A 56895-nucleotide genomic window follows, 5' to 3' on the forward strand; every position below is an offset into this window, starting at 1 on the left:
CGAATCTGACCGTGAGTGCGGACGATCCGGCCGAGGGTGAGAGCACGCTGGACATCAGCGGCACCAGCCAGGATGTGCCGGAGGGTGGTGAGGTCGCGATCACCATCACCGACCAGAACGACAACACGGTCACCGCCACGGCGACCGTGGATGCCAACGGCGACTACAGCGTTGCCGATGTGGATGTGAGCAGCCTGACCGACGGTCCGCTGACCATCGATGCCGAAGCGACCGACAACAACGGCAACACTGTCACGGCGCAGGATACGGCCGAGCTGGATGCGCTGACGGCTGTGAGTATTGAGAGTGTCACCGCGGCTTCCGAGGCGGGTGTGGATGTGCTGGAGGCTGTCTGGGGCAGTCTGGGTGATGACGACTTTGGTGTTTCGCGTACAAGCGTTGATACGAGTGATGAGAATCAGTCGATTCCAGGTGGACAGTTAATTCCCGTAGACGCTGATGGGGATCCGGGCGGCAGGGCGACGAGAAACCTGGAGATTATTTCCACAACGGACAGTAACGAGACTGCTTACTTTGAGGTGGGTGATGCCTATCAGCTGACGTGGGAGGTCCGACTGGATAACAAAGGGCCATGGGAGGGCCGTTCGATGATCGGCACGGTAACCCGGTCGGATAAGAAGGGCGTCGATGGCGCAGAAACGGACCTGGTGGTATTTAGTGGTGTTGTAAATGGTGCTTCAATGACGCTGGTTATCGATAGCGAAGGCATTGAAACTGTCAACTACCTGACCAATGACCAGTTCCCGGAAAGCACAGTAGGATTCCGCGAATTCGAGATCGAAGGCACGGCCGCGGCGAATTCTCAGGTCGAGATTAGCCTCGGCGATGGGAGTGTGATCGATACCGTGACAGCGGATGGTGATGGTAACTGGTCCACAACGATCCGTCCGGCGACCGACGAGACCGGTGAAATTACGGCTACTGCGACGGATGCGGCAGGGAACGTAACAACGGACGTTAAGACCTACAACGTTGGTACGAAGGGGTCGGATACGCTGCTCGGGACGGATGGTGATGACGTGCTGTACGGTGGAGCGGGCGATGACGTGCTCATTGGTGGGCCCGGAAACGATATCCTGATTGGTGGCGACGGGGACGATATCTTCCGTTGGGAAGCGGGAGACGAGGGAACGACGGATGCGCCGGCTACGGATGTGGTGAAGGACTTCGGCAATGGCGAAAATGTGCTGGATATCGCAGACCTTCTACAAGGGGAAGAAGATGCCGCGGACCTTGGTGCCTATATCGTGGCGGAACAGGAGGGAGCGGATACGGTTCTGTACCTGAGTTCCCAGGGTGATCTGGATGGTGACAAGCAGAATGCCGACCAGGTGATTCGCGTGGAAGGGAAGTCCTTTAGCGACTTCGGTAACGCGAGCTCGGGCGAAGATGTGATCCAGCATCTTCTGGACAACAATCAGTTGAAGATTGATCAGTAGCGGCTTCCTGGGAATGAACCTCGCTCGCGACGGTCGCCCGAACCCGACAGTTTCCACGGTTACCTGAGTGGGTGAGGATGGTCCCGGAGGCTGCGAATGTATGTGAGAAGAGATGAAGCAGGTCGGATCGATCGGGTGAGCCGGGATGCGACTGCCGATTGTACGGAGTTGGTGGCGGTTGATGCCCCCGAATTGAGGGCATTTCTGCTGGGAGAGGATGCTGAATCGGCATCTACGGCGCTTCAGTCCTCGGATCTGGAGTTAATCCGGGTATTGGAAGACCTGGTAGAACTCCTGACGGACAAGGGCGTTATTCGATTTACAGACTTGCCGGAAGTCGCGCAGGGGAAACTGCTTGAACGCAAGGACCTTCGAGCCTCGGCGCAGCGTTTGAATCTGATGGAAGATGATGAAGGCCTCTTGTAGAGGGCTGTGCGTCGGGTGCTGCAGGGCGGTTTTCTGGTGGGTTCATGAGGGTGGATTTGTAATTTCAACAGGTTATGCATATAACTGAATGCAGGCTACAAGGTTGAGACGGCGTGCCTCCGTATATGGTTCGGGCCCGGGTCGCATGGTGGACCCGGACTTTGTGTCGGTCAGGCATCGGGTGTTATCACACTGCGACCTGTGACGCCGTCGATTCCGAGATCCAGGAGGGTTTCCACGTCGTCCGCACGGTCGCAGCCTTCGGCAATCACCAGGATGCCGATGGAATGGGCGAGGGTACAGAGTCCGCGGATCAGGGCCTGGGTCTCGGTAGAACGGTGGACGCCCTGGACAAGGGAGGCCTGCAACTTGACGAAATGCAGTCCGAACGCGGTGAGGTCATGCGAGCGGAAGGCCTCCGGACCGGCGTGTTCGAGGCCCACAACACAGCCCGTGTCACGAGCGATACGGCACAGGTCGCGCAGTTCTGCGGGGTGAGCCAGTGCGCCGCGAGCCGGGAACTCGAGCCACAGGTGGCCGGCCTCCTCGGATGCCGCCGTCAGGCGAGATTCCAGGCGTTGCCGGAAATCGGTATTTCGCAGGCTTTCCACTGAGAGGTTGATCGCGAGTCGGTCGCGGGAACGAGCGATTTGTTCCAGTGCAACATCCACCACCGTATCGTCCAGCTGCCGAATCAGGTCCAGGCGCACGGCCCAGGGCATGAAGTAGCCGGCCGGGCGCGACTCGCCGTCCAGCACCAGTCGCATCGGGGCCTCGTGGTGCATCAGCTCGTGGTCCGCGTCGATCACCGGGAACCGAGCGAGCTGTATGCCATGCGTGTCGAGGGCCTCGGTGATGGCGGTACGCCATTCATGTTGGCTGGAATAGGGCACAACGGCGGGCGGTTGTTCGACGACTGAATCGCCGGGTTCCAGTTCGGCACGGGCCAGCGCCTGGTCCGCTCGACTCAGGACTTCGGCTGTTGTGTTATTAGGATGAAAGGGCGTTGCCGCAATACGGAGTGCCAGGGATTGCGGCACTTCCGGGGCGCTGAGTTCGGTGCGAAGGGCATGCAGCAGGGATTCGGCGAAACGCCGGGTGTCACCAATCCCGTCACCGAAAATCGCAATATCCGAACCGTTGAGGCGCCCGGCGGCACCGTGGCTTGTCTGGTTGGCCTGTCGCCCGGCAACGCCTGCGATGCGCGCCAGAAGCTGGTCGAGCCCCTCGTGTCCAAGCGTCTGATTGAGTTTGGCCAGTTCGGAGATGCGCAGGACTGCAAAGCCACCGCCTGAGCTGCCGTGACGATTCTCGAGCGTAGCCCGGAAGTGCGCCAGAAAGGCTTCGCGGCTCAGGAGGCCGGTCACATGATCGTGTTGCAGCCGATTCTCCAGCCGTTCCAGGCGGGCGGATTCTTCCTGCAGCATTGTGCGGACGTGATCGGACAACTGGTTCATCGCGCGCACCAGGGCGCGGAATTCCCGGGTGTGCGGTTCAGCCGTGGTGATGAAACGTCTTTCGCTGATTGCCTCGGCCTGTTTGATCACTCGATGCAGCGGCCGAATCAGCCATCCGAGCAGTAAGGAACCAATGATCCCGATGATCAGCAAGCTGCCGGCGAAGATGGCGGCGAGCTGAAGTGTGCCCTCCCACAGGGCCTCGTATGCGTAATTGGTCTGGCTCTCGATGATCAGAGTGCCGAATGAACTCCAGCCATCGGAGACCTGGGCGAACCCCGGACGCACGTCGAAGGCCAAGTGCTCCACGAACCAGTCGGGTACACCCTCGGGCGGAGCCGGGTTGTGGCGCTCAATCATCAGCTCGCCGGTGGGGTCCATCAGCCGGATGCGCTGGTAATGACCCGTGTCGAACTGCGAAGCGATCTGCAGCTCCACGGTGGTTTCGTCTTTGGGGAGCTGCGAGAGCGACAGGGCGAGGGATGCGGCGTTGTCGATGTTTTTGGTCAGTAACTGTTGGGCAAGATAGTTTTGAGCCGACAGGGTGCTCACGACGATGCTGATCAGGAGCGCCAGCAGCATGATGATGGCGATGGCGAACCAGAGTTGTTTTCTCAGCGTCATGGCGGCGCTCTCATTCCGGGGTCGAGTGAATGGGTGGGTCGAGATCAAGGCCGTACTCGTCCAGCTGCTCCAGGACGCGGCGCCAGCGAGACAGGCGTGCCGTGGGGTCGGCCGCTGATTGGGCGTGCCCGTCAGGCCAGAGTCCCTGGCTGTTAAACGAGAAGACCGGGGTCAGGTCGTCACGCCGGGACGCGCGTTCAATTCGGGTGACCAGATTGTCCAGGATCAGGGGCTCCTCGTGCGGATCCGTGAAATACCCGAGCACCATGTGCGCCTGGCTGAGATTGCTTTCCGGTCCGCCCAGGCGGGCCCGTACATAAAAAAGCCGCAGGCGTTCATCGGGGATGCCCAGTTTGCGCAGGCTGACGTATTTGGCGATGGAGAAGTCCTCGCAATCCCCCGCGCCCTTGTCCAGGGCCTCCAGAGGGGTGGCCCAGAAGTCTTCCTGCCCCCAGGTGATGCGGTCATCCTGATACTGCAACTGACGATTAAAAAATTCGTTTACCCGGGCAATTTGCGTCTGTTCATCCTCACTGGCGAGGGCCTCCAGCAGCGCTCGCCAGCCCCGTACGCGCTCGGCGGTTTCGGGCCCGTAACGTTCGGCCGCAATCTGCTCCAGCTGGCCCGGGTTGTCGGGGCTCGCATGGCTTGAGCTCAGCCACCACACCCCGGCCAAGAGCGCGAACACGAGGTTCGCGCACCGGGTCAGGCCGGAGGGGGTGGTGGGCCCGATTGCAGGCACGTCGATGGCTCTCCGGTGATGATGAAGATGTACCGTCCTCAGGATCATGGGCCATGCCGGTGTGGAAGGCCAGGGATACGCTGGTTTAATCGCACGTCCACGTTGGCGTCCCCAGTTTTTGGAGACAAGCGTCCCGAGACAAGGCGCGTCGTGCAGCGGGTAGTGGTTCTACCCGACCGTTTCTGATGGATTCGGGGCGCAACGCAGGCTCGAGGAACAGGGGGCACCAACCTCACAAGCCATTGAAAGCGGGGGCTCGGCCGCCCGTTGTTAATCTAAAACGGGCGCGGGAACGGCGTTGCGGCTCCTTTGTGCAGAATGACTGCACGGCCGTCACCGCGCATTAAACGCACGCAAAAGCGATTCGAGCGCGAACGTGCGATTGCTCCCTCTGAAACGTGATCTTATTCAATCATGATTGCTCGAGTAGGCGCTTGGGTTTATCGTTGCAAGGACTGAAGTGCGGCTCAGTGTCGTCCGGATGCGGTGATGCTGCAGGGTGGTGCAGAAACATTCCACGCAGAATGATATGGGGACACAGAATGGCGGGTGTGACAAGGCGGACGGCCGGCAAAAGCGGGCTGCTGGCACTAACGGCGGCGTTAGCGATGATTGTGGGTGGATCCGCACAGGCCGCGGCCCCGGAACCGTTGCGCGCTGCCGTGCTGGAAGCGGTGCTGTCGAACCCGGATGTGCAGTCGCAATGGCATGCCTTCCGTGCCGCCGGGGAAGAACAATCCGGCGCCCGCGGGCGTTTCCTGCCCGAGATCGATCTGAACGCACGTACCGGGTACCAGAGCCGGCGCTCGAACGACGACGCCTTTGATTCGTTTTCGCGCAATCCGCGAGGCGTCGACATCACGCTGACGCAAATGTTGTACGACGGCTTCGAGACTGCGAGCGAAGTCAATCGCCTGGGTGAGATTCAGCGGGTGCGGTACTTCGAACTGCTCGAGACCACCGAAGAGATCGCACTGGAGGCCGTGCGTGCCTTCGCTGATGTACAGCGCCAGCGTGCCCTGGTGGAACTGGCGCAGGAGAACTATGACGCGCACAAGCAGGTGTACGATCAGATCTTGGACCAGACCGAGCGCGGCGTGGGGCGGGGCGTCGATCTTGAGCAGGCCTCGGGCCGTCTGGCGCTGGCCGAGTCCAACCTGCTGACCGAGCGTCAGAATTTGCACGATGTGAATGCACGCTATTACCGGATCGTAGGGGAGTTGCCGGAGAATGAGCGCGTGGACCTGGTCGGCAGTTTCTCCGACGAGCCAGTTCCTGCCACCGTCCAGGAGGCCCTTACGGCGGCTATCACCACGAACCCGGCCATGTTTGCCTCGCTGCGGAACATGGAGGCGGCGCAGGAACAGCGCAACGTCGCGCGCTCGGCCTTCTACCCGCGTCTGGACCTGCGTCTGCGCCACGCCTACGAGAACGACGCGTTCGAGCGCGAGGACATCCGTACCCGTGACACCTCGGCACTGCTGGTGATGAGCTGGAACCTGTTCCGGGGTGGTACTGACCAGGCGCGGGTGCGGCAGTTTACCGAGGAGTTCAATCAGGCGCGTGATCAGCACGAGACGGTATGTCGCAACGTGCGTCAGACGGTCTCGGTGGCGTACAACGACATCCGCTCGCTGGATAGCCAGTTGCGCTTCCTGCGCCAGCATCGTGACTCATCCGACCGTGTGCGCACGGCGTATCGCCAGCAGTTCGGTATCGGTCAGCGTAGCCTGCTGGACCTGCTCGACACGGAAAACGAGTACTTTGAGGCAAGTAGGGCCTACATCAATGGCCAGCATGATATGGAGATCGCCAGGGCGCGCGCTCTGAATGGTATGGGGCGATTGCTGGGATACCTGGAGATCTCGCGGAGCGATATGCCATCGGCGGCGGAGCTCGGGCTCGTGAATGATGCAGCCCGGATCGATCCGGATTCGGTGTGTCCGGCAGAGGCCCCCGAGATGAGCGAAGTGCGGCACGAGAGTATCTTCCGCTAAGCGCGCCCCACGGGAGGGCACACAGGCAAAAGGGCTGGCCATCTTGGGCCGGCCCTTTTGCTGTATACGATATGGAGCCGGCGACAGGAGTCGAACCTGCGACCCTCTGATTACAAATCAGATGCTCTACCAGCTGAGCTACACCGGCCTGGTATGGATCAGGGTCTGATGGAAGACCCGAAATGGGTGGTGCCGGGAGCGAGAATCGAACTCGCACTCTGTTGCCAGAACCGGATTTTGAATCCGGCGCGTCTACCAGTTCCGCCATCCCGGCATTGGGATCGAGCGTAGTGTAGCGCACGTGAGAGGTTAGACAAGGGCCGGGTGTCCCGTCTCCCGGGTCGGCCGGGCGTGATAGCATCGCGCGCCATGCGTGTCGCTGACTTTGATTACCAGCTCCCTCCGGAGTTGATTGCCCAGTATCCGTTGCCCGAGCGGGCGGGTTCCCGCTTGCTGGTACTGGAGGACGAATATCCCCGGGATGCCGGCTTTGCCGAAGTCGAAGCGCTGTTGCGCCCCGGCGATCTGCTGGTGTTGAACGATACCCGGGTCATCCCGGCGCGGGTGTTCGGCCAGAAAGAAAGTGGCGGGCAGGTGGAAGTGCTGGTGGAGCGGATCGAGTCCCCGCGGCAGGTGCTGGCGATGGTGCGGGCCAGTCGCGCACCCAGGCCGGGTACACGGCTGCGGCTGGCGAACGCCTTCGGGGTTGAAGTGACGGGGCGTGAAGGTCCGTTTTTTCGTCTCGCACTGGTGGATGGCGACGATATCCTTGCATTGTTGCGGGCGCATGGTCATATCCCGTTGCCCCCCTATATCGAGCGTTCCGACGATCCGGATGATGCGGATCGCTATCAGACGGTCTTCGCACGGCGGGAAGGGGCCGTGGCTGCCCCCACGGCCGGGTTGCACTTCGATGCGGGTCTGCTCGAGCGTCTGCAGGCCCGAGGCGTAGCGACCGCGACGGTGACCCTGCATGTAGGTGCGGGGACTTTCCAGCCGGTGAAGGTTGAGGATACCCGGGCCCACCAGATGCATGCCGAGTGGCTGGAGGTGGGGTCGGAGACCTGTGCGGCGGTGGCGGCCTGCAAGGCGCGAGGCGGGCGCGTGGTCGCGGTGGGTACGACCTGTGTGCGCTCGCTGGAGACTGCGGCCGCGGGTGGCGAGCTCAAGCCGTTCCAGGGCGAGACGCGGTTGTTTATCCAGCCCGGCTACCGCTTTCGGGTCGTTGACCGCATGGTGACCAACTTTCATCTGCCGCAGAGCACGCTGCTGATGCTGGTCGCCGCATTTTGCGGTTACCGGCGTATCCTGGATGCGTATGCCCATGCGGTGGCGCAACGCTACCGTTTCTTCAGCTACGGCGATGCGATGTGGCTGGCTCCGGGCGATCCAGCCGATCTGCCCCCAAGTGCGCACGAGGCATCCGATGAAGTTTGAATACCTGGGCCATGATGGTCCGGCCCGTCGTGGGCGCCTGCATTTTCCACGCGGAACGGTGGAGACACCGGCCTTCATGCCAGTGGGCACCTACGGCACGGTGAAGGCAATGACGCCGGAGGAACTGCGTGGCCTGGGTGCGCAGATCATTCTGGGCAACACCTTTCATCTGATGCTGCGCCCCGGGACCGAGGTGATCCGCGCTCATGGTGATCTGCATGACTTCATGCACTGGAACGGCCCGATCCTGACGGATTCTGGCGGCTTTCAGGTGTTTTCGCTGGCCGAGATGCGCAAGATTAGCGAGGAGGGGGTGCGTTTTCAGTCGCCGGTGGATGGATCCCGGGTGCTGATGACGCCGGAATCCTCGATGCAGGTGCAGCGCGAGCTCGGCTCGGACATCGTGATGATCTTCGACGAGTGCACGCCCTATCCGGCGACCGAGGCGGAGGCGCGGCGATCCATGGAGCTTTCGTTGCGCTGGGCCGCCCGCTCGCGGGCGGCGCATGGCGACAATCCGGCGGCATTGTTCGGCATCGTGCAGGGCGGCATGTACCCGGGGCTGCGCCAGGAATCGGCCGCGGGCCTGCAGGCGATCGGGTTCGACGGCTATGCGATCGGGGGGCTGTCGGTGGGGGAGCCCGAAGATGAACGCCTTGCCACGCTGGATGCAACCCTGCCGCTGCTGCCGCAGGACCGCCCGCGTTACCTGATGGGGGTCGGGCGGCCGGAGGATATCGTGGAGGCCGTGCGCCGTGGCGTGGATATGTTCGACTGCGTGATGCCGACCCGTAATGCCCGCAACGGCTTTCTGTACACGCGCGAGGGCGTGCTGCGCATCCGTAATGCGCGGTTTCGCGATGACACGGCACCGATTGATCCGGAATGCGGCTGTTACACCTGCCGGAACTACTCGCGCGCCTATCTCAAGCACTTGGACAAGTGCAACGAGATCCTGGGCTCGCGTCTGGCGACCACACACAACTTGCATTACTACCAGGACCTGATGCGTGGACTGCGCGATGCGATCGCGACGGGTTCGCTGGACGGGTTCGTGGCCGATTTCTACGCGCGCCGCGGCATGGCGGTTCCGCCTGTGCCATAATCCGCGCGTTATTTTTCGCGTTGGACGGGCGGTCTGTTTACGCTCGGCCAGCAGCCGATTCCGAAACCAAGATGGAGTAAATCGATGGACTTTCTGATTTCTGCAGCGCACGCTCAGGAAGGCGCCCCCGCCGGTGGTGGAATGATCGAATTCCTGATCATGATCGTGATTTTCTTCGCGATCATGTATTTCCTGATCATCCGTCCGCAGAGCAAGCGGGCCAAGGAACACCGCAACATGGTGGATGCGCTGTCCAAGGGCGACGAGATCGTCACCAACGGCGGCGTGGCCGGCAAGATCACCGAAGTCAGTGACGATTTCATCAAGGTCGATGTCGCCGAAGGCGTGAACGTGGTGGTGCAGAGGCAGTCGGTCGCCTCGGTGATGCCCAAGGGCACGCTCAAGGATATCTGAGCATCCGCCGGGGGCGTGGACGGATGTTCTCGCCCGTGCGGGTCGGGCTGTAGTACTGCAGCCGTTACACTGGCTTCATCGCCTGTGCGCACGGCTTCCCAGCCCGCAGGATGCTCAACGGCGGTGCCGGGCCGGTCAGGCCCGGCGTCTGTGTGTACCGCCAGTACCCCAGGGAAACACATGATTCAGTACACGCTCGCGTTGGCACCCCGGATCTTCCGAGACCTGGCGTCGTGCGCGGTCGGTAATGCTTCTGCTTGCTTGCGCGCGAGTGGGTTCCGATGCAAGAGCCATTCGAGTGCGCGCGTGCGCCTGAATCCGTGTTACCCCCAGTCTCTGCTAGCAGCGTCTCTCTAAGGTCCTCGATATGCGCAATTCCTATCCGGCGTGGCTTTACACCCTGGTCGTAGTGGTCATTCTGGGGGCAGGGCTGTATGCCCTTCCCAACTTGTTCCCGGAAGACCCGTCGGTGCAGGTCGGCAACCCGACTACCGGCGAGATCGACGCGAATATCCGCGAGCTCATGGGGACCATCCTCGGGGCTCAGGGCGTGACGCCGATGCAGGTGGAGGAACAGGACGACGGCCAGCTATTGCTGCGGTTCGAGACCACCGATGACCAGGCACGCGCGGCGGAGATCCTGCGCAACGCGCTGGACAGCAACCACACCGTCGCCCTGAACCTGGCGCCGGCCACGCCCAACTGGCTGCGCGCGATTAACGGGCAGCCGATGGCCCTGGGGCTGGATCTGCGCGGGGGGGTGCACTTCCTGATGGAGGTGGACCTGGAAGCCGTCATCGGGACGGCAATGGAACGCTATGCGAACGAGCTGCGCGGGCGCATGCGGGACGAACGCATGGAGTTCGATACCGTGGAGCGCAGCTCCAGCGACCTGACCGTGATGTTCGCCAGCGACGCGAGCCGCGAGGCCGCCGAACAGTGGCTCACCCGCGAGTATCGCGGAGAACTGGAATGGGAGATGCGCGGTTCCGGAGACACCAGCCGCATGGTGGCCACACTGGAGGACGACCACCTGACCGATCTGCGCCGCCAGGCGCTGCAGCAGAATATTTCCACCCTGCGGTCGCGCGTCGACGAGCTGGGCGTGGCTGAACCGATCATCGCCCAGCAGGGTGAAAACCGGATTGTGGTGCAACTGCCCGGTGTACAGGACACCGCGCGGGCGAAGGAGGTCCTCGGGGCGACCGCGACCCTCGAGTTCCGCCTGGTGTCGGAATCCGGGGATCCCTCCGAAGCGGACGCCACCGGGCGTGCGCCGTCCGGCACGCGCCTGTATCACGAGCGCGACGGAACGCCGGTGTTGTTGCAGCGACAGGTCATGCTCACCGGCGAGTACATCACCGATGCCTCTTCCGGTATCGCACAGGACACCGGCGGTCCGGCCGTGTTCATCAACCTGGACGGCCAGGGGGCGCGTATCTTCTCGCGGGTAACTTCGGACAACGTGGGGCGTCTGATGGCCTCGGTGTTCATCGAAACCACCACCGAGACGGTGGAGGAAGATGGCGAGCAGGTCATGCGGACCTCGCGCAGCGAAGAGGTGATTAACGTCGCGCGCATTAATGAGCCGCTGGGGCGTCGGTTCCAGATCTCCGGCCTCGACAGTACCCGCGAGGCCCGCAACCTCGCGCTGCTGCTGCGTGCCGGTGCGCTGGCTGCACCCATGTCCATTGTGGAGGAGCGCACGGTCGGGCCGAGCCTGGGCCAGGAAAATATCGACCGCGGCATGCAGTCGGTGGTGATCGGCTTCATTGCGGTCATGATTTTCATGGTGCTGTATTACCGCGTGTTCGGGTTGTTCGCGAACCTGGCGCTGGCCCTGAATCTGGTGTTCATTGTCGCGGTACTGTCGATGCTTCAGGCGACCCTGACCCTGCCGGGGATTGCGGGTATCGTGCTGACGGTGGGGATGGCGGTGGATGCCAACGTTCTGATCTTTGAGCGAATACGCGAGGAGTTGCGTAATGGCCTGTCACCCCAGGCGGCGATCGCCTCGGGTTACGACCGCGCGTTTACCACCATTGCGGATGCCAACGTGACAACGCTGATTGCGGCCCTGGTGCTGTTCCTGTTCGGCACCGGCCCGATCAAGGGCTTTGCCATCACGCTGTCGATCGGAATCATCGCGTCGATGTTCACGGCCATCATCGTGACCCGCGCCATCGTCAACCTGACCTACGGGCGCCAGCGTCGGCTGACGCGCCTCGCCATCTAGCGCGGAGATAAGACTATGCTTCCGCATTTGAATTTCGCCGATTCGAATATCGATTTCCTCGGCAAGCGCAAGATCACCATTGTGATCTCGCTGATTCTGATTCTGACCTCGATCGCGATGCTCGCCACCCGCGGGCTCAATTTCGGGATCGACTTCACCGGCGGTACGCTGGTCGAGGTCGGCTACCCCGAAGCGGTGGAGCTGGACCCGATCCGCGAGGCGCTGGCCGATGGCGGGTTCTCCGGCGCGCAGGTGCAGACCTTTGGCACCTCGCGTGACGTGTTGATCCGGCTGCCGCCAACCGAGGACGATGATGACGCGGCGCTGCTCTCCAACCGCGTACTGAACACGCTGCGTGACGGGGGGCCGGATGATCCCGACTTGCGCCGAGTGGAGTTCGTCGGGCCTGCGGTGGGCGAGGAACTGCGCGAGCAGGGTGGGCTGGCGATGATCTATGCGCTCGCCGGCATCCTGATCTACGTGGCAGTACGTTTTGAATGGCGCTTTTCGATCGGGTCCGTGCTCGCGTTGATCCACGACGTGGTGATCACCCTGGGCATCTTCTCGCTGTTGCAGCTGGAGTTTGATCTCGGGGTGCTGGCTGCCGTGCTGGCCGTGATTGGTTACTCGCTGAATGACACCATCGTGGTCTACGACCGAATACGCGAGAACTTCCGCATCCAGCGCAAGAAGGGTACCGAGGCGGTCATGAACCATGCGGTCAACAAGACCCTCGCGCGAACGATCGTGACCAGTACCACCACATTGCTGGTGCTGTTCGCGCTGCTGTTCCTTGGCGGGGCGGCCCTGCAGAACTTCTCGATCGCCCTGATCATCGGCGTGATTGTCGGGACCTACTCGTCGATTTTCATCGCCGCCACCGCGGCGCTGATGCTGGGGGTAGACCGTCAGGTGCTGTTGCCGGTGAAGAAGGAAGGTGCGGAGGAAGACCTGACGCCCTGAGTGCACAGGTAATGCCAGCGGTGTTTTCCGGTGGCGGTCTGCACAGAAAAAACGCCCGGGCATGCCCCGGGCGTTTTTTTGGTGCCGCGTGCGGCCGGGCCTGCTGGTTCGCCCGCAGCTCGGAAGGCGCGATCAGAAGGCGAGGGCCTCCTTCACGATGCGCTCGACCAACTGGTTGACGTCACGCAGGCTCTGCTTCGATTCCTCATCGCCGATCTCCGGTACCGGGGTGTAGCCCATGTAGATGGTCCCTGGTTCGGCGCTCAGTTCATAGACGGTGATAATGTAGGGGCAAAACAGCATGTTGTGCGGGTCGGCCTCCATCGTGGCGCGTGAGAAGGTCGCGCTGCAGAAGTCCACCGAGCGCCCGTTCAGGTAGATCCCTTCGCCCTTCTCGTGGCCGCCGGTGCGATCCAGCATGTTGGCGATGTGACCAACGTTGTTGATGACGAGGCCTTCGGAGGCAATGGCCTCCTCGACCATTTCGAAGTAGAAATCGAATTCGCCCTCGGTCTTGAAGATCACGCGCTCGTCGGTCTCCATAATGGTCTCGTAGGCGCCGGCAACACCCGAACCGGCCAGGCCCACACCCAGCACGGCGGCCAGTGCCGTGCGCCGAAGTGTGTGGCCGAGGGAATGGCGTGTGAATACGTTCATGGTTCCTTCCTCTTGAATGGATGGGGCCCCGGGCGGGGTGTCAGTCAAAGAAGTGGCCGGCGAAACGCGTGCGCGGTCGCCAATAGGGGTTGTCGAGTTGTTCGATGCGAACCTGCCCGCGGGCGCTGGGGGCGTGCACAAAGCGACCGTCTCCCACGTAGACTCCGACGTGGTCGATTTGATTCCCGTTGATGGCGAAGAACACCACGTCACCCGGGCGGGGCGCACCGGCGCGACGGGTAGCGGCGCGGGCCTGCTCGCGGGTGGTGCGCGGGACGCTGCGGCCGGCCTCGCGGTAGGCACGCTGCACGAGCGCCGAGCAGTCGAGCCCGGAGGCATCGGTGCCGCCATAGCGGTAGGGGGTGTCGAGGTGACCGAGCGCGGTCAGGACAACCTCGGAGCGCGCCAGCGCGGCTTCCGGGGCCGGGCTTGACGGGCCGTCAGAGGTTGGCTCCGGGCCGGCCAGGGGTTGTGGTGTGGTCGAGCGTGGTTCCGGCCCCGAGCTGCACGCAGTCAGGAAAAGCGCGCCCGCACCAGCAAGTAGCGTGAGCCGCAGCCGCGGCGGGGGATTGTCAGAACCGCTCGCGCGCTTCATAGCGGTCGGGGATGGTAAACAACTGCGGGCTCAGCTCGTCGCTGGAGCTCCCCGCGAGGCGCGTGGTGACGCCATCACGTTCGCTGACCTCGAGCGGGACGCCGTCGACCCGTGGCAGCAGCGAGGCACCCATCCGGGAGGCCATGGGTCCACCCGCCTCCAGGGCCTGCAGGGAGAGCTCGTATAGCCGGCCCATCAGGGCCCCCAGGGTGGCGAAGTCCTCGGACCCCAGTCCCAGTGTTCCCGGTTCCGCTACGCAGACGGTGCTCTGGGCCTGACCGGAAACCAGCACCTCGTATTGGTCACAGACGAAATCCCCGATCGCTTGCGTCTCGCCGGTGGCGCGGGTGCGGATGTCGGCCTCGAAACCCTCCGACCCGATCCCGAGCTGTTGCTCCAGCTGCTCGCGAACCTCGGGCGGGAGCTGTTCCATTTGCTCCCGGAGCTCGCTCACCATGTCCGTCATCGCGCGTATTTGCTGGTCCATGACCTCCGGGGTCAGGGCCGTGTAGGTCTGTTCCTGATCGTCCACTACGGTGAGCCGGTCATTGCCAGCGTCGAACAGCATGTAGCCCGACGTCCCGCTGACGGCCTCGTTCAACTCCATGCGGACCATGTCGCCGCGCACCAGGATCTGGCTTTCCAGCCCCTCGTCGTCAACGTAGTGCAGCAGGGCATCGGCCTGAACGCTGCCCGTGCTCAGAACAGCCGCGGTGGCCAGCGCGGTGGCCCCGTGACGGAGGCGGTGACGGATGCCGGGACGACTTGAATACATGCGGACTCCTGGTCTGCCGGGATACGCCGCCGGGTGTCGGCGCGCGCCGGGTCTTGTGATGGGTAAAAGTGATTGTGGTTTCTGGGAAACACTGGTGAGCGCTGGCATCAGGGCGTGACGGGTTTCAGGAGTTGCCGGGCAAGGGCGTCCGGGTCCAGTGGTGTGTCGGGTGCGACCTCGATGCAGCCTTCGTCCGCGCCTGGCCATTCCTGTTGCGGTTGTTGATGTTGCATGACCTCAATGCCGGCATCGGAGGCATCGTTTCCCATCCTTGTTCGTGTCGCAAGGCGCTGGCGCAGGATGTCCTCCCTGGCGTGGCAGGCCACGATGGCGAAGCCGGCCCCGCGAGTGGCGGCCAGTGTCTGGAAAGGCGCCCGCTGGGCCCGGGTCAGGAAGGTTGCGTCGACCACTACAGTCAGACCGAGGGCGAGCAGCGCCTCGGCGCGCCGATGGAGATGGGCGTAGATCTCGGCGCGCGCCGATTCGCTGTAGGACACCGCTTCGGAAAGACGCTTGCGCTCGATGTCGGAGCGCAGGCGGATGGCGCCAAGCGCCTCGAGCACCTGGGTGCTGATGACCGTCTTGCCGCTGCCGGAGACGCCGTGCATCAGGATCAGGCGCGGGGTGCGCGGTTCGGCGAGGCGCTCGGCGAGCGCCAGATAACGGCCCATCTCTGCGCGGTGCGTGGCCTGGTCATGCGAGGTCAGTCCGCTCTCCGCGCCATGGATGCCCGCGACCTTCGCACGGATCAGCGCGCGATAGACCTGGTACAGCGGCAGCAGGGCCAGGCCGTCGAAGTCCTCGCGGGCGTCCAGGTAGGCGTTCAGGAAGCGCCAGGCGTGGGCGCGGGCCTGGCGCGCGAGCAGATCCATGGTGGTGAAGGCGATCTCGGAGATCACGTCGATCCAGCGCAGGGCGGGGTCGAATTCGATGGCGTCGAAGGCCACGGGGACGGGCTCGTCGATAGCCGGGTCGTCCACATAGACCAGGTTGCCCAGGTGCAGGTCGCCATGGCCGTGACGCACGAAGCCCTGGTCACGTCGTTTCTCAATAAGTTCCCGCAGCCGATTGATTTCATATTGGGTCCATCGTTCCAGGCGTTCGAGCCGGGCACGGTCGGCGGAGCCGTGTACGTGCTCGGTCAGGGCCGGAAAGTTATCGAGCATCGGCCGGGTGGCGGCCTCGACAGTGCCGAATTCGGCGTGCTCGTCACTGCGCTCGGTGCGTTCGTGGAAGGCCGCGATGTAGTGCCCCAGCGCCTCCATCGCCGAGCTGGGCAGGCGTCCGGCGTCCAGTAGTCGGTCCAGCTGGCGCTTGCGGTCAAACCGACGCATGTGTACCGCATAGTCGAGGACGGGACCGGTGCCGTTGAGCACGGGCTGCGCCGGGTCGCCGTTGAGCGTGACGACGGCGAGGTAGATCTGGGGGGCCAGGCGTCGGTTGATCGCGAGCTCGGTGTGGCAGAACTCGCGGCGAGCCTCCAGCGTGGTGAAATCCAGAAAGCCGAGGTTCAGAGGTTTCTTGAACTTGTAGGCGGAGTCGCCCGCAAGGATGACGGTGGAGATGTGGGTCTCGATGCTGCGAACGCTCGCAGGGTCAGGGGCCGGGGCCGGGAAACCCATGCCCTCGACCAGGTTGCGCAGGCGTTGGTGGTGCAGTTCCAGTTCGCTCATGGGGTCTCCGCAGGCGAGCGTCGTTCGGAAGCGGTCGGGGTTTTCCCGGAATTGACGGCTGTGCACCCGTTTTCATTGTCGGGTCAGGTTACCATTGCAGCCGTCTCTGTCACCCGGTTCGACCCTGTCCATGCCACGAAAATCGTCTTCCCGTTCCCGCAACGGCAGTCCGTCTCGCCGAGGCCGTATCTGGCGCCTGCTGGGTGCCGGAGGCTGGGTCCTGACCGGATTGGTGCTCGCTGGCGTTGCGGTGGGCGCCGTATATGTGCATCAGCTTGACCGTGAGATCCGCGAACGGTTTGAAGGTCAGCGCTGGGCCTTGCCGGCCCGGGTTTACGCCCGTCCGCTGGAACTCTATGCGGGCCGGCCGTTGACCGCTGCGGCACTGGAGACGGAATTGCGGGCATTGAACTATCGCGAGACCCCTGACGCGGCGGGCCCTGGCGAGTTTCACATCGACGGTTCCCGTGCACGCCTCACCACGCGCCCGTTCGTGTTCGGCGATGACCCGGAACCGGCCCACTCCGTGCGATTGCGCCTGGCCAACGGCCGGGTGCAATCGGTCAGCGACCTGTCCAGCGGGCGCAATGTGGATTTGATGCGGGTGGAGCCGCTGTTGATCGGCAGTATCTATCCGACCCATGGCGAAGATCGCATCCTGGTTGATATCGACGAGGTGCCGCGCGAGCTGATCGTGGCGTTGCTGGCGATCGAGGACCGCCGGTTCATGTCCCATCGCGGGCTGGACCCGGTCGGTATCGGGCGTGCCATGGTGGCCAATCTGCGTGCCGGCCGCACGGTGCAGGGGGGCAGTACGCTGACCCAGCAGCTGGTGAAGAATTTCTACCTGACCCATGACCAGACGCTGACGCGCAAGCTGAACGAGGCGGTGATGGCCTTGTTGCTGGAACATCGCTATGACAAGCGCGAGATCCTCGAGGCCTATCTGAATGAGGTCTTCCTCGGGCAGGCCGGTGAACGCGCGATCCACGGTTTTGGCCAGGCCGCACATTTCTACTATCAGCGCCCGTTGAACGAGCTGCGTCTGGATCAGCTTGCGCTGCTGGTGGGGCTGGCGCGCGGGGCGAGCTATTACGATCCCAGACGTTTTCCGGAGCGGGCGCGGCAGCGCCGTGACCGGGTGCTGCAGGCGATGGCAGACACTGGCCTGGCGGAGCGCGAACGGGTCGATCGTGCCCTGGCGACCGAGCTGGATGTGTCCCCGGTGATGCCGGGCGGGCGCAGCCGGTTCCCGGCGTTCCTGGATCTCGTGCGCCGCGAGCTGCGCGCCGATTATGCCGACGAGGACCTGCGCAGCGAGGGACTGCGTATCTTCACTACCATGGATCCGGTTGTCCAGCTGCGTCTGGAGGAACGCCTGGTTCGGGGGGTGGACCAGGTGGTGCGCCAGCGCGGGCAGGATGGGCGCCTGGAAGGATTGCAGGCCGCTGCGGTCGTGACCGATCCGCAATCGGGCGAAGTGCTGGGGGTGGTCGGGGACCGCGATCCGCGATACCCGGGCTTCAACCGCGCGGTCGAGGCACAGCGGCAGGTCGGCTCGGTGCTCAAGCCCTTTGTCTACCTGGCGGCCCTGACCAATCCGCATCGCTACACCCTTGCCACGCTGCTGGATGACAGCCCGCTGACCCTGCAGTTGCCGCATGGAGAACCCTGGACGCCGCGTAACTTCGATCGTGAGCATCGCGGGCCGGTCACCGCCTGGGAATCCCTGGTTCAGTCCTACAACGTGGCGACGGTACGGCTGGCCGAGGACATCGGCGTTTCCCAGTTGATTGGCCTGTTGCAGACCCTGGGTTTGCAGCGCAATCCGGCTCCGCTGCCCTCGCTGGCGCTGGGCGCGATCGAGCTGTCGCCGCTGGAGGTGGCGGGTTTGTATCAGGCGCTGGCGAATGGGGGGTATGCCACCGGGACGCGGGTGATCCGCGATGTTCTGGACCAGAATGATGAAGTCCTCTCGCACTACGGACTGGCATTGCAGGGGGCCGTTGCAGACGGTTCGGTGCGTGTGCTGACCCACGCCCTGCATGACGTCACACGCGAGGGGACCGGGCGTCGCATCGATACCCGGCTGAATGGCCAGGTCGTCGCCGGCAAGACGGGCACCACCAGCAATTTCCGTGACAGCTGGTTTGCCGGTTTCGACGATCGCCACGTCGCGGTGGTGTGGTTGGGGATGGACGACAATCGAGCCACTGGACTGACCGGCGGGGTTTCCGCAGCGCCGGTCTGGGCGGAAATCATGGCCGGCATTGGTGTGCAGTCCCTGCGTCTGGAAGGACACCCCGGGATCGACTATCGGGGCGTGGACCTGGCCTCCGGCCTGCGAGTGGATAACGACGACCATGCCTGTGAGGCGGTGAAGACGCTGCCGTTCTGGCAGAATTCGGGCCCCGAGAGACGCGCCGAGTGCGACCTGAGTCATGACCCCAGCCAGCAGGGCTGGTTTGAGAGGCTATTCCGGTGAAGACCTTCCGCAACATCCGATCTGTTGCCCGCGTCGGGTCCGTGGCCCGCGCGGGTCTTTGGCGGCGCTGCGTGGCGCCGGTACAGGGGCTCGCCGTACTCGGGCTGGCTCTTGTGCTTGTGGCCTGCGCAACCCCCGCCCCCCGGGATGCGACGGCACCCGCGCCGGAACCTCGATCGATGCCGGAGCCCCGATCCAGCGGCCCCGATGCGGATGAGCGGGATGCGGCCCCGGCTCCGGAGCCGGAGGTCGCCAGAACCCCCGCAGCTGCCCTGAATCTGGCACAGCAGGCCGAATCGGCCCGCCAGACAGGTAACACCGGGCGTGCGGAGCAGCAGCTGGAGCGTGCGCTCCGGATTGCCCCGCGCGACGCTGGGTTGTGGCACCAGATGGCGGTGCTGCGCCTGGACCAGCAGCGCTTCCAGCAGGCCGAACGCCTGGCCGCACGGTCCCTGCAGATGGCCGGGGCGGGCGATCGCGACCTGGCCCTGCGCAACTGGCGGGTGATGCTGGAAGCCCGCGAGGCTCAGGGGGACGCGCGCGGCGCCGAGGAGGCGCGTGAGGCCATCCGGCGGCTGGAAGCCGAGATTGTCTGACGCATCCGACCCGATTCCCGCCGTGTCCCCGGCGGTGCGCGCGTTAAGCCCCGAGGGCGCGATCGCCGAGGCTGTTGAGGGCTTCCGCCCGCGTGCGCCGCAACAGCAGATGGCGCTGGCCGTGGAGGACGCCCTGGTGACTGCGCCGGGTGCCCTGCTGGTGGAGGCCGCCACCGGCGTCGGCAAGACCTTCGCCTACCTGGTGCCGATCCTGCAATCGCGCCGGCGTGCTCTGATCTCGACCGGGACCAAGACGTTGCAGGACCAGTTGTTCGAGCGTGACCTGCCCGTGGTTTGCGAGGCCCTCGGGTACCACCCGCGCGCGGCACTGCTGAAGGGGCGCGCCAACTACCTGTGCCATTACCGGCTGGAACTGGCGGCCGCCGAGGCCGGCGGTGCCAGGGGCGGTTCCGTTCAGCGCGAGCGTCTGCCGGTGATCGAGGCGCTGCAGCGCTTTGCGCGTACCAGTGGCACCGGCGACCTCGGTCAGGCGGGTATCCTGGCCGAGGATTCGCCGCTGTGGCCGCAGGTGACCTCTACCGTGGACAACTGCCTCGCGGGGGAGTGTCCCAGTTACAACGACTGCTTCGTGGTGCAGGCGCGCAAGCGCGCTCAGGAGGCGGATGTGGTGGTAGTGAATCATCACCTGTTGCTGGCAGATATGGCACTGAAGGAAGAGGGCTTCGGCGAACTGCTGCCGGAAGTGGATGCGGTGATCGTGGACGAGGCCCATCAGCTGCCTGATATCGCGGGTTCCTTTTTCGGTGTCGCGGTGGGCACGCGGGCCTTGAAGGAGCTGGCGCGGGATACGCGGCGCGAGCAGGAACAGCATGCGCCGGAAATGCTGGACATTCGCCAGCGAATCGCGGAGCTGGAGGCCTGTGCAGGTGATCTGCTGGACGCTTCACAGGCCTGGGAGGGGCGTTCCAGCTGGGATGAGATCAACCCGGAGGGTGCGCTGGATCCGCTGCTGGATCGCCTGGATGCATGCCTTGGCTTCGCGCATGACGCGCTCGCGGCCGCAGCACCCAGGGCCCCGGGCCTGGAGCAGTTGCGCGCACGCAGCGCGCAGCTGCTGGAGCGCCTGCGCGAATGGCGCGAGGACAGCCCGGATACCGTGGCCTGGGCGGAGCGTTTCAGCCAGAGCCTGATCCTGCACCGGACGCCGCTGGATGCGGCCCGTCCGCTGGCCCAGCGCCGCGCGGCGCGGCCGGCGGCCTGGGTATTCACCTCGGCGACCCTGGCGGTCGGGGATGACTTTGGCCATGCCGCCCGGCGCCTGGGGTTGCCGGCGGACGTGGCCAGCGAGCGCCTGGACAGCCCGTTCGATTTCCCGCGGCAGGCCTGTCTGGTGCACCCGCATCCACCGCTCCCGAATCCGAATGATCCGCGCTATACCCGGGCCTGTATCGCCTGGGCCCGGCCGCTGCTGCGCGATAATCCGGGCGGGGGCTTTTTCCTTTTTACCAGCCATCGCGCGCTGCGCGAGGCTGCGGCGATCCTGCGGGCCGAGCTGCCGCCCGGTCGCGAGTTGCTGGTGCAGGGCGAACAGCCGCGGGGCGATTTGCTCGCGCGTTTTCGCGAGTCGGGCAGCGCCTGGCTGCTGGGTGCGCACAGCTTCTGGGAGGGTGTGGATATCCGCGGCGAGGCGCTGTCCGTGGTCATCATCGACCGTCTGCCGTTCGCATCGCCGAGTGACCCGGTGCTGCAGGCGCGGGCCGCGGCGCTGGAGGCGGAGGGGCGTTCGCCGTTTATGGAATTCACCCTGCCGCAGGCGGTCCTGGCCCTGAAGCAGGGGGCCGGGCGCCTGATCCGGGATGCGAATGACGCCGGCATCCTGGCTCTGTGCGATCCGCGTCTGACCGGCAAGCCCTACGGGCGCCGGTTCCTGGCCAGTCTGCCGGCCTTTCACCGAACCCGGGAACCGGCCGCCGCGCTGCGCTTCCTGGCCCAGGCACGGGAGCGGGACGCATGCGTTTGATCGCCATCGAGACGGCCAGCGAACAGTGCTCCGCCGCGCTGTATCTGGACGGCGCCATCCATGCGCTGCGCGAGCGCGCAGCGCGCCGCCATGGGGAGTTGATCCTGGGGCAGATCGAGCAGTTGCTGGCGGCGGCCGGCATTGCCCGCAGCAGCCTCGACGGCGTTGCCGTCGGGCGGGGCCCCGGGGCCTTTACCGGCGTCCGGCTGGGGCTGGGCGTGGCCCAGGGCATCGCCTTTGCGCTGGACCGCCCGGTAGTCCCGGTCTCCACGCTGCAGGCCCTGGCTCAGCAGGCGCTGCGCGGCGGGGTGCGACCGACGGCGGTGCTGGCCGGGCTGGATGCGCGCATGGGCGAGGTGTACTGGACGCTGTGTCCGGTTCAGGGTGAACGTGTGTTGCCGGGCGCGGAGCAGGTGGAGGCGCCGGCGCTGTTGCAGCCGCAATGGCCGGATGGTGGGCGGTTCGCGCTGGGTTCGGCCTTTGCCGCGTATCCCGATCGGGTGCCGGCGCTGGGCCTTGTGGCGAGTCAGGTGGATGCAAGCGCCCTGCCCGATGCACACGATGTAGCGCTGCTGGCGGTGGATGCCTGGGAGCGAGGCGAGGCGGTAGCGCCCGAGGCGGCCCAGCCGGTCTACGTGCGGGATGATGTCGCCCGTCCGGGGCCGGCGCGATGAGCGCCGCTGCGCGCGGGCTGGAGACGCCGTATCCGTGGCAGCCGCCGCTGGTTGCGACCGTCAAGGGGCGCCCGGAGGACTTCCGAGTCGAGGAGCTGCCCGCCACGGTGCCGGAGGGGGTGGGGGAACACGTCTGGCTGGAGATCGAGAAGACCTTGCTGAACAGCGAGGATGTCGCGGTCTGGCTGGCGCGGGAGTCCGGTGTCGGGCGGGGGCGTGTGAGCTACGCCGGGCGCAAGGATCGGCATGCCGTCACCCGGCAGTGCTTCAGCGTGCAGTGCCCGACGGAGACCGAGCCGGACTGGGTCCGCGGCGCGGAGGCATGGAATGCGGCGCGCGTTGCTGCCGGGGAGGAGGGGACAATGCGGGTGCTGTCCGCGGTGCGGCATGCCCGCAAGCTGCGTACCGGTCACCTGCGAGGTAACCGCTTCGAGATTCGACTGGCCGACGTGGACGGCGACCGGGCGGCCGCCGAGACCATTCTGGCGGCCATCCGTGCCGGCGGTTTGCCCAATTACTTTGGTGTCCAGCGGTTCGGGCATGACAACCTGGCCCGGGCGCGGGCCTGGCTGGACGGCGGGCGCGCCCCGCGCAGTCGCAATCAACGCAGCCTTCTGCTGTCGACGGCGCGCTCGGCGATCTTTAACGCGGTGCTCGCCGAGCGTGTACGCCGGGGCGACTGGGACCGCCTACTGGCGGGAGATGTCGCCAACCTGGAGGGCTCCGGGAGTGTGTTCGCCGTGGCCGAGGTGGATGCCGAACTGGAGGCCCGTGTCGCGCGTCTGGATGTGCACCCCACCGGTCCGTTGTGGGGGCGGGGCGCGATGCAGACCGGAGGTCAGGTGGAGGCGCTGGAGGCGCGTATTGCGGAGCGCGAGCCGGTACTGGCAGCGGGGCTTGCGAATGCCGACGTAAAGGCGGCGCGGCGGCCGTTGCGCATGGTCCCGGCCGCGGTTGCGTGGCACTGGGAGGGGAATGATCTGTTGCTTGCGCTGGAGCTGGGGCCGGGCGAGTACGCCACCGGTGTACTGGATGCCATCTGCGTGGCGCGCGGTAACGGCGGCTGAAGCGGCCGTGCGGCGGCGTCAGGCCGAACTCTTGAGCTGGCGTTCGGCGCGCTCGGCGCGTTGCTCGGCCTCGACCCGGTCGGTAATGTCTTTCTGGATGCCGATGTAATAGGTCAGGCGGTCTTCGTCGTTGAATACCGGGGTCAGGGACAGCTCGTTCCAGAACAGTCGGCCGTCCTTGCGGTAATTACGCAGGGTGACCCGGCAGGGGCGGTTTTCCGCGAGGGCCTCGCGGATCTGATGGCGTGCCTCCTGATCGGTGTCGTCGCCCTGCAGGAATCGGCAATCGCGATACAGGATTTCTTCGGAGTGGTACCCGGTCAGCTCCTCGAATGCGTGGTTCACATAAATGAGGATGTTGTCGTCGCCCTCACGTTCGGCGATGACGATGCCGTCGTTGGAGGCATCCACGGCGAGGGCAAGCAGTTCGGCGTCAATCGTTCGCGTCATGGCATGGGGTTGGTACGAAGGTTGGTGCAGGGGCTGCCCAGCGGGTATGGCATGAAAATAGCACGATCGGATGCCTTTGTATTCAGCCCGGTGTCGCCGCATGCCGGTCGCGAACGAAAAAAGGCCGCCCGAAGGCGGCCCTTGTCAGGCTGTATGCGGGGCGCGGTTACATTTCCTGAGTGATGGTAAACGCGCCGCGCACCTGGCCTTCGCTGTAGCCCGTGGCCTGATCGTCGGGGTACAGGCGTTCGAGGGCGTGCTTGACGTCGCCACTGACATTGGAGCCGTGGCAGACCAGGCAGGCCCCGCCGGTCGGGATGGCGGCCATGAAGCGGAACTCGGGCTGGCCTTCGTCCGACTCGACCACACCATAGCGCGGCGGCAGGTCCGCCGCGGGCATGCCGGCCGCATGCTGGGCCTCGAAGCCCTGGAGGGTCAGTCGCTCCCAGCGATCCGGGGCGTTATCCGGGTTGCGCAGCTTGAGGCTGGTACGTCCGATATCGATGCCGGTCTCTGCGGAGATGTCGCGGGCGATCTCCGGCGCGCGTTCGTTGCAGACCTGGATTGCCTCGGTCGGGCCACCGGACTGCATGGCGGACATCAGTTCGCCCTGCAGGGACTGGGCGAATTGCTGGATGGCCTCGCGATTGGCCGCGATGCGTTCCTGGAGGTCTTCCTGACTGAGCTGGGGCATCGAACCGCCGGCACTCGCGGAACCGCTGCCAAGGGTGAATGCCAGCAGGCCGAGGGCCAGGGGGGCAAGATTTCGATTCTTCATGACATATTCCTCGCAGTGCTGTGGGCGTTGCGTGCTTAAGCTTGTACAAGACTTGTACAGATACTGGGCCGGTTACGGGATAAATGCAAGAGTCGGCGTGCAGAAATCACGCGTGCATCCACATGCGGATCACATACGCCGCCCATTGAAATCAAGACCAAGTCTAAGCAAGCAGATCACAAAATGCGAACCGACTGGCGCCGCGGCCAGGAGCCTGTCGACCCGGCACGCCCGGCTGCAGCGCGGGGTCTGAACCGGCCGTGTTCGCTCGGCCTTCAGCGTGGGTTGGTGCCGGGGTTCCGCGGGCGTTTGAGCAGGATGTAAACGGCACCCGTGCCGCCGTCGGCGGGTCGTGCGGAGCAGAAGGCGAGGACGTCATCGCGCTGGCGCAGCCAGTGGTCGGTCAGTCCCTTGAGCACCGCTCCCTGCTGGCGCGAGCGCAGACCCTTGCCGTGCACGATGCGCACGCAGAGGGCGCCGTTGCAGCGGGCGTCATCCAGGAACATCCCGACGGCGCGGCGGGCCTCGTCGGCGAACAGTCCGTGAAGGTCAAGCTCGTCCTGAATACGATAGTGGCCGCCGCGCAGCTTGCGAAACACACGCTGACTGATGCCGGGACGCGCAAAGCGGAGTTCGTCGCCGGGTTGCAGGTCGGTCGTGCCGAGCGGGTCGCTAAGCCAGTCGGCATGGGCCTGGGCTTCGTCGGCATCGCGCTGGAGCGCGCGCGCGGGCGGTCGTGGCGGGTGCACGTCGGCCCGATCGCTGTGCAGTCGGCGTACATGGCCGATGGCCTGCAGGAATTCGTCGGAATCGTTGGGATCGTCCCCGGAGTTCATGGCAGGATAATCGCATTTTTCGGGGGGCGGACGCGATTGCGCGCGGCCGTGGATGAGAGAGGTGATCAGTTGCTGTCTGTTTCCAGTATATTGATAGCTCGCTCAACGGCCTGTTCCTGCATGCGCATTCTGGTAAGCAACGACGATGGAATCCACGCCCCGGGCATCCAGTGCCTGGCGAACCACCTGCGTCGAATCGCGGATGTTTCGGTCGTGGCCCCGGATCGCGATCGCAGTGGTGCCAGTAACAGCCTGACGCTGGTGCGGCCGCTGCGCACCCGGCATCTGGCCGGGGGCGATGTGCAGGTCGACGGGACCCCGACGGATTGTGTTCATCTGGCGATTACGGGGTTGCTGCAACAGGAACCCGATGTCGTGATTTCGGGTATCAACGCGGGTGCGAACATGGGGGATGATGTGCTCTATTCCGGCACCGTGGCGGCAGCGATGGAGGGGCGGTTCCTGGGGCTCCCGGCGATTGCGGTGTCTCTGGTCGGGACGGAACTGCGGCATTACGAGGCCGCGGCAAGCGTTGTGGTTGAATTGCTGGATCGTATCCATCGCGTGCCGCTGCCGGCGGCAACTATCCTGAACGTGAATGTCCCCGATTTGCCGCGCAACGAGATCCGCGGGGTGCAATCGACCCGGCTGGGACACCGGCACCGGGCCGAGCCGATGATCGCGGACGAGGATCCGCGTGGCCGGCCGATCTACTGGGTCGGGCCGGCCGGTCCCGAGCAGGATGCCGGCCCCGGGACCGATTTCCATGCGGTGCGTGAGGGGTATGTCTCGGTTACACCCATTCAGGTGGATCTGACGCGCTTTGATGCCATCGATACGGTGGGGCGCTGGCTGGATGACTCGTTGCCGGAGACTGGCCATGGCGTCTGATGCCGCCGGCGCCGGGCTGACCTCGCAGCGCGCCCGGGACCGCCTCGTCCGCTTGCTGGAGGAGCAGGGCATCGGCGACCCGCGGGTGCTGGAGGTGATGCGGACCATCCCGCGCCACCTGTTTGTGGAAGAGGCATTGCGTCATCGCGCCTACGAAAACACGGCGCTGCCGATCGGCCATCGCCAGACGATCTCGCAGCCGTTCATCGTGGCGCGTATGACCGAGGCACTGCTGGAAGGCGGGCCGTTGCGCAAGGTGCTGGAAGTGGGTACCGGCTCCGGTTACCAGGCCGCAGTGCTGGCGCAACTCGTGGGTCGGGTGTACTCGGTGGAGCGTATCCAGGTGCTCAGTCGTGATGCCCGCGAGCTGTTGAGTCAGCTGGGCATCAATAACGTGAACCTGCGTCATGGTGATGGCAATGAGGGCTGGCCGGAGCGCGCACCATTTGACGGTATCATCCTGACGGCCGCACCGCGGGAAGTGCCGGAGACCCTGCTGATGCAGTTGGCGCCCGATGGGCGACTGGTGGCGCCGGTGGAGTCCGGAAGCGGGCGTCAGCAGCTGGTGCGTTATACACGGACTGAAGAAGCCTTTGTACGTGACATCCTCGATGCCGTGATGTTTGTGCCCATGTTGCCGGGGGCCGAGCAGTGATCCTGGCGCATGGGCGTATGCGCACACATACGAGTGGACCGGGGTGCCGGGAGATCAATGAAACTCTTTGAGCCCCTGTACGACCGGGTGATGAGCTGGTCCCGGCATCGTTATGCCCCGCGCTATCTGGCGGGGCTGTCGTTTGCGGAATCCTCGTTCTTTCCCGTGCCTCCGGACGTGATGCTGGCGCCCATGGCCGCGGCTCGCCCGGCTTCGGCCTGGCGCCTGGCGGCGCTGACCACGGTGTTTTCCGTTCTGGGCGGTATGCTGGGCTACGTGATCGGATGGCTGGCCTTTGAATGGATCGGCCCATGGCTGGAACAGATCGGCTACGGCCCGGAATTGCAGCAGGCCGAGGCATGGTTTGCGACATGGGGAGTGTGGGTGGTCCTGGTGGCGGGCTTTTCCCCGATTCCCTACAAGCTGTTCACCGTGACGGCGGGCGCGTTATCCATGGCCTTGTTGCCCTTCGTGATCGCGTCGTTGCTGGGTCGGGGGCTGCGCTTTTTCCTGGTTGCGCTGGTGATGGCATGGGCCGGGCCCAGGGCCGAGACCTATTTGCGGCCCTACATGGAACGCCTGGGCTGGGCCTCCGTGGTCCTGCTGGCGCTTGCGATGGCATTTTACCTGGTCATGGACTGATGCGGCAGTCTGCGGTAGAGGTTCTGCTGGCCAGCCTGCTGCTGATTCTGGTGGCGGGGCTGGTGGCGGGCTGCGCGGCGCGTGCGCCCGGCGTGGCTTCCGTACCCGAGACGCACGTGGTTCAGCGCGACGAGACGCTGTACCGCATTGCCCGGCGCTATGGCCTGGAATGGCGCGCTCTGGCGGAACGCAATGCGATCAGTGCGCCTTACCTGATTTATCCGGGACAACGCCTGCGTCTGCGCGGAGCGGTGCGCGCGTCGCCGCCCGCGGTGCCGCAGCGGGCACCCACACGGACGGCGGCGCAGCCCGCGTCCGACGCGGAGCCGCCGCGGCGCGAGCAGGACCGCGCGGCGACGTCCTCGAGCCCCGGTCCCTCGTCCTCGACGCCTTCCGAAGCGCCATCGGAACCGGCGAGCTCTCCTGCCCCCCGTGACGCTGGGGGCTGGCACTGGCCGGCCGATGGCGAGGTGTTGCGGACATTCTCCAGCAGTGGCACACGGCGGGGAGTGGGGATCGGAGGTGAACGCGGAGATGATGTCCGGGCAACGCGGGCCGGCGAGGTGGTCTATGCAGGTGGCGGTCTCGTGGGGTATGGTCGATTGATCATCCTCAAGCACGATGACCGTTTTCTCAGCGCTTACGGGCACAACGACGAGCTGCTGGTATCGGAGGGTGACCAGGTGCAGGCGGGGCAGACCATTGCGCGTCTGGGCTCCTCGGGAAGCGAGCGCCCGATGCTGCATTTCGAGATCCGGGTGGATGGATCGCCTGTGGACCCGGCGCGTTATCTGCCGGAGCGTTGAGACGCACGCAAAAGCGACTCAGCCGCGAGTGTGTACATGAGTCAGTGTTTCCCAAGAGCAGAATACGATATGGCCAAGACCCTGCAGCCGGTGGATCCGGTACTGGACGATTACAGCCTGATGCCGGAATCTGTGTTGGGTGCTACGACAGCCATTGAGGCCGCGGAACCGACCGATGCCGATGCTGTAGCTGAAGCCGAGGACGTGGTGAAGGGCGAAGACCCGGCGGAGCCGGGCGCGGTGCAGGCCGATCCGGAATCGAAAGACGAGAGCCCGGAGCCGCTGCGTGCCCTGCGGGATGCCCGTCCGGCCGAGCTGGACGCGATCCAGATCTACCTGCGCGATATCGAATACCGCCCGCTCCTGACCCCCGAAGAAGAACGCAAGTACGCCCGTCTGGCGCGTGCTGGCGACGAATCGGGGCGTCGCCGCATGATCGAATGCAATCTGCGTCTGGTGGTGAAGATTGCCCGGCGTTACCTGAATCGCGGCCTCCCGCTTCTTGATCTGATCGAGGAGGGCAACCTCGGGCTGATGCACGCGGTGGAGAAATTCGACCCGGAGCGCGGCTTCCGTTTCTCCACCTACGCCACCTGGTGGATTCGCCAGACCATAGAGCGCGCACTGATGAACCAGGCGCGCACCATCCGTATCCCGGTGCATGTGAACAAGGAATTGCGGATGCATGCCCGGGTCGCGCGCAGCATGACCCAGGAACTGGGCCGCGACCCCACCGAGGATGAACTGGCGCGGCGCCTGGGCAAGCCGGTGGCGGAAATCCAGAAACTGCGGGCGATGTCGGAGCCCTCGACGTCCATGGACCTGCCTTCGGGGCCGGACGGCGACCGCTCGTTAACCGACGTCCTGGCGGATGCAAATGCCCCGGAACCGTCCACCCTGCTGGAGGATCAGGATATTCAGCACCTGGTGGGGGAATGGCTGGGCGAGCTGGACGACAAGCAGCGCGAGGTGCTGGTGCGTCGCTTTGGACTGCATGGGTTCGAGCGTTCGACCCTGGAGCAGGTGGGTGCGGAGATCGGCGTAACCCGCGAACGTGTGCGCCAGATCCAGATGGATGCCCTAAAGCGGCTGCGCAAGTTGCTGGAGTCGCGCGGGATGAAGGGCGACGAGGTGCTTCCGAACGCCTGAGCCGGCCGGGGTCAGTCGCCGTCGATGATCAACGCTGCGGCCACGTCGCGGCCTTCGGCCATGATCAGGTTGTACGTTCGGCAGGCAGCGGCCGTATCCATGATCTCCACCCCCATGCCCTGTTCACGCAGGTGGCGCCAGACCGTACGGTCGGGAAATTGCTGGTGCAGGCCGGTGCCGATCAGCAGGACCTCCGGTGGCGTGTCCAGCACCGACTGCAGATCCGGCAGGGTCAGATCCCGGACGGTATCGACCGGCCACTGCGCCTGCAGGGCGTTCGGACGTACGATCAGGCTGCGGGTATAGGCGACCTGATTGATCCCGACCTTGCCGGGCTCGTAGCCGGTGACGATATAGGATTCGTCGCTGGTCACTTCAGAAAACAACATGAGGCTAAGCTACTCCACGGGTCGATATCGCTCAAGAAGCCGCCCTGGATCCGGGTCTGTTCGGGGTGGTCGATTCGTTGACAGGTGCGGGTCCGGGTTATACTTTGGCGCGTTTTCCGGTGCGGCATCCGGAGGGGGTGGCGATACGCTTGCGCGTGTTGTCGAATGGCCCCGCAAAGCGCCGCAGGCCCCAACCCGGCCCCAACCAGGATCCAGACCCGTGACCGACGCCTTCCCCCGTATCGAGCGCCTTCCTCCCTACGTCTTCAACATCGTGAACCAGTTGAAGGCCGAGGCCCGAGCCCGAGGCGAGGACATCATCGACTTCGGCATGGGCAACCCGGATCAGCCGACCCCGCCGCATATCGTGGATAAGTTGTGCGAGGCGGCGCAGCGGGGCGACACCCACCGCTATTCCGTTTCCAAGGGCATCCCGCGGCTGCGTCGGGCGATTACCCGCTGGTACAAGACGCAGTTCGACGTGGACCTGGACCCCGAGACCGAGGCGATTGTGACCATCGGTTCCAAGGAGGGGCTGGCGCACCTGGCCCTGGCCACCCTGGGTCCGGGCGATGCGGTACTGGTGCCGAATCCGGCCTATCCGATCCACCCCTATGGCTGTGTGATTGCCGGGGCGGATGTCCGCCACGTGCCGCTGACCCCGGACGTGGATTTCTTTGCCGAGCTGGAGCGCGCGATCCAGGATTCCTGGCCGAAGCCGAAGATGCTGATTCTGAACTTCCCGGCCAACCCGACCACGCAGTGCGTGGATCGCGAATTCTTTGAACGGGTCGTGGCGATCTGCAAGGAACACGGCATCTGGATTGTGCACGATCTGGCCTATGCGGAGATCAGCTTTGACGGCTACAAGGCCCCGTCGATTTTCGAGGTGCCGGGTGCGAAGGACATCGCAGTGGAGTTCTACACCCTGTCCAAGACCTACAACATGCCCGGCTGGCGGGTGGGCTTCATGTGCGGCAACCCGACGCTGGTGGCGGCGCTGGCGCGCATCAAGTCGTATCTCGACTACGGCACCTTCACCCCGATCCAGGTAGCTGCGATTGCCGCGCTGGAGGGGCCGCAGGACTGCGTCGAGGAGATCCGCGAACTCTACCGGGTGCGCCGGGACGTGCTGTGCGAGGGCCTGAACAAGTTGGGCTGGCAGGTGGAAAAGCCGAAGGCGACGATGTTCGTGTGGGCGCCGATCCCGGAGCCCTACCGCGAGATGGGTTCGCTGGAGTTTGCCAAGAAGCTGCTGCGGGATGCCAAGGTGGCAGTCTCACCGGGGGTTGGCTTCGGTAACTACGGCGATGACCACGTGCGCTTCAGCCTGATCGAAAACGAGCAGCGCACCCGCCAGGCCTTGCGCGGCATCAAGGCCATGTTCCGCGCCGATTCCATTCTGGCGGATGCGGCGCCTGCGTCGGCCACGCCCGATCAGGCGCAGTAGCACTTCACCATTTTCGGCAACATGCCGGGCCGGTGCTGCGGTCCGGCGCAATTAGAGCAAAGGGTTATATGACGCCGGTAAAGATCGGAATTCTGGGGCTGGGGACGGTTGGCTGCGGCACGGTCAATGTGCTGGAGCGCAACGGCACCGAGATTGCCCGCCGTGCGGGACGTGCAATCGAGGTGGTGGCGGCTGCTGCCCGTGATATCGAACGCGAGCGTGACTGCGACGGTTCCGGCATCCGCCTGACGACGGACCCGGCGGCGGTGGTCAACGACCCCGAGGTTGAGGTCGTTGTTGAACTGATGGGCGGTACCGACCCGGCGCTGAACCTGGTGCTGGCGGCCATCGACGCCGGCAAGCACGTGGTCACGGCCAACAAGGCCCTGATTGCACTGCATGGCAACGCGATCTTCGAGCGCGCGCAGCAGCGGGGCGTGATGGTGGCGTTCGAAGCGGCCGTGGCCGGGGGCATCCCGATCATTAAGGCGATCCGCGAGGGCCTGGCCGGCAACCAGATCGAATGGCTGGCCGGCATCATCAATGGCACCGGCAACTTCATCCTGACCGAAATGCGCGACAAGGGTCGCGACTTCGACGACGTACTGGCCGAGGCCCAGGCGCTGGGCTATGCCGAGGCCGACCCGACTTTCGATGTCGAGGGGATCGATGCGGCGCACAAGCTGGCGATCCTGGCCTCCATCGCCTTCGGCATTCCCCTGCAGTTCGACCGTGTCGCGGTCGAGGGCATCAGCAGTATCACCCGCGAGGATGTCGGCTTTGCCGCCGAGCTGGGCTATCGCATCAAGCACCTGGGCATTGCCCGGCGTGCGGCGCAGGGGTACGAGCTGCGGGTGCACCCGACGCTGATTCCGGAGCGCCGGCTGATTGCCAACGTGGACGGGGTGATGAACGCGGTCCTGGTCAATGCCGACGCCGTCGGCCCGACGCTGTACTACGGCGCGGGTGCAGGCGCAGAGGCTACGGCCTCGGCGGTGGTCGCCGATCTGGTCGATGTGGTGCGCGCCCTGACGACCGATCCCGAGAACCGGGTGCCCCATCTGGCGTTCCAGCCGGATGCCTTGTCAGACAGGCCCGTTCTGGACCTGGCGGACGTCGAGACGTCGTTCTACCTGCGCCTGCGCACCCAGGATCGTCCGGGTGTGCTCGCGGACATCACCCGCATCCTCGGCGAGCACGGCATCAGCATCGAGGCGATCCTGCAACGCGAGCCGGACCCGGAGCGTGGCGAGGCCACGATCATCATGTTGACGCACAAGGTGCGCGAGGGCGCGATGAACGAGGCGATCGCCGCGCTGGAGGCGCTGGATCACCTGCTGACCCCGATTACCCGCATCCGCATGGAAGGGCTGGCGCGCTGACCCCGGCGCCCGGTCTGTAACCGCAACGACAGAGAACATCATGGCCTTTGGACACCGTTATACCGGACTGATCGAACGTTACCGCGACCGCCTGCCGGTGCATGACGACACTCGCATCATCTCGCTGGGCGAGGGCAACACGCCGTTGATCCGGCTGAACAACATCCCGCGCGAGCTTTCGCGGGAGGTCGAGATCTACGTGAAGTTCGAGGGCCTGAACCCGACCGGGTCATTCAAGGACCGCGGCATGACCATGGCCGTGACCAAGGCGGTAGAAGAGGGCTCGCGGGCGATTGTCTGTGCCTCTACCGGCAACACCTCGGCCGCGGCGGCCGCGTATGCCGCGCGCGCCGGGATTACCGCGTTCGTGGTGATCCCGGACGGCAAGATCGCGATGGGCAAGCTGGCGCAGGCGATGATGCACGGCGCCACCGTGATCCAGATCGAAGGCAACTTCGATGACGGCATGCGCCTGGTGAAGGAAGTCGCCTCGAATACGCCGGTCACGCTGGTGAACTCGGTCAACCCGTACCGCCTGCAGGGGCAGAAGACCGCCGCCTTCGAGATTGTCGAGGAACTGGGCCGCGCCCCGGATTATCACTGTCTGCCGGTGGGCAACGCCGGCAACATCACCGCGCACTGGATCGGCTACAGCGAAATAGCGGCCAAGGGCAGCGACGACGTGACCGATGCCTGTGCCTACTGCAATGGCCATTGCAAGTATGCCGGGGGCGGGATGGTCGGCAATCGCCCGCATATGGTCGGCTACCAGGCGGCGGGCTCCGCGCCGTTCATGCGCGGTGCGATGGTGGACAACCCGGATACCGTGGCCACGGCCATCCGCATTGGTCACCCGCAGTCCTGGGACATGGCCTGGAAGGTGCGCGAGGAGTCCGGCGGCTGGTTCGACGAGTGCCAGGATGACGAGATCCTGGCGGCGCAGAAGCTGCTGGCGGAGCGCGAGGGCGTCTTCTGCGAACCGGCGTCGGCCGCATCGCTGGCCGGCGCCCTGCGCGATATCCGCGAGGGCAGGATCCCGGAAGGCTCCACCGTCGTCTGCACGTTGACCGGAAACGGCCTGAAAGACCCGGACACGGCGATCGCGCAGAGCGTCGTGCAGCCGACCAAGGTCCCGGCCGAGCTGGACGCCGTGTCGCGCGCCATTCGCGAAAACCTGGCCTGAGCGCAGACAGAAACGCCCCCTCCCCGGAGGCGAAGGATCAGGGCTTGCTGTGCAGGTCCAGGTCGAACAGGGTGTCGGCGCCCAGGCCGAAGATGCGGCAGGGCGGCCGCAGGGCCTGATCGAGGTGGGTGATCTCGGGCAGGCGAATGCCGGGGCGGCCGGAGCCAATCAGCATCGGGGCGATGGTCAGGTGCAGGCGGTCCAGGGTGTCGGCCTGCAGGAATCGTGAGACGGTCTGACCGCCGCCCTCGATCAGCAGGCGATTCAGACCGATGGCAGCCAGACGGTCGCGAATGACGGCCGGATCGAAGTGGCCATCATGCCCGGTGGGGAGCTCCATGCACTCGATCTGCGCGAGCCGGTTGCAGGGACCGCAGCCCGCTGCGTGCAGGACCAGTGTCTTCACTTCAGGATGCTGGTAGACGTGAGCCTCCGGGTGAATGCGTCCCTGCGGATCGAGGATGACGCGAACCGGGTTGTCCCCCTCGGCCTTGCGTACGGTCAGGCGCGGGTCGTCTGCGACCACCGTGCTGGCGCCCACGACCACGGCATCTACCAGGGCACGTAGTCGGTGCAGGTGTTCGATGTCCTCGGGGCCGGTGACGTACTGCGAATGCCCGTTCTGCGTCGCGATACGGCCGTCGAGGCTTTGCGCCAGCTGGGCGACGGCAATCCGGGGGGCTTCGACGATCGGTCCGTACAGTTCCAGGAGATCGTGAGCCGCCGGGGCCAGGGGGCCGGGCAGCGGACAGCAACCGGGATCGGCACGCCGGGCCAGGAGCCAGCGCCAGGCCTGTTCCTCGGAGACGGGGTAGGCCGTCATGCCGCGAAAACCGGGGTTTCAGGACCGTGGCCGGCCACTTGCGGTAGGCTACGGGCCGATACGGGCCGTCCGGTCGGGGCGGTGAGGCGGGCCGGGGAATTCACGGTTCGCGGACTGGTCATAAACAAAACTCCCTATGGAAACACCCGATGCACAATGCCGATCGCGGGATCTTTGATCTTCGACGGGGCCATCCGGTCCTGGTCAGTGGTTCGCAATTGAGTGTACTCGTTGCGGCCGTAGAAGGTCTGACCCCGATTCTGCTGGATCGTCTGACCCACATGACCGGGTCGGGTCCTCGCCTGATTCTAACGGCGCACCGAGCCTCCGCAATGGGCTGGTCGGAACCCCTGGCCGAGGGCTGGGAGGGAGTGGCGCTGGAGTTTGCGCCGGATACCGAGCCGGAGGCGCTGTTCACCCTGGCAAGTGCGCCCGAGGCCTCGAACGAGGGTGCACAGCCGGATGCGGGCCTTGGCCATGCGACCGTCACCCGTGCCCTTCCGGCGGAGGTCGCGGCTTTGGAGCTGGCGCGGGCGGGTCGGTTGCTGCCGGCCGTGGTGGCCACGCCGGTCCCCGATCCGGTGCCCGAGGCGATTACCTCGGCCCTGTCCGACGGCATGTTCCTGGATGTGGATGAACAGGAGGCGCGTGCCGTATCCGAGCATCCGCGTCTCGAGCTGGCCTATGTCAGCGAGGCCCCGGTGCCGCTTGCGGATGCCCCGGTCACGCGCTTCATGCTGTTCCGCGAGGGGAACGGCATCCTGGAACATGTGGCGGTGCTGATCGGCGAGCCGCGCGACTGGCCGGATGCGGTGCCGGTGCGGCTGCACTCGGCCTGCCTGACGGGGGATTTGTTCGGGAGCCTGCGGTGCGACTGTGGCGACCAGCTGCGCCTGGGGGTGAAGACGATCAACGCATCCGGCGGCGGGGTGTTGCTGTATCTGGCCCAGGAGGGTCGCGGGATCGGTCTGGCCAACAAGCTGCGAGCCTATACCATGCAGTCGGCCGGGCTGGACACGATCGACTCCGACTGCCAGCTGGGCTTCGAGGCGGATGGCCGGCGTTACGACGCGGCGGTGGAGATGCTCGAGTTTCTCGGTATCGACAGCGTGCGCCTGCTGACCAACAATCCTGGCAAGATCGAGGCGCTGCGCGCGGGTGGAATCGACGTGGTAGCGCGCGAGCCGGTACACGGCAAGCTGAACCCGCATAATCTGCGCTATCTTAGTACCAAGGCCGACCGCGGTGGGCACTGGCTGCAGGAGTTGTTGGCCTCCGAGGCCGAGCGCGGGTAGCGCTACACCGACTCATTGGCGGCGTTGCGGCCTGTCCGTGCGAGCGCTGGCAGACAGGCTGGTGCCCCGGTCTGCGGGTCAGGGCGCGAGTTGCCCCAGATCAAAGCCGGCCGTGTCGCGAATCGCGGCGGCCAGCGATTCGGCATAGTGGGCGACCAGTGCTCGGCCCAGCTTCTCTGTGGCGGCGCCGGCGTTGCCGACCACCCCGGCTGGATTCAGATCGCGCGCCATCCAGGCAAAGGCGACCCGACCCTCGGGTTCCAGGTGTTCGAGTGTGTCGGCCAGGGTCTCGCCCAGCGACGCTGTGTTCGCAGCCGCATCAAGATGCACCCGATCCGGTGCCAGTGCCAGCATCATGGCCGTCTCGATCTGGCCCCCGTGCAGACCATGGCGCTGTTCCCGTGCGGGGATGCCCAGGTCATCCGGCAGCGGTTGCAGGAAATAGTGATGCTTGGCGACCAGCAGGCCCTGCTGCTGTCGCAGTTCGAGGGCGGCAAGGTCGCAGATGGCGGTGTTGCCACCATGACTGTTGACCAGCAGCAGGCGACGGAATCCGCTGGAGGCCACGCTGTGACCGAGGTCGCGCAGGGTGTCCAGGGCGGTCTCGGGGCGCAGGGTCAGGGTGCCGGGAAACCCCGTATGTTCGTTGCTGGTGGCGACACACATGGGCGGCAGGATTAACCGCGCAGGTTCTTCGCCAAGCCTCGCGTGGGCGGCGCCCAGCAGCCCCAGCCCGATGCGATGATCGGTCTCAAGCGGTAAATGCGGGCCGTGCTGTTCGATCGCCGACAACGGCAGGATCGCGACCGCGCCACGTCCGGCACGTGCGGCAATCTCGCGGCTGGTTAGCGTTTGCCACCAGGGGAGGGATTCGGTATCCATGGGGCAAGCCTTGCCGCTGGCGCGGGAGGCGTCAAGGGCACAGGCGTGCGTAGAGGTCCCCGGAGCCGAGCCGCTCGCCGTGTGCCTCGAGCCAGGTGAGGATTTCGGTGCTGCTTTGCCAGTCGTGGAATTCAAAGGTGCGCCGTTCGCCCCGGATCAGGTTGAACTCGTATGTGCCGAGGCTGGCGAGCTGTTGCAGGCAGTCGGCAGTCACCTCCAGGGCACCGGCTACGAACTCGAAGGACAGGGCCGGTATCGGGTGGCTCAGTCCGCGCAGCACCTCTGCCTCCAGCCCCTCCACATCGATCTTGCAGAAACGGGGTGTACCGTACTCCTCGATCAGCTGGTCCAGGGTGATCATTGGCACTGTGATCTCGTCATCCCAGCGTACGTGGCGGAAGCTGCGATTGCGTTGCCCGAGTGAGCGCACCCAGGACCGCGAGGCGGAGGAGACCGTGGGGTGGCGGCGGCTCACCTGCAGGCGCGCGCTGCCGGGCGCTGGGCCGGCGGCCTCGCGGCGTATCGCGATACCGGGCCGGCCACGTACCGCCCGGCGCAGCCACGGCAGCAGCTGGGGCTGGGGCTCCAGGGCGATCACGCGCGCCCCGAGGGCCGCGAATGCGCGGGTGCGGTCGCCCACATGCGCTCCAATATCGAAGACCAGGTCACCGGCATGGACGAACGGGCCATACATGCGCTGCAGACCGCGCTGGCGCCCCGGGCGGCGATAGATGAACAGAGAGCGCAGGACGCCGATGGTGCGGCCGATCCAGGCGCTCCCGGCTGCAGTGGGCGGACGGATACTCATGCGTGCAGGCTAACCGACTGCGTGACGCGGGGGAACGCCGTCGGCTGGGCGGGGTCTTCTGGAACGGTACGACGCGTTGCACGTAACCACTACTCAAGCAGGAGATGCAAATGCGGATGAAGGTGCGCGGGCCGCGGTCGCGATGGCTGGGTGCGGGGCTGGTGCTGGGCATGGCGCTGGCAGGACCCGTGCAGGCCGAGGCTGGGTGTCCGCCCGCAGGGGGTTGGGCCACGCCGGGAGGCGAGCCGGTGGACAGCGCCGCCCTGTACGCAGAGCTAGCCACGGCGGATGCGGTTCTGATCGGCGAGCACCACGACCGCATGGACCATCACCGCTGGCAGCTTGGTACGCTGGCGGCCCTGCATGGGTACCGGCCGGACCTAGTGATCGGGCTGGAGATGCTGCCGCGCTCGAAGCAGCCGGTGCTGGATGCCTGGGTGGCCGGCGAGCTGGCACCCGAGGCCTTCCTGGAAGCGAGCGAGTGGTATACCCACTGGGGATTCGATCCGGCGCTGTACTGGCCCATTCTTCATTTTGCCCGGGTGCATGCGATCCCGTTGCTGGCGCTGAATCTGGAACGCGACAAGATCCGGAGCCTCGGGCACGACGGCTGGGATGCGCTGGATGCCGAGCTGCGCGATGGTGTTACCGCCCCGGCGCCGGCAAGTACCGCGTATCGGGCCTACCTGGACGCGGTGCTGGAGCGGCATCCGACGGGCATGAGGCCGAACCGTGACCGCTTTATTGCGACCCAGTTGGCCTGGGATCGCATGATGGCGGGGGCGATCGCGCAGCGGATCGAGGCGGGCGGCGCGGAGCCGCCGCTGGTGGCGGCGCTGATCGGCTCCGGGCATCTGGAATACGGCTATGGCGTCCCGCATCAGCTGGCGGATCTCGGGATCGAAGCGGCGCCGGTGTTGCTCCCGCGCGCGCCGGGCGACTGTAGTGACACGGATCCGGCACTGGCGCGCGCGGTGTTCGGCGTGCCGGCTGACCCGCGCTTCGAACCCGCAGGCCCCATGCTGGGCGTGCAGATCGAGTCGGCCGACTCGGGGGTGCGTATTCTCGGAGTGCAGGATGGCTCGGTGGCTGCGAGGACCGACCTGAAGGCCGGCGATCGCGTGTTGCGGGCGGGTGAACGCGAAGTGAATTCGACGACGGACTTGCAGCGCGTGGTGCGTGGCGTACAGCCGGGTACCTGGTTACCGCTGGAAATTGAACGCGACGGCGAACACCTGGAGCGCGTCGCGCGTTTCCCACGGGAGGATTGACCGATGCCCTGGCGTCGATGGTGGTGCGGGTTGTTCTGTCTGCTGGCGGCGGCCGGCGCGGTGGCGGATTCAGGCGCGGCCGGGCCCGAGCTGGAGCTGGTGCTCTGGCCCGAGCAGGCGCGACTGGAGGGGCATTTCCGGGTGGAACTGCAATACCTGGATGCGGCATCTCCGGTACGCTTCCGGCTGGACCCCGGCATTGCCGTCGACGCCGTGGAGCTGGACGGTCAGGCCCTGGCATACACCCGTAGCGACGACGGCTGGCTGGAGTTGACGCAATCGCTCGCGGCGGTTGATGGCACGCTGGTGATCCGTTACGGGGCACGCCTCTCCGATGCCCCGCGCGGCGCCCGCGGGGGCGGCTATCTCGGTGCCGAGGGCGGCTTCCTGCCACCGGGTGCTGACTGGTACCCGCGCCGGCCGGCGGCCGAGCCGCATCCGTTCCGTGTGGACCTCGATGTAATGGACGGCCACCTCGGGGTCGCATCCGGTTCGCGGGTGACGGAAGATCACGCAGAGGCGAGCTACCGTGCGACTTTCGAACACCCCGGCGGGCGCGCCCTGGCGGTGGCGACCGGGCCCTGGGAACCGGTCACGCAGGCGGCGGGCGAGGTCGAGATTCGCACCCTGTTTCCGGCCGCGCTGGAGGCCGGCTTTGGCGAGCTCTATCGCAATCAGGCGGCCGCCTACATCGAGCGATTTTCCGACGAGCTGGGTGCGTACCCGTTCTCCACCTTCACCATTGCCGCGAGCCCGCAGCCGGTGGGCCTGGCGTTTTCCGGGTTTACGTTGCTGGGCACACAGGTGATCCCGCTGCCCTTTATCCCGTATACCTCGCTGGGCCACGAGGTGTTGCACAGCTGGTGGGGGACGAGCGTCTATGTGGACCCTGCCGATGGGAACTGGTCGGAGGGGCTGACGACCTTCCTCGCCGACTATCAGTTCAAGCGAGAGGCCGGTGAAGCGCGCGCCGAACGCGGCCAGTGGTTGCGCGACTATGCGGCGCTGCCGGCAACCGAGGACCGTCCGCACGGGACGTTTCGTGGCGGCAATGCGGGGGCGGCGCGGATCGCGGGCTACCATCGCGGGGCCATGCTGTGGTTGATGCTGGAGGACTGGATCGGTCGCGAGGCGCTGCTGGCCGGTACGCGTGAGCTGTATGCGCAGTGGCGTTTTCGCGAGGCCGACTGGGATGCGCTGATTGCGACCTTTGACCGCGAGGCCGATGCCGACCTGCGGCCCTTCTTCGACCAGTGGATCGGTCGTAGTGGTGCGCCGCTGCTGGAACTGACGCAGGTTCAGCGCGAGAGCGCGGAGGCCGGGTGGCAGCTGCGTGCACAATTGCATCAGCGTAGCCCGGGCGAGCCCTGGAAGCTGCGTGTCCCGCTGGGACTGAAGACAGAAGATGGGCAGGAAACCCACTGGGTGGAGCTGGAGCAAGAGGGGCGAGAGGTCGTGATCGAGACGGACGCACGGCCGCTGGCGGTTGCAGTCGATCCGGACTGGCGACTGTTCCGTCACCTGGCGGCGGAGGAGTCGCCGGACATCCTGCGCCGGGCGGCGCTGGACCCGCAAACGCGCCTGATCGCACTGGGTGATGCCAGTGCCGAGGAAGTGGCGTCCTGGCTTGGACGGTTACCGGACCCGGCCGAGCGCGATCAAGGCACGCGCATCCTGCTGGGTGACCACGAAGCCACCCGGCGCTGGCTGGCGGAACGCGGATTCCCCGGTCATCCTGCGACAGTCAAGCCGGGTCTCGATGTCCCGCCCGGGCCGCGTGCCTGGATGGTGCCGGGCGCGGCGGTGGTCGTGATCAGCGGTGCCGATGCAGCGGCGCGCCGTGAGGTGGTGGGGGCCCTGCGCCATCGCTCGCACTACAGCTACCTGCTGCCGGGGCAGGATGATGCGCCGACGACCGGACTGTGGCCGGTGCCCGGTGTCTGGCAGGAATTGAACGATGACGAATGATTTTGTACTGGACCCGCGCCTGGAAGCAGATACCTGGGCGGTCGCGGAGTGGCCGTTATCCAGCCTGAGGCTGATGGATCACCGCGACTATCCCTGGTTCCTGCTGGTTCCGCGGCGGGCGGACGTGACGGAACTGCATCAGCTGGATGCAGCGGATGCCGCACAAGTGCTGCGCGAGTCGCGCATGCTCGCGCGGGCGATGGAACAGGCGTTTGCGCCCTCGGCCCTGAACGTGGCCAAGCTTGGCAATATCGTCGGCCAGCTCCATCTCCATCATGTAGCGCGTTTCAAGGGGGACGCCGCATGGCCGGGTCCGGTCTGGGGGACGCCGCATCCCGGGGGGCTGGAACGACACGAGGCCGAGGAGCGCATGGGGCGCGTCCTCGGCCTCGTGGTGGATCACGCGGACCGGTAAAGGCGTGGTACGCGTGCGCTCGGTCAGAAGCGGTAGCCGAGGTTTACACCGAAGGTCCAGGGGTCAATGTTGACCGTACCGAGATGGGTACCTTCCAGGGATGCGTCGGTGTCGATGTCGATCCAGCGCACCTCGCCGTTCACGAACCAGTTGTCGTCCACCGCGAAGTCGATCCCGGCCTGCACCGCCGCCCCCCAGGAATCGTCGAGGTCCACATCTGCGCCCAGCACGGCGCTCGTGTCCTGGTCGAAGATGAAGGTGTAGTTGATGCCTGCGCCTACGTACGGGCGGATGCCGGAGCCGTTGTTGAAATGGTACTGCAGGCTGAGGGTTGGCGGCAGATGCCGAGTGGTACCCACTTTACCGATGCCGTCAATCGTAATGTCGTGCTTGAACGGGATCGCGACCAGCAGCTCCAGACCCAGGTTGTCGGTCAGCATGTAGGTGATGTTGCCGGACGGTTTGGTGTCGGAACCGAGATCGACCGATGCATTGCCCAGGTGGGTCAGGGTGCCGTTGTCGGACTTGGGCGCCACATGGGTCAGACCGCCACGGATCAGCCAGTCGCCGGCGGAGACATCGGCACTGGCGGCGGTAGCGTGTGCCGGGATCAGGGCAGCGGGGGCCAGCAGTCCGGCCAGTGCCAGGGAGCGGAAGGTCAGGGTGCGTCGCATGTTCGGTTCCTCCGATTTATTAGGTGTGCGGGAGCACTGTCGCGCACACCGCATCAGGAAACGTTGATGCAGATCATTTGTTGTGCCGGTTCTGATGAATCATGCGTTTTCGGGCGCCCTGTGGATATACTGCAGGAACGCCCTACTATAGGAATAGCCTGTTTGGAGACGAGCGGCCAGGCCCCTCGCCACAGCAAAGACCGACAAGACGATTCAGCGCCGCATGACTGCACGGCAGTGATCGCCGCTTGTTCGCGCGCAAAAGCGCTAGAGCGCGGACATGCGATTCAATCAGCGTATCCCTAGAACGGCAGGCGTTGTCCCTCGAAGTCAAAGAAGGTGCCGGAATTCGAGGCGTCCAGTCCGTCGAGGACCTGGAGTAGCGCATCAGTGGCGGTTTCTGGCGCCAGGACTTCGGGGGCGCGTTTACGGTAGGGCTCGGACAGGCGTGTGGCACAGGTGCCGGGCTGCAGGGCCACGATCACGGCCTGGCGGTGACTGAAACGCAGTTCCAGCGCAGTCGTGCGCACGATCTGGTTGAGCGCCGCCTTGGAGGCGCGATAGCTGAGCCAGCCACCGAGGTGGTTGTCCGCGATCGAACCGACGCGGGCGGACAGGGTGGCGAAGATGCCCTTGCGCGTGCGCGGCAGCAGCGGCGCCAGATGCTTGAACAGCAGAGCCGGGCCGATCGCGTTGATCGCAAAGGCGTGAGCCATGATTTCGGGCTCCAGCTCGCGCAGGCGTTTCTCGGGGCCGTGGCCGTCGATGGTAAGGATGCCGGTGGCGTCCAGGATCAGGTCCCATTCCGGTGCCTGTTCCAGAAGCCGGGCCGCTGCGTGCTGGATGCTGCCTTCGTCGAGCAGGTCCAGCGGTGGGTCACTGTGCCGGTGCAACCCGATGACATGGCCGCAGTCGGGGTCCTGTTCGAGGTGGTGAATGAAGGCGGTGCCGAGTCCGCCCGTGGCGCCGATGACCACGGCACGATAGGGTGTTTGCAGGGATTCCATAGGACTGAGACCGCCGACCCGGTGATTGATTCCGGCGCGGTTGCCCCGGCGTGCGCCGGGATGGGACAGCGAGCGCATGAACTTTTTCCATACCCTCGGCCACGCGGCCCGCAATCTGGCTCCCATCGTGATCGTAGTCGCGGTGTTCCAGGCACTGGTGCTGCGTACGGTGCCGGAGGGCCTGTTGGCGATGGTGGTCGGGCTGGCCATTGTGGTGTTCGGCGTGGCGCTGTTCCTGCAGGGCCTGGAGATGGGTATCTTCCCCATCGGCAAGAATCTTTCCAACGCCCTGGCACGACGGGGTTCCCTCCTGCTGCTGATGGCCTTCGGTTTTACCCTCGGCTTTGCCACGGTAATCGCGGAACCGGCCCTGATCGCGGTGGCCGAACAGGCGGAGCTGATCAGCGAGGGGCGAATCGAGGGGTTCGTCCTGCGCCTGATCGTCGCGCTGTCCGTGGGTGCCGTGGTGGCGCTGGGGATCCTGCGCACGGTCATGGGCCACCCGCTGCACTGGTACATCCTGACGGGCTACGTGCTGGTGGTACTGGTGACCTTCTTTGCCCCCGAAGAGATCGTGGGCCTGGCCTACGACTCCGGCGGGGTAACGACGAACATCGTGACCGTGCCGCTGGTGGCCGCTCTGGGGCTGGGTCTGGCCGCCTCGATCAGCGGGCGCAATCCGTTGCGCGATGGTTTTGGCCTGGTGGCACTGGCGGTGATGGTGCCGATGATCACGGTGCAGCTCTACGGGATCATCGTGTTCGCCGGTGCCGAGATCGATGCCCCGGGTAACGGCGAGACCGCGGCGATGGATGCGGATACGGATCTGCCGGGCGCCGATGAGGGGCACTGGCTGTCCGCGATGGGTATGGACCTCTTGTTGATGCTGCGCGACGTGGCACCGATCATCGCGGTGATCGTGGTATTCCAGTACTTCGTGCTGCGCAAGCGCATCCCCTACCTGCCGCGCGTCATCTTCGGTTTCGTGCTGGTAGTGCTGGGGCTGTACGCCTTTGTGGTCGGCCTCAAGCTGGGTCTGTTTCCGATCGGCGAGAGCATGGCCGAGCAGCTGATCACTAACGAACTGTTCCTGTGGGTCTATCTGTTCGCGTTCTCCATCGGGTTTGCGACCACGATGGCGGAACCGGCCCTGATTGCGATCGGCCAGAAGGCCGAGGAGGCGGCGCACGGTTCATTGCGGGGTAATGTGATCCGCATCCTGGTCGCACTGGGGGTGGCCATCGGCATCACCATCGGGGTTCATCGAATCCTCGCAGGGGATTCCATCCACCACTACATCATGGGCGGCTACCTGCTGGTCATCGTACTGACGATCCTCGTGCCCAAGCAGATCGTGGCCCTCGCGTTCGATCTGGGGGGGGTGACCACATCGGAGGTGACCGTGCCGCTGGTGACGGCGCTGGGGATCGGCCTGGCCACGCACCTGGAGGACCGCAACGTGCTGATCGACGGCTTTGGTCTGATCGCATTTGCCTCGATTTTCCCCATTGTCACGGTGATGCTCTATGCGATCGTCGTGGATCTTTACGAACGCTGGTTCGCTCGTACCGAGCGGCAGGAGGAGTAGGCGATGAAGTTTTCCGCACTGGTGGCCGTTCTTTCCGATGACCTTGAAGAACAGGCAATCGCGGCGGCCAAAGCGGCCGGTGCAGCCGGAGTGACGATCATGGATGCGCGTGGTATCGGAGCCGAGGCCCGCAGGACGTTTCTGGGCATGACCTACGAGGGCAGTCAGTCGGTCCTGTTGTGGGTGCTGGAGAAGAAGGTGGCCCTGAATGTACTCAAGTGTATTTCGAAGGAGCTGGATCTCGCCAATGATCCGCGCGGGATCGCCTTCACGGTGGATGTGGCCCACCTGGCGGGGATCGGGCGCAACCAGATCGAGCAGTTCCAGGAACAGGTCAAAGACGAAATCTGACGGAGAACATCATGCTGGTAAGTGAAGTCCTGCGACCGAATGTCGTGACCGTTTCGCCGTTGGCAACGCTGCGCGAGGCCATGCAGCTGATGCGCAGGCATGGGGTCAAGTCCCTGGTAGTCGAGAAGCAGCATGCCCACGATGCCTACGGGATCATCACCTACACGACGATTCTGAAGACGATCGTGGCGGAGGAGGGTGACATTGACCTGTCCAATGTCTACGACGTCTGTAACAAGCCCGTAATCACGGTACCCGCCGAGATGGATGTGAAGTACGTGGCCCGGTTGATGGTCAGTCAGGGGATTCGGCGTCTGGTCGTGCTGCGGGGCAACGAGCTGGAGGGTATTGTGACGACCAGTGATATTGTGGGCTCCATCCTGCAGATGGCTGATCTTGAGTGAGTCGGGCGGGATGGACCCTTGTTTGGCACGGCAGCCTCCAGGCGGGACCGCATTCCGCATCGGCCCCGCTCCGGATGCTCATTTGTAACGCCAGGACGGCCTGATGCCTCCCCTCTCGTTCATCGAAGGCTTCGAGAAGCTCCGTCTTCTGGATGCCGCTATCGAGCAATCACACAACGCGGTGCTTGTTACCGATGCGGACCTTGAGGCCGGCCCCCGCATCGTCTACGTCAATGCCGGCTTCGAGCGCATGACCGGTTACTCGCGGGAGGAGGTGCTGGGGCAGACGCCGCGCATCCTGCAGGGCTCGCGGACCTCGCCGACCGTGCTGGCTCGGTTGCGGACAGCTCTCGGTCGTGGGGAATGCTTTGACGGCGAGACGATCAATTATCGCAAGGATGGCTCCGAGTATTGCGTGAGCTGGCACATCTCGCCGGTCATGGCCCAAGACGATGAGCAGCGGATCACGCATTTCGTTTCGGTGCAGCGGGATGTGACCGAGGACCGCAGGCGCGACGAGCAGCTGCGGCTGCTGTCGACGGCACTGGAGGTCTCGGCCGATCCGGTGTTTATCACCGACTCCGCGGGCAGCATTACATACGTGAATGCAGCATTCGAGGAGCAGACCGGCTACAGCCGCGATGAGGTCAAGGGCCAGAACCCGCGTATCCTGCAATCGGGGCGGCAGAATGCGGTGTTTTATCGGGAGTTGTGGGAGACCCTGGGACGTGGAGAGGTTTTTCGGGGCGAATTCGTGGATCGGTGCCGGGACGGATCGCTGATACACCTGGAGCAGAGTATCAGCCCGGTGATGAATGCCGAGGGGGAGGTGACGCACTACGTATCGGTTGGGAAAGATGTGACCGACCGGGTGCGTATGGAGGAAGAGATCCGCCGTCTGGCACACACCGACTGGCTGACCGGGCTGGCCAATCGGTTAAGTCTTGGCAACACCCTGGAAAGCGAGCTGGAGCGCGGCCGCCGCTACGGGCGTCCGCTGGCGCTGATTATGTTCGACGTTGATCACTTCAAGGACTTCAACGACGAGTACGGGCACGAGACCGGGGACGAGATCCTGAAACGCCTGGCCGGGGCCATACGCGAGAACCTGCGAGAGGTCGACTTCCTGGGCCGCTGGGGCGGCGAGGAGTTCATGGTCGTGGTCCCGGAGACCGATGGCAGCAGAGCCGAGATCATGGCGGAAAAACTGCGCAAGGCCGTGGCGGCGATGAAGACGTCGTGTCCGGTCCCCGTCACCGCCAGCTTCGGAGTGACAGAGGCGCGCCGGGGGGATACGCAGAAGTCCCTCGCGCGGCGTGTCGACGAGGCGATGTATCAGGCGAAGAAGGCAGGCCGGAACTGCGTGGTCCGACTCTGAGCGGATCTCGAGAGGCCATTCCGCTCGTTACGACAGGCGCCAGAGCGGACAGCCGGGTTTCACAAAAAAGGCCGACCTGAACAGGCCGGCCCTTGCGATGGGTATACGCAGGCGTTGCGCCGGCGTGATCCATGTGCCTACGCGCGGCGGCGCAGGACCCAGATCTCCAGCAGCGCCCAGTCTTCGCCCGGATAGTTTTCCTGTTCCAGCGGCGACAGGCGGCGGTGACGGCTGGCCGTGCTGCCCACGAATTCCAGGTGTTCCAGTAGCAGGCGCTTGGTGGCGTCGGCCTTTTCCAGCGCGAAGGGGTTCAGGAAGTTGACGAGCATGTAGCCCTCGCGCGGGGTCTCGGCGAAGGAACGCACCAGCTTCTCGATGGCCGGCGGATCGAGGTAGACCAGCGATGCGGTGGAGATCACGATGTCGGCGTCGGCCATGGCCTTTTCGATCGCGGCCTGGGTTTCCGGCGCCGGCTGGTTCAGGTCGGCCTCGAAGGTCTCGTCGAACAGCCCGGCGCTCTTGCCGTAGGCCAGGGCATTGCCGGAGATGTCGATTCCGGTGGTCTTCATCGGCAGGCGCCGCGGTGCGGTGACGGTCTTGCAGGCCTGTTCGTCGGCCCAGTTGGCGCGGATCGCCTCGACATCCATATTGTGGATGGCGGCCATGGTGGTGTTGCCAAAGCAGCAGCACAGATCCACGTAGTTCAGGGTCTTGCCGGCGGCGGACTGCTTCTCGGCCCAGGGGAGGATCAGCCGGTCGAAGGTTTGCCGGTTGAAGTCGTCGGAGATGTAGTCAAGTGCGTCGATGATGCGTTCCTTGAACGGCACCGGCGTCTCGGCGACATAGATGTCGTCGAAATGCTGTTTCTTCTCCTCGGTCTTCACTTGCGGCTCACTCATCGGCTTCTCCTAGTTGGATAAACCCACCATGATCGGGGGCATGTAAAGGCAGCGTCAAGTAACGCTACTGGCAGCATTGATGCCGGCATCGACTCCTTCCGGGGTTCTGCTATGTATCATGGAGCAATACCGGTTCCGGTTCCGCGCGGAGCGGGAAACGGGGGCGTGCAAGGATGGCGAAAAGGGATATGCATGAAGATTGACTGTTTCAAGGCCTATGACGTGCGGGGCCGGGTGCCGGACCAGCTCAACCCAGAGGTGGTACACGCCATCGGTCGCGCCTTTGCCGAGGAGATCCGGCCCGGTCGCACGGTCGTTGGCTACGATATCCGCCTGTCCAGCCCGGAACTGGCCGGTGCCCTGACGGAAGGGCTTACCGCGGGTGGCAGCGATGTGGCGGATATCGGCATGTGTGGTACCGAGGAGGTCTATTTTGCCACAGCGCATTACGGGGCTGGCGGCGGGATCATGGTCACGGCCAGTCACAATCCGCTGGATTACAACGGCTTGAAGCTGGTGCGCAGCGAGGCTCGGCCGATCAGCGGCGATTCCGGCCTGCAGGCGATTCGTGACCGGGCCGAGCGGGGGGATTTCCGGCCCATGCCCAATGGGCAGGTGCGGCGGCTGGACCACCGGGCGGATTACATCGAGCGATTGCTGAGTTCGGTGGATCGTTCCGTACTGCCTTCGTTGAAGATTGTGGTGAATCCGGGCAACGGTGGCGCCGGGCCGGTGCTGGAGGCACTGGAGCCGCATCTCCCGTTCGAGCTGATCCGGGTCAATTTCGAGTCGGACGGGCATTTCCCCAATGGCATCCCCAACCCGTTGCTGCCGGAGAACCGTGCCGCCACCGCCGATGCGGTGCGGGCGCATGGCGCGGATCTGGGCGTGGCCTGGGACGGGGACTTCGACCGCTGCTTTCTGTTCGATGCCGAAGGCACCTTCATCGAGGGTTACTATATCGTGGGGCTCCTGGCGCAGGCCTGTCTGGAGGGCCATGCGGGCGAGCGTATCGTCCATGACCCGCGCCTGACCTGGAATACCATCGAGATGGTGGAGGCCGCCGGCGGGGAGCCGATCCAGTCCAAGACCGGGCACGCCTTCATGAAGGAACGCCTGCGCAAGGAAGACGCGATCTACGGCGGCGAGATGAGCGCCCATCATTACTTCCGGGACTTCGACTACTGCGACACCGGCATGCTGCCGTGGCTACGGGTGGTGGAACTGATGGGCCGCCGCGAGCAGTCGCTGGGGGCTATGGTCGCCGAGCGCATGGCGCGGTTTCCTTGCAGTGGCGAGCTCAACTTCGAGGTCGAGGATGCGGCCGCTGCGACCGCCCGTGTGCTTGACGCGTATGCCGGCGCCGGTGGGCGCCTCGACCGTACGGACGGCGTGAGCGTCGAATTCGCCGACTGGCGCTTCAATCTGCGCAGTTCCAACACCGAACCGCTGCTGCGCCTGAACGTGGAGACCCGTGCCGACGCGGCCCTGCTGCGGCAACGGGTCGATGAGATCTCGCGACGGATACGGGGGTGAGGCGATGACCAAGGAACACGTGCGGGATCACTTGCAGCCGGTGATCCTGGCCGGTGGCTCGGGGACGCGTCTGTGGCCGGTTTCGCGCAGTCGATATCCCAAGCAGTTCCTCCCGCTGGTGGGGGACGAGACCCTGCTGCAGCAGACCGCACGCCGTCTGGAGGGACTTGGCGGCGAGCCGCCTTTGGTGCTGGCCAATGTGGAACACCGCTTTCTCGCCGCCGAGCAGTTACGCGCGACAGGCGTCACCGGGGCGCGCATCCTGCTGGAACCCGAGGGCCGCAATACGGCACCGGCGATCGCGCTGGCTGCCCTGCAGGCACAGGAACAGGGGCATGATCCGTTATTGCTGGTTCTTGCGGCGGACCATCACATCGGTGACCCCGAGGCTTTCCGCACCGCGGTCGAGCGTGCGGTCGAACTGGCCGCTTCCGGCCATCTGGTCACCTTCGGGATTGTTCCTACCGCGGCGGAGACCGGGTACGGCTACATCCAGCAGGGTGAGTCACTGGGTCCGGCCGGCGCCCGCGTGGCGCGTTTTGTCGAAAAGCCGGATGCGGCGACCGCACGGGCCTATATCGAGCAGGGGGATTACCTCTGGAACAGCGGCATGTTCGTGTTCCGGGCGTCACGGTACCTAGACGAGCTCGAGCGTTTCGAGCCCGGTATTGTGGCTGCCTGCAGGGCCGCCCTGGAACAGTCGCGGGACGATCTCGACTTCCTGCGGGTGGACCCCGACGCGTTTGCGGCGGCCCCCAATATCTCGGTCGACTACGCGGTGATGGAGCGCACGGAACTCGCGGCGGTGACGCCGCTGGCGGCGGGGTGGAGCGATATCGGGTCGTGGTCCGCGCTGGCGGGTGTGCGTGGTACGGACAGCCGGGGTAATACCCTGCGCGGCGACTGCCTTCTGGAGGACAGCGAGGGGTGCGTGGTGGATGCGGACGGCCTGCTGGTGGCCGGTATTGGCTTGCAGAACCTGGCGGTGGTGGCGACACGCGATGCGGTCCTGGTGGCCGATCGTCACCGGGTGCAGGATGTGAAACGCATCGTCGAGCGTCTGCAGGCGGCGGAACGTAGCGAGCACGTGGATCACACGGTGGTGTACCGCCCCTGGGGCTGTTATGAGTCCATCGACAGCGGGAGCCGCTATCAGGTCAAGCGCATCACGGTAAAGCCGGGGGCGCGCCTGTCGCTGCAGATGCATCACCACCGGGCGGAGCACTGGGTGGTGGTCAGCGGTACGGCCCGTGTCACCAACGGTGAACAGAACTACCTGGTCACCGAGAATGAGTCGACCTTTATCCCGATCGGGCAGGTGCACTGCCTGGAGAACCCTGGCGCGCTGCCGCTGGAGTTGATCGAGGTGCAGTCCGGCAGTTACCTGGGCGAGGACGACATCGTGCGCCTGGAGGATATGTACGGGCGCGCCTGAACGGGTCTCCCGAGCGCCGGCGGGATGCTATGCTTTCGCGTTTTCGGCGGCGCGCGGCTCAGGCGCCGCCCGGCAGCGGGAGTCGGCATGGCCAGAGTGGCATTGATCACCGGGATCACCGGGCAGGACGGGGCCTACCTGGCCGAGTTCCTGCTGGACAAGGGCTACGAGGTGCACGGCATCAAGCGTCGTTCCTCGCTGTTCAATACCGATCGCATCGACCATCTGTATCAGGACCCGCACGAGAGCGATCGCCGCTTCATCCTCCACCACGGTGATCTGACCGACTCCACCTGCCTGATCCGCATCATCCAGCAGGTACAGCCGGACGAGATCTATAACCTGGCCGCGCAGTCGCACGTGGCGGTCTCCTTCGAGGAGCCGGAATACACCGCCAACTCCGATGCCCTGGGCACCCTGCGTCTGCTGGAGGCGATCCGCATCCTCGGCATGGAGCAGACCACGCGCTTCTACCAGGCGAGCACCTCGGAACTCTACGGCAAGGTGCAGGCCACGCCGCAGGACGAGACCACCCCGTTCTACCCGCGCAGCCCCTATGCGGTGGCCAAGCTGTATGCCTACTGGATCGTGGTCAACTACCGCGAGGCCTACGGCATGTACGCCTGCAACGGCATCCTGTTCAACCACGAATCCCCGGTGCGCGGCGAGACCTTCGTCACCCGCAAGATCACCCGCGCCCTCGCGCGCATCAAACTCGGGCTGCAGGAGCGGCTGTACCTCGGCAACCTGGACGCGAAACGCGACTGGGGCCATGCCCGCGACTACGTCGAGATGCAGTGGCTGATGCTGCAGCAGGACACCCCGGACGACTACGTGATCGCCACCGGCGAACAGCACAGCGTGCGCGACTTCATCGACGCCGCAGCCCACGAGCTGGGCATGCGCATCGAGTGGCGCGGCGAGGGCGTGGACGAGCAGGGCTTTGACGACAAGGGCCGCTGCATTGTGTCGGTGGACCCGCGCTATTTCCGGCCCACCGAGGTCGAGACCCTGCTGGGCGATGCCCGCAAGGCCAGGCGCGAGCTCGGCTGGGAGCCGCGCATCCGCTTCGACGAACTGGTGGCCGAGATGGTGCGCGAGGACCTCCAGAGCGCCGAGCGCGACGAACTCGTGCGTGAGCACGGCTACCGCACCCTGAGTCACCATGAATAGGCCGCAGCGCGTCTTCGTCGCCGGGCACCGGGGGATGGTGGGCAGCGCGATCTGCCGCCAGCTCGAGGACTGGCCGGGCGTGGAGCTGCTGACCCGCACCCACGCCGAGCTCGATCTGACCGATCAGGCCGCGGTGGAGGCCTTCATGCGCGTGGAACGCCCGGACCAGGTGTACCTGGCGGCGGCGAAGGTGGGCGGGATTCACGCCAACAACACTTATCCGGCCGAGTTCATCCGCGATAACCTGGCGATCCAGACCAACGTGATTCACGCCGCCCACGGCGCCGGTGTGCGGCGGCTGCTGTTTCTCGGCTCCAGCTGCATCTACCCGCGCGAGGCCCCGCAGCCGATCGCGGAGGCGGCCCTGCTGACCGGGCCGCTGGAACCGACCAACGAGCCCTACGCCATCGCCAAGATCGCCGGCATCAAGCTGTGCGAGAGCTACAACCGTCAGTACGGCACGGACTACCGCTCGGTCATGCCGACCAACCTGTACGGCCCGGGCGACAACTACCACCCGGAGAACAGCCACGTGATCCCCGGGCTGATCCGGCGCTTTCACGAGGCGAAACAGGCCGGCGCCGATCACGTGACCGTCTGGGGCAGTGGCACCCCGCGCCGCGAGTTCCTGCACGTGGACGATATGGCAGGGGCCTGTGTGCATGTGATGAACCTCGACCAGACCACCTATGCGGAGCACACCGAGCCGATGCTGAGCCACATCAACGTGGGCACGGGCGAGGACCTGACCATTGCCGAACTCGCGCAGCGGGTGGCCGGCGTGGTCGGCTTCCGGGGCGAGCTGCGCTTTGACCGCTCGAAGCCGGACGGTACCCCGCGCAAACAGCTGGACGTCTCGCGCCTCGCGGCGCTGGGCTGGAAGGCCCGTATCGGGCTCGACGAAGGGCTGGCCGGGGCCTATGCCGAGTTTCTGGAACACGGCGGAGCCAACCGGTGAGCCAGCCGGTGAGCGATTCGCCGGCAGACCCGATCCGGGTCAAGTTCCTGTCGACCATGCGCGAGTCGATCTGGCGCCACCAGCTGCCGGACGGCGAGGCGCGCTGGGGGCGCTGCGAGTTCACCTTCGACCCGCAGGCCACCGCGTACGACTGGCTGGTGGTGTACGACGAATTCCCGTCCAACACCGGGCGCAACCGGCATTACAGCGAACGCCTCGCCTGTGGCGCCGAGCGCACCCTGCTGGTGACCATGGAGCCGCCCTCGATCAAGTCCTACGGCCGGCGCTTTACCCGCCAGTTCGGCCGGGTGCTGACCTCGCACCCGGAATGGGCGCTCAAGCACCGTCGGCGCATCCATTCCCAGCAGGGAATGATCTGGTACTACGGCTTCGGCAGTCAGGGTGAACGGCCGTACAACGAGATGCGGGCACACCCGCCGCTGGGGAAGACCCGCGAGATCGCCACCATGTGCTCCGCCAAGCGCCAGCGCCATACCCTGCATCGGCGGCGCTATGACTTCACCTGGGCGCTGAGGGCCCAACTGCCCGAGCTGGAGATCTTCGGCAAGGGCTTACAGCCGCTGGACGACAAGGCCGAGTGCCTGGATGCGTACCGCTATCACGTCGCGGTGGAGAACTACGTGGGGCCGCATCACTGGACCGAGAAGCTGGCCGATGCCTTCCTCGGCGCGACCCTGCCGTTCTACTACGGCGCGCCGAATGCCGCGGACTACTTCCCGCCGGAGAGCTTCATTGCCATCGACATCGACGATGTCGATGGGACGGCCGAGCGCATTCGCCGCGCGATCCGCGACAACGAATACGAACAGCGGCTGCCGCACATCCTCGAGGCCCGCCGTCGCGTGCTGGAGGAGTACAACCAGTTCGCCGTCGTCGCACGCATCATCGAGGCCGCGCACGATACCGAACCGGCCGGGCCGACCGGCCAGTGGATCCACTCGCGCCGGGCCCTGCGCCGTCGCGACCCGCTGGCCGCCCTGGAGGGCGCCTGGGAAAAACTCACCCAGCGCATCGGCCACCTCTCCGGCCGCGCTGGCTGAGGTGTTTTCCGGGCCGGGGATGTCAGGCCGAAAGATCATGCCTGTCCAACCAGAGCTGTTTCGCGTGATCGATTCAGCGATGCATCCCGGGAATTCTCGGTGGACTCCGTGTGCTCTGTGGTTCCCACGCCCTTTTCCTTCGTGCCTTCGTGAGCTTCGTGGTGAATAAGGCCCCGGTCTTTTAGTCGCTGTTGCGGATGACGAATGCCGATCAGCCGAAGTCGCGGGAGCGGGTGGTCAGCTCGCCCAGCCAGGCGCTGCGGTCGATCAGGCGCTGCACGATCAGATGGCCGACCCCGTCGCTGTACTGCCATTCTCCGTGGGCCTCCAGCAGGCGGCCGTGCAGGACCTCGGCGCGAAAGCGCTCCACCCGGTCCGGCCAGACGATCAGGTTCAGCGTGCCGGTTTCGTCCTCCAAGGTCAGGAACACCGTGCCGTTGGCCGAGCCGGGCCGCTGGCGGGTGATCACCAGCCCGGCATAGCGCGCCCCGCTGTGACCGGGATGCTCCAGTAGCCGGGCGGCGGTGGCCAGTCGGCGCTGATCCAGGAACGGGCGCATCAGCGCCAGCGGGTGCGGGCCCAGGCTCAGGCCCTGGGTGGCGTAATCCTGCACCAGGTCATCCACCGCATCCGGGCGCGGCAGGAGCGGGGTCACGTCGGCCTCGCGCACCGTCTCCGCCGGGGCGTCGGCGAACAGGGGCAGGGGTTCCTCCACCGCCTCGGTCGCCCAGCGCGCCTGATGGCGGTGGCCGGCCAGCCCCTTCAGGGCATCGGCGCGGGCGAGGCGGTTGGCCTGGGCGCGGGTCAGTGCGGCGCGGGCCACCAGATCCGGAACGTCCGTGAACGGGAGCTCGGCGCGCGCGGCGACAACACGCTCGGCCACGGCCTGCGCGAGCCCGCCAACCCGGTTCAGGCCCAGGCGCAGGGCCAGCGCGTCGCCCCCGGCCACCGGTTCCACCGTGCAGGCCCAGTCACTGCAGCGCACATCCACCGGGCGCACCTCCACGCCGTGGCGGCGGGCGTCGGCGACGATCTGTGCCGGGGCGTAGAAGCCCATCGGCTGGCTGTTCAGCAGGGCGCAGGCAAAGATCGCCGGCTCATGGCACTTGAGCCAGGACGAGACATAGGTGATCAGCGCAAAGCTGGCCGAGTGCGACTCGGGGAAGCCGTACTCGCCAAAGCCGAGGATCTGTTTGTAGAGCTGCTCGGCGAACTTCTCCGGATAGCCGCGTTGCCGCATCCCGTCCATCAGGCGCTCGCGGTAGCGTGCGAGCTGGCCGGTACGGCGCCAGGCCCCGATCGCGCGGCGCAGCCCGTCCGCCTCGCCGGCGGAGAAGCCGGCTGCGACCATCGCCAGCTCGATCACCTGCTCCTGGAAGATCGGCACACCCAGGGTGCGCCCCAGCACCCGCCGGATCTCGGCATTCGGATAACGCACCCGCTCCGGGTGGGCGCGGCGTTTCAGGTACGGGTGCACCATCTCGCCCTGGATCGGGCCGGGGCGCACGATGGCGATCTCGATCACCAGGTCGTAGAAGTTCGCCGGTTTCAGGCGCGGCAGCATGCTCATCTGCGCGCGCGACTCGATCTGGAACACGCCCAGGGTGTCGGCCTTCTGCAGCATGCGGTAGACCGCCGGGTCCTCGGCGGGGATGTCGGCCAGGCCCCAGTCGCGGCCCCGGTGACGCGCCATCAGCTCCAGCGCGCGGCGCACGCAGGAGAGCATGCCCAGCGCCAGCACGTCGATCTTCAACAGCCCCACCGCGTCGAGGTCGTCCTTGTCCCACTGGATTACCGAGCGCTCCGGCATGGCCGCATTCTCGATCGGCACCAGCTCGTCCAGCCGGCCCTCGGCGATCACGAAGCCGCCGGTGTGCTGCGACAGGTGGCGGGGGAAGCCCAGCAGCTCGGCGGTCAGCGCCTGCCACTGCCGGGCCAGGGCGCCGTCCGGGTCCAGCCCGACCTCGCGCAGGCGCTCGGCGGGGATGCCGTCGTCCCACCAGGCGAGGTTGGCGGTCAGCGCATCCAGCCGCGCGCGCGAGATGCCCAGGGCGCGGCCGACGTCGCGCAGGGCGCTGCGCCGGCGGTAGCGGATCACCGTGCAGGCCAGCGCCGCGCGCTTGCGACCGTAGCGCTGGTAGATGTACTGGATCACCTCCTCGCGGCGCTCGTGCTCGAAGTCGACATCGATATCCGGTGGCTCGCCACGCTCGGCGGAGATGAAGCGTTCGAACAGCATGCTGGAGCGCGAGGGATCCACCGCCGTGATACCGAGGGCATAACAAACGGCGGAATTCGCCGCCGAGCCGCGTCCCTGGCACAGGATCCTGCGGCTACGGGCAAAGCGCACGATGTCGTAGACCGTCAGGAAGTAGGGCTCGTAGCCGAGCTGCGCGATGATCCCGAGCTCGCGATCGATCTGCTCGGCCACCTTCGGCGGGATGCCGTCGGGCCAGCGGCCACGCGCCCCCTTCAGGGTCTCCTCGCGCAGGTAGGCGGTCGGGCTTGTGTCCCGGGGCAGGGGATCGGTCGGGTAGCGGTAGGTGACTGCGTCCAGCGAGAAGTCGCAGTCCTGCGCGATGCGCACACTGGCCGCGAGCCAGGTGGCGGGATACAACGCCGCCAGGTCGTCGCGCGGGCGCAGGCAGCGCTCGCCGTTGGGGAAGCGCGCCGGGGCCGCCTCGGCAACCGTGGTGCGCAGACGCAGCGCGGTCAGCACGTCCTGCAGGGCACGCCGGCCGCGAGCGTGCATGTACACATCGCCGCAGGCGACGATCGGGAGGCTCGCCGTCTCGGCGAGTTGCCGGGCGCGGGTCGCGAGCGTGGCATCGTCCGGCGTGCGCAGCTGGCTGACCGCCAGATGGGCCTGCCCCGAAGCGGCCCATCCGGCCAGCCAGCGGGCCGCGTCGGCGAGCGTCGGTTCCGGGATCTCGGGTTCGATACGCAGCAGGACGTGCCAGCCGGCGCGCGTCTCGGCGGGCAGGGCGTCGAGAT

51 protein-coding genes and 2 tRNA genes (1 of these 53 only partly in view) are annotated in these 56895 nt (G+C 65.6%); 34 read left to right on the forward strand and 19 right to left on the reverse strand.

Features of this window, described 5'->3' with window-relative positions; translation table 11 throughout:
* Both G332_RS13480 and G332_RS0105785 read left to right on the forward strand, forming a co-directional pair.
* Nucleotides 1-1460 (forward strand): Ig-like domain-containing protein (locus G332_RS13480; protein ID WP_019626054.1); only part of this gene is annotated, 1460 nt, incomplete at its 5' end.
* A 96-nt stretch (nt 1461-1556) separates the two neighbouring features.
* Complete coding sequence (locus G332_RS0105785) at nt 1557-1886, forward strand: hypothetical protein (RefSeq protein ID WP_019626055.1); 330 nt, start codon at nt 1557-1559, stop codon at nt 1884-1886.
* Between the two features lie 170 nt (nt 1887-2056).
* Here G332_RS0105785 and G332_RS0105790 read toward each other — a convergent pair whose 3' ends face one another.
* Nucleotides 2057-3967, reverse strand: coding sequence for a LapD/MoxY N-terminal periplasmic domain-containing protein (locus G332_RS0105790; RefSeq protein ID WP_019626056.1), 1911 nt, complete (start codon nt 3965-3967; stop codon nt 2057-2059).
* 10 nt (nt 3968-3977) lie between these two features.
* Nucleotides 3978-4655 (reverse strand): transglutaminase-like cysteine peptidase, encoded by a 678-nt coding sequence (locus G332_RS0105795; protein WP_026340642.1) that lies wholly within the window; start codon nt 4653-4655, stop codon nt 3978-3980.
* A gap of 662 nt (nt 4656-5317) precedes the next feature.
* Here G332_RS0105795 and G332_RS0105800 point away from each other — a divergent pair.
* Nucleotides 5318-6706: a TolC family outer membrane protein gene (locus G332_RS0105800; RefSeq protein WP_019626058.1), complete on the forward strand. Its 1389-nt coding sequence runs from the start codon at nt 5318-5320 to the stop codon at nt 6704-6706.
* A 72-nt stretch (nt 6707-6778) separates the two neighbouring features.
* On the opposite strand, the gene G332_RS0105805 is transcribed toward G332_RS0105800, so the two are convergent.
* Both G332_RS0105805 and G332_RS0105810 read right to left on the reverse strand, forming a co-directional pair.
* Nucleotides 6779-6854, reverse strand: a tRNA-Thr gene (locus tag G332_RS0105805).
* A gap of 39 nt (nt 6855-6893) precedes the next feature.
* Nucleotides 6894-6980: transfer RNA gene (locus G332_RS0105810), tRNA-Leu, on the reverse strand.
* A 95-nt stretch (nt 6981-7075) separates the two neighbouring features.
* Here G332_RS0105810 and queA point away from each other — a divergent pair.
* The 5 genes from queA to secF all read left to right on the forward strand — a co-directional run bounded on the left by queA (nt 7076) and on the right by secF (nt 12861).
* On the forward strand, nt 7076-8143 hold the full coding sequence (gene queA / locus G332_RS0105815) for a tRNA preQ1(34) S-adenosylmethionine ribosyltransferase-isomerase QueA (RefSeq protein ID WP_019626059.1): 1068 nt from the start codon (nt 7076-7078) through the stop codon (nt 8141-8143).
* Nucleotides 8133-9248 carry a tRNA guanosine(34) transglycosylase Tgt gene (gene tgt / locus G332_RS0105820; RefSeq protein WP_019626060.1) on the forward strand — a complete coding sequence of 372 codons (1116 nt, stop codon included), beginning with the start codon at nt 8133-8135 and terminating at the stop codon, nt 9246-9248. The genes queA and tgt overlap by 11 nt, the downstream gene beginning before the upstream one ends.
* An 84-nt stretch (nt 9249-9332) precedes the next feature.
* Nucleotides 9333-9662, forward strand: coding sequence for a preprotein translocase subunit YajC (gene yajC / locus G332_RS0105825; RefSeq protein ID WP_026340643.1), 330 nt, complete (start codon nt 9333-9335; stop codon nt 9660-9662).
* 367 nt (nt 9663-10029) lie between these two features.
* Nucleotides 10030-11898, forward strand: a complete 1869-nt coding sequence (gene secD / locus G332_RS0105830) for a protein translocase subunit SecD (RefSeq protein WP_019626062.1) — start codon at nt 10030-10032, stop codon at nt 11896-11898.
* 15 nt (nt 11899-11913) lie between these two features.
* A complete protein-coding gene (secF, locus tag G332_RS0105835; RefSeq protein WP_019626063.1) occupies nt 11914-12861 on the forward strand; it encodes a protein translocase subunit SecF in 948 nt (315 codons plus the stop codon).
* A 132-nt stretch (nt 12862-12993) separates the two neighbouring features.
* On the opposite strand, the gene G332_RS0105840 is transcribed toward secF, so the two are convergent.
* The 4 genes from G332_RS0105840 to G332_RS0105855 form a co-directional block, all read right to left on the reverse strand.
* Nucleotides 12994-13518 (reverse strand): DUF302 domain-containing protein, encoded by a 525-nt coding sequence (locus G332_RS0105840; protein WP_019626064.1) that lies wholly within the window; start codon nt 13516-13518, stop codon nt 12994-12996.
* Between the two features lie 40 nt (nt 13519-13558).
* Entirely contained in the window at nt 13559-14113 is a 555-nt protein-coding gene (locus tag G332_RS0105845; protein ID WP_019626065.1) for a C40 family peptidase, read from the reverse strand.
* Nucleotides 14091-14888 (reverse strand): hypothetical protein, encoded by a 798-nt coding sequence (locus tag G332_RS0105850; protein WP_019626066.1) that lies wholly within the window; start codon nt 14886-14888, stop codon nt 14091-14093. Before G332_RS0105850 ends, G332_RS0105845 begins: the two co-directional genes overlap by 23 nt.
* Before the next feature lie 107 nt (nt 14889-14995).
* Nucleotides 14996-16561, reverse strand: a complete 1566-nt coding sequence (locus tag G332_RS0105855; RefSeq protein ID WP_019626067.1) for a bifunctional aminoglycoside phosphotransferase/ATP-binding protein — start codon at nt 16559-16561, stop codon at nt 14996-14998.
* Between the two features lie 130 nt (nt 16562-16691).
* Here G332_RS0105855 and mrcB point away from each other — a divergent pair, with 130 nt between their 5' ends.
* Genes mrcB through truD form a run of 5 tightly spaced genes read left to right on the forward strand, consistent with a single transcriptional unit; the run spans nt 16692 to nt 23364 of the window.
* Nucleotides 16692-19046 (forward strand): penicillin-binding protein 1B, encoded by a 2355-nt coding sequence (gene mrcB, locus G332_RS0105860; RefSeq protein WP_081619767.1) that lies wholly within the window; start codon nt 16692-16694, stop codon nt 19044-19046.
* Entirely contained in the window at nt 19043-19642 is a 600-nt protein-coding gene (locus tag G332_RS0105865; RefSeq protein ID WP_026340645.1) for a tetratricopeptide repeat protein, read from the forward strand. Before mrcB ends, G332_RS0105865 begins: the two co-directional genes overlap by 4 nt.
* Nucleotides 19635-21623: an ATP-dependent DNA helicase gene (locus tag G332_RS0105870; RefSeq protein WP_026340646.1), complete on the forward strand. Its 1989-nt coding sequence runs from the start codon at nt 19635-19637 to the stop codon at nt 21621-21623. The genes G332_RS0105865 and G332_RS0105870 overlap by 8 nt, the downstream gene beginning before the upstream one ends.
* A complete protein-coding gene (gene tsaB / locus G332_RS0105875) occupies nt 21614-22297 on the forward strand; it encodes a tRNA (adenosine(37)-N6)-threonylcarbamoyltransferase complex dimerization subunit type 1 TsaB (RefSeq protein WP_019626071.1) in 684 nt (227 codons plus the stop codon). Before G332_RS0105870 ends, tsaB begins: the two co-directional genes overlap by 10 nt.
* The gene (gene truD / locus G332_RS0105880; RefSeq protein ID WP_019626072.1) at nt 22294-23364 is read left to right on the forward strand and encodes a tRNA pseudouridine(13) synthase TruD; all 1071 of its coding nucleotides are present in this window, start codon (nt 22294-22296) and stop codon (nt 23362-23364) included. The genes tsaB and truD overlap by 4 nt, the downstream gene beginning before the upstream one ends.
* An 18-nt stretch (nt 23365-23382) precedes the next feature.
* Here the strand turns inward: truD and G332_RS0105885 are convergent, their stop codons facing one another.
* The 3 genes from G332_RS0105885 to G332_RS0105895 all read right to left on the reverse strand — a co-directional run bounded on the left by G332_RS0105885 (nt 23383) and on the right by G332_RS0105895 (nt 25428).
* Nucleotides 23383-23814, reverse strand: a complete 432-nt coding sequence (locus G332_RS0105885) for a PAS sensor domain-containing protein (protein WP_019626073.1) — start codon at nt 23812-23814, stop codon at nt 23383-23385.
* A 166-nt stretch (nt 23815-23980) separates the two neighbouring features.
* Nucleotides 23981-24592 carry a DUF3365 domain-containing protein gene (locus tag G332_RS0105890; protein WP_019626074.1) on the reverse strand — a complete coding sequence of 204 codons (612 nt, stop codon included), beginning with the start codon at nt 24590-24592 and terminating at the stop codon, nt 23981-23983.
* Nucleotides 24593-24867: 275 nt separating this feature from the next.
* Nucleotides 24868-25428: a Smr/MutS family protein gene (locus G332_RS0105895; protein ID WP_019626075.1), complete on the reverse strand. Its 561-nt coding sequence runs from the start codon at nt 25426-25428 to the stop codon at nt 24868-24870.
* A 120-nt stretch (nt 25429-25548) separates the two neighbouring features.
* Between G332_RS0105895 and surE the strand changes: the two genes are divergently transcribed.
* From surE to rpoS, 5 genes are all read left to right on the forward strand, one after another.
* A complete protein-coding gene (surE, locus tag G332_RS0105900; RefSeq protein ID WP_019626076.1) occupies nt 25549-26319 on the forward strand; it encodes a 5'/3'-nucleotidase SurE in 771 nt (256 codons plus the stop codon).
* Nucleotides 26309-26974: a protein-L-isoaspartate(D-aspartate) O-methyltransferase gene (locus G332_RS0105905; protein WP_019626077.1), complete on the forward strand. Its 666-nt coding sequence runs from the start codon at nt 26309-26311 to the stop codon at nt 26972-26974. Before surE ends, G332_RS0105905 begins: the two co-directional genes overlap by 11 nt.
* Nucleotides 26975-27031: 57 nt before the next feature.
* Nucleotides 27032-27616: a YqaA family protein gene (locus G332_RS0105910; RefSeq protein ID WP_019626078.1), complete on the forward strand. Its 585-nt coding sequence runs from the start codon at nt 27032-27034 to the stop codon at nt 27614-27616.
* Nucleotides 27616-28422 carry a peptidoglycan DD-metalloendopeptidase family protein gene (locus G332_RS0105915; RefSeq protein WP_019626079.1) on the forward strand — a complete coding sequence of 269 codons (807 nt, stop codon included), beginning with the start codon at nt 27616-27618 and terminating at the stop codon, nt 28420-28422. The genes G332_RS0105910 and G332_RS0105915 overlap by 1 nt, the downstream gene beginning before the upstream one ends.
* Before the next feature lie 69 nt (nt 28423-28491).
* Nucleotides 28492-29571 (forward strand): RNA polymerase sigma factor RpoS, encoded by a 1080-nt coding sequence (gene rpoS, locus G332_RS0105920; protein ID WP_019626080.1) that lies wholly within the window; start codon nt 28492-28494, stop codon nt 29569-29571.
* Between the two features lie 11 nt (nt 29572-29582).
* Here the strand turns inward: rpoS and G332_RS0105925 are convergent, their stop codons facing one another.
* Nucleotides 29583-29960, reverse strand: a complete 378-nt coding sequence (locus G332_RS0105925) for an Mth938-like domain-containing protein (RefSeq protein ID WP_019626081.1) — start codon at nt 29958-29960, stop codon at nt 29583-29585.
* A gap of 220 nt (nt 29961-30180) precedes the next feature.
* Between G332_RS0105925 and alaC the strand changes: the two genes are divergently transcribed.
* The 3 genes from alaC to thrC all read left to right on the forward strand — a co-directional run bounded on the left by alaC (nt 30181) and on the right by thrC (nt 33975).
* Nucleotides 30181-31410: an alanine transaminase gene (gene alaC / locus G332_RS0105930; RefSeq protein WP_019626082.1), complete on the forward strand. Its 1230-nt coding sequence runs from the start codon at nt 30181-30183 to the stop codon at nt 31408-31410.
* Nucleotides 31411-31478: 68 nt separating this feature from the next.
* Complete coding sequence (locus G332_RS0105935; RefSeq protein ID WP_019626083.1) at nt 31479-32792, forward strand: homoserine dehydrogenase; 1314 nt, start codon at nt 31479-31481, stop codon at nt 32790-32792.
* A gap of 40 nt (nt 32793-32832) precedes the next feature.
* A complete protein-coding gene (gene thrC / locus G332_RS0105940) occupies nt 32833-33975 on the forward strand; it encodes a threonine synthase (RefSeq protein WP_019626084.1) in 1143 nt (380 codons plus the stop codon).
* 37 nt (nt 33976-34012) lie between these two features.
* Here the strand turns inward: thrC and G332_RS0105945 are convergent, their stop codons facing one another.
* Entirely contained in the window at nt 34013-34798 is a 786-nt protein-coding gene (locus G332_RS0105945; RefSeq protein WP_019626085.1) for a RibD family protein, read from the reverse strand.
* Nucleotides 34799-34947: 149 nt separating this feature from the next.
* On the opposite strand from G332_RS0105945, the gene ribA reads away from it, so the two are divergent.
* Entirely contained in the window at nt 34948-36093 is a 1146-nt protein-coding gene (gene ribA / locus G332_RS0105950; protein ID WP_019626086.1) for a GTP cyclohydrolase II RibA, read from the forward strand.
* A gap of 78 nt (nt 36094-36171) precedes the next feature.
* Here the strand turns inward: ribA and G332_RS0105955 are convergent, their stop codons facing one another.
* Together G332_RS0105955 and G332_RS0105960 are read right to left on the reverse strand one after the other, a co-directional pair.
* On the reverse strand, nt 36172-36975 hold the full coding sequence (locus tag G332_RS0105955) for a creatininase family protein (RefSeq protein WP_019626087.1): 804 nt from the start codon (nt 36973-36975) through the stop codon (nt 36172-36174).
* Between the two features lie 31 nt (nt 36976-37006).
* Nucleotides 37007-37783: an FkbM family methyltransferase gene (locus tag G332_RS0105960; RefSeq protein ID WP_019626088.1), complete on the reverse strand. Its 777-nt coding sequence runs from the start codon at nt 37781-37783 to the stop codon at nt 37007-37009.
* A 116-nt stretch (nt 37784-37899) separates the two neighbouring features.
* On the opposite strand from G332_RS0105960, the gene G332_RS0105965 reads away from it, so the two are divergent.
* From G332_RS0105965 to G332_RS0105975, 3 genes are read left to right on the forward strand one after another with little or no spacing between them, the layout of a single operon-like run.
* On the forward strand, nt 37900-39054 hold the full coding sequence (locus G332_RS0105965) for a ChaN family lipoprotein (protein ID WP_156000785.1): 1155 nt from the start codon (nt 37900-37902) through the stop codon (nt 39052-39054).
* 3 nt (nt 39055-39057) lie between these two features.
* Nucleotides 39058-41022, forward strand: a complete 1965-nt coding sequence (locus G332_RS0105970; protein ID WP_038059556.1) for a M1 family metallopeptidase — start codon at nt 39058-39060, stop codon at nt 41020-41022.
* Nucleotides 41012-41437 (forward strand): HIT domain-containing protein, encoded by a 426-nt coding sequence (locus G332_RS0105975; RefSeq protein WP_019626091.1) that lies wholly within the window; start codon nt 41012-41014, stop codon nt 41435-41437. Before G332_RS0105970 ends, G332_RS0105975 begins: the two co-directional genes overlap by 11 nt.
* Before the next feature lie 23 nt (nt 41438-41460).
* Here the strand turns inward: G332_RS0105975 and G332_RS0105980 are convergent, their stop codons facing one another.
* Nucleotides 41461-42111, reverse strand: coding sequence for an OmpW family protein (locus G332_RS0105980; RefSeq protein WP_019626092.1), 651 nt, complete (start codon nt 42109-42111; stop codon nt 41461-41463).
* A 302-nt stretch (nt 42112-42413) separates the two neighbouring features.
* Nucleotides 42414-43118, reverse strand: coding sequence for an SDR family NAD(P)-dependent oxidoreductase (locus G332_RS0105985; RefSeq protein ID WP_026340648.1), 705 nt, complete (start codon nt 43116-43118; stop codon nt 42414-42416).
* Between the two features lie 76 nt (nt 43119-43194).
* On the opposite strand from G332_RS0105985, the gene G332_RS0105990 reads away from it, so the two are divergent.
* The 4 genes from G332_RS0105990 (at nt 43195) to G332_RS0106005 (ending at nt 46839) form a co-directional block, all read left to right on the forward strand.
* Complete coding sequence (locus tag G332_RS0105990) at nt 43195-44706, forward strand: DUF1538 domain-containing protein (protein ID WP_019626094.1); 1512 nt, start codon at nt 43195-43197, stop codon at nt 44704-44706.
* Nucleotides 44707-44709: 3 nt separating this feature from the next.
* Complete coding sequence (locus G332_RS0105995) at nt 44710-45057, forward strand: hypothetical protein (RefSeq protein ID WP_019626095.1); 348 nt, start codon at nt 44710-44712, stop codon at nt 45055-45057.
* 11 nt (nt 45058-45068) lie between these two features.
* Nucleotides 45069-45461 (forward strand): CBS domain-containing protein, encoded by a 393-nt coding sequence (locus tag G332_RS0106000; RefSeq protein WP_019626096.1) that lies wholly within the window; start codon nt 45069-45071, stop codon nt 45459-45461.
* Nucleotides 45462-45564: 103 nt separating this feature from the next.
* Complete coding sequence (locus tag G332_RS0106005; RefSeq protein WP_019626097.1) at nt 45565-46839, forward strand: sensor domain-containing diguanylate cyclase; 1275 nt, start codon at nt 45565-45567, stop codon at nt 46837-46839.
* A 137-nt stretch (nt 46840-46976) separates the two neighbouring features.
* Here the strand turns inward: G332_RS0106005 and G332_RS0106010 are convergent, their stop codons facing one another.
* The gene (locus G332_RS0106010; RefSeq protein ID WP_019626098.1) at nt 46977-47738 is read right to left on the reverse strand and encodes a class I SAM-dependent methyltransferase; all 762 of its coding nucleotides are present in this window, start codon (nt 47736-47738) and stop codon (nt 46977-46979) included.
* 192 nt (nt 47739-47930) lie between these two features.
* On the opposite strand from G332_RS0106010, the gene G332_RS0106015 reads away from it, so the two are divergent.
* The 5 genes from G332_RS0106015 (at nt 47931) to G332_RS0106035 (ending at nt 53901) form a co-directional block, all read left to right on the forward strand.
* Complete coding sequence (locus G332_RS0106015) at nt 47931-49274, forward strand: phosphomannomutase/phosphoglucomutase (RefSeq protein WP_019626099.1); 1344 nt, start codon at nt 47931-47933, stop codon at nt 49272-49274.
* 4 nt (nt 49275-49278) lie between these two features.
* Nucleotides 49279-50709 (forward strand): mannose-1-phosphate guanylyltransferase/mannose-6-phosphate isomerase, encoded by a 1431-nt coding sequence (locus G332_RS0106020; protein WP_019626100.1) that lies wholly within the window; start codon nt 49279-49281, stop codon nt 50707-50709.
* Between the two features lie 87 nt (nt 50710-50796).
* Nucleotides 50797-51882, forward strand: coding sequence for a GDP-mannose 4,6-dehydratase (gene gmd, locus G332_RS0106025; protein ID WP_019626101.1), 1086 nt, complete (start codon nt 50797-50799; stop codon nt 51880-51882).
* On the forward strand, nt 51875-52840 hold the full coding sequence (locus G332_RS0106030; protein WP_019626102.1) for a GDP-L-fucose synthase: 966 nt from the start codon (nt 51875-51877) through the stop codon (nt 52838-52840). The genes gmd and G332_RS0106030 overlap by 8 nt, the downstream gene beginning before the upstream one ends.
* A gap of 8 nt (nt 52841-52848) precedes the next feature.
* On the forward strand, nt 52849-53901 hold the full coding sequence (locus G332_RS0106035; protein ID WP_026340649.1) for a glycosyltransferase family 10 domain-containing protein: 1053 nt from the start codon (nt 52849-52851) through the stop codon (nt 53899-53901).
* A gap of 211 nt (nt 53902-54112) precedes the next feature.
* Here the strand turns inward: G332_RS0106035 and G332_RS0106040 are convergent, their stop codons facing one another.
* Nucleotides 54113-56895 carry the 3' portion of an error-prone DNA polymerase gene (locus G332_RS0106040; RefSeq protein ID WP_019626104.1) on the reverse strand. Its footprint extends 361 nt past the window's final position, so 2783 of the gene's 3144 nt are visible here — the last part of the coding sequence; its start codon lies beyond the right edge, outside the window; the stop codon is at nt 54113-54115.

This window comes from Thioalkalivibrio sp. ALJT (assembly GCF_000381825.1).
Taxonomy (GTDB): Bacteria; Pseudomonadota; Gammaproteobacteria; order Ectothiorhodospirales; family Ectothiorhodospiraceae; genus Thioalkalivibrio.

Excerpts from the sequence above, each read along its gene's own strand:
- G332_RS0105785 (WP_019626055.1), top strand. The coding sequence starts at position 1,557 with ATGTATGTGAGAAGAGATGAAGCAGGTCGGATCGATCGGGTGAGCCGG.
- G332_RS0105790 (WP_019626056.1), bottom strand. The coding sequence starts at position 3,967 with ATGACGCTGAGAAAACAACTCTGGTTCGCCATCGCCATCATCATGCTG.
- G332_RS0105800 (WP_019626058.1), top strand. The coding sequence starts at position 5,318 with ATGATTGTGGGTGGATCCGCACAGGCCGCGGCCCCGGAACCGTTGCGC.
- queA (WP_019626059.1), top strand. The coding sequence starts at position 7,076 with ATGCGTGTCGCTGACTTTGATTACCAGCTCCCTCCGGAGTTGATTGCC.
- tgt (WP_019626060.1), top strand. The coding sequence starts at position 8,133 with ATGAAGTTTGAATACCTGGGCCATGATGGTCCGGCCCGTCGTGGGCGC.
- yajC (WP_026340643.1), top strand. The coding sequence starts at position 9,333 with ATGGACTTTCTGATTTCTGCAGCGCACGCTCAGGAAGGCGCCCCCGCC.
- secD (WP_019626062.1), top strand. The coding sequence starts at position 10,030 with ATGCGCAATTCCTATCCGGCGTGGCTTTACACCCTGGTCGTAGTGGTC.
- secF (WP_019626063.1), top strand. The coding sequence starts at position 11,914 with ATGCTTCCGCATTTGAATTTCGCCGATTCGAATATCGATTTCCTCGGC.
- G332_RS0105840 (WP_019626064.1), bottom strand. The coding sequence starts at position 13,518 with ATGAACGTATTCACACGCCATTCCCTCGGCCACACACTTCGGCGCACG.
- G332_RS0105845 (WP_019626065.1), bottom strand. The coding sequence starts at position 14,113 with ATGAAGCGCGCGAGCGGTTCTGACAATCCCCCGCCGCGGCTGCGGCTC.
- G332_RS0105850 (WP_019626066.1), bottom strand. The coding sequence starts at position 14,888 with ATGTATTCAAGTCGTCCCGGCATCCGTCACCGCCTCCGTCACGGGGCC.
- G332_RS0105855 (WP_019626067.1), bottom strand. The coding sequence starts at position 16,561 with ATGAGCGAACTGGAACTGCACCACCAACGCCTGCGCAACCTGGTCGAG.
- mrcB (WP_081619767.1), top strand. The coding sequence starts at position 16,692 with ATGCCACGAAAATCGTCTTCCCGTTCCCGCAACGGCAGTCCGTCTCGC.
- tsaB (WP_019626071.1), top strand. The coding sequence starts at position 21,614 with ATGCGTTTGATCGCCATCGAGACGGCCAGCGAACAGTGCTCCGCCGCG.
- truD (WP_019626072.1), top strand. The coding sequence starts at position 22,294 with ATGAGCGCCGCTGCGCGCGGGCTGGAGACGCCGTATCCGTGGCAGCCG.
- G332_RS0105885 (WP_019626073.1), bottom strand. The coding sequence starts at position 23,814 with ATGACGCGAACGATTGACGCCGAACTGCTTGCCCTCGCCGTGGATGCC.
- G332_RS0105890 (WP_019626074.1), bottom strand. The coding sequence starts at position 24,592 with ATGAAGAATCGAAATCTTGCCCCCCTGGCCCTCGGCCTGCTGGCATTC.
- G332_RS0105895 (WP_019626075.1), bottom strand. The coding sequence starts at position 25,428 with ATGAACTCCGGGGACGATCCCAACGATTCCGACGAATTCCTGCAGGCC.
- surE (WP_019626076.1), top strand. The coding sequence starts at position 25,549 with ATGCGCATTCTGGTAAGCAACGACGATGGAATCCACGCCCCGGGCATC.
- G332_RS0105905 (WP_019626077.1), top strand. The coding sequence starts at position 26,309 with ATGGCGTCTGATGCCGCCGGCGCCGGGCTGACCTCGCAGCGCGCCCGG.
- G332_RS0105910 (WP_019626078.1), top strand. The coding sequence starts at position 27,032 with ATGAAACTCTTTGAGCCCCTGTACGACCGGGTGATGAGCTGGTCCCGG.
- G332_RS0105915 (WP_019626079.1), top strand. The coding sequence starts at position 27,616 with ATGCGGCAGTCTGCGGTAGAGGTTCTGCTGGCCAGCCTGCTGCTGATT.
- rpoS (WP_019626080.1), top strand. The coding sequence starts at position 28,492 with ATGGCCAAGACCCTGCAGCCGGTGGATCCGGTACTGGACGATTACAGC.
- G332_RS0105925 (WP_019626081.1), bottom strand. The coding sequence starts at position 29,960 with ATGTTGTTTTCTGAAGTGACCAGCGACGAATCCTATATCGTCACCGGC.
- G332_RS0105935 (WP_019626083.1), top strand. The coding sequence starts at position 31,479 with ATGACGCCGGTAAAGATCGGAATTCTGGGGCTGGGGACGGTTGGCTGC.
- thrC (WP_019626084.1), top strand. The coding sequence starts at position 32,833 with ATGGCCTTTGGACACCGTTATACCGGACTGATCGAACGTTACCGCGAC.
- G332_RS0105945 (WP_019626085.1), bottom strand. The coding sequence starts at position 34,798 with ATGACGGCCTACCCCGTCTCCGAGGAACAGGCCTGGCGCTGGCTCCTG.
- ribA (WP_019626086.1), top strand. The coding sequence starts at position 34,948 with ATGCACAATGCCGATCGCGGGATCTTTGATCTTCGACGGGGCCATCCG.
- G332_RS0105955 (WP_019626087.1), bottom strand. The coding sequence starts at position 36,975 with ATGGATACCGAATCCCTCCCCTGGTGGCAAACGCTAACCAGCCGCGAG.
- G332_RS0105960 (WP_019626088.1), bottom strand. The coding sequence starts at position 37,783 with ATGAGTATCCGTCCGCCCACTGCAGCCGGGAGCGCCTGGATCGGCCGC.
- G332_RS0105965 (WP_156000785.1), top strand. The coding sequence starts at position 37,900 with ATGAAGGTGCGCGGGCCGCGGTCGCGATGGCTGGGTGCGGGGCTGGTG.
- G332_RS0105970 (WP_038059556.1), top strand. The coding sequence starts at position 39,058 with ATGCCCTGGCGTCGATGGTGGTGCGGGTTGTTCTGTCTGCTGGCGGCG.
- G332_RS0105975 (WP_019626091.1), top strand. The coding sequence starts at position 41,012 with ATGACGAATGATTTTGTACTGGACCCGCGCCTGGAAGCAGATACCTGG.
- G332_RS0105980 (WP_019626092.1), bottom strand. The coding sequence starts at position 42,111 with ATGCGACGCACCCTGACCTTCCGCTCCCTGGCACTGGCCGGACTGCTG.
- G332_RS0105985 (WP_026340648.1), bottom strand. The coding sequence starts at position 43,118 with ATGGAATCCCTGCAAACACCCTATCGTGCCGTGGTCATCGGCGCCACG.
- G332_RS0105990 (WP_019626094.1), top strand. The coding sequence starts at position 43,195 with ATGAACTTTTTCCATACCCTCGGCCACGCGGCCCGCAATCTGGCTCCC.
- G332_RS0105995 (WP_019626095.1), top strand. The coding sequence starts at position 44,710 with ATGAAGTTTTCCGCACTGGTGGCCGTTCTTTCCGATGACCTTGAAGAA.
- G332_RS0106000 (WP_019626096.1), top strand. The coding sequence starts at position 45,069 with ATGCTGGTAAGTGAAGTCCTGCGACCGAATGTCGTGACCGTTTCGCCG.
- G332_RS0106005 (WP_019626097.1), top strand. The coding sequence starts at position 45,565 with ATGCCTCCCCTCTCGTTCATCGAAGGCTTCGAGAAGCTCCGTCTTCTG.
- G332_RS0106010 (WP_019626098.1), bottom strand. The coding sequence starts at position 47,738 with ATGAGTGAGCCGCAAGTGAAGACCGAGGAGAAGAAACAGCATTTCGAC.
- G332_RS0106015 (WP_019626099.1), top strand. The coding sequence starts at position 47,931 with ATGAAGATTGACTGTTTCAAGGCCTATGACGTGCGGGGCCGGGTGCCG.
- G332_RS0106020 (WP_019626100.1), top strand. The coding sequence starts at position 49,279 with ATGACCAAGGAACACGTGCGGGATCACTTGCAGCCGGTGATCCTGGCC.
- gmd (WP_019626101.1), top strand. The coding sequence starts at position 50,797 with ATGGCCAGAGTGGCATTGATCACCGGGATCACCGGGCAGGACGGGGCC.
- G332_RS0106030 (WP_019626102.1), top strand. The coding sequence starts at position 51,875 with ATGAATAGGCCGCAGCGCGTCTTCGTCGCCGGGCACCGGGGGATGGTG.